Raw genomic sequence first — 56,585 nt, forward strand, 5'->3', positions numbered from 1 at the left:
TGGTGCGACCCTTCTTGCCCTTGGTCATGGACTGGGCGAGGTAGATTTCAGATTTGGGCTTGCCGGTGGAATCCATCACATCACCGATGGTGAGGCTGGCAATTTCGCAAGCCCGCAATCCAGCAAGCAGGCTGAACTGGAATGCCATGCGATTCCTGTCTGCATGACGATCTTGGGCGATGATGGACAGAACCCGCTTGGTCTCGTCTTGGGATAGAACCTTCGCCTGTTTCATAACCGAAAACCTCACATAATCTCGTTATGCGAGTATTTTAACTCATTATGGAAAGCAGTCCAGTCGAACCCGACCAAGAAACCCAGCATTTCTGCGGGTTACGGGGATAATCTCATAGAATGTGCATTCTGTGAGGTTATGGTAATTGGTGGTTGATGCCATGCCCATCTGGCAATTATTCCAGGGTTGGGTACTGCCAGTAAAATTAGTGGCATACTATTTTCGCCATGCCTGACCACATCGCTCCACCATCGACCACCACGGTCCAGATCACCGTCCTGAACCTTGCCCCGATGCTTGGAAGGGGAAACCTTCTGGCATTGGCTGACGTCGAGGTGCTGCTCGATGGCGTCTCCATCATCCTTCATGGTGTCCAGGTGTGTGCCACGGCGGAACGCACCGAGGTCCGATTGCCGAAGTATCGGGGGATCTGATGGGAATTGGGTGGCGGCGATAACCTTGCCGGACGAGGTGAAGGGTCCAATGGGTGATGCCGTCATAGCCGCTGGCATTGAAGCTGGGGTGTTGCGGGAGAAGGTGGCTGGGTCTGTTCTTGGTTCGGAAACTTCCAGAGAAACTTGCTGATTCATGCCATTTGGGGTCACTGGTCATGTGATTTCTGGGCGATCGAAATCCCTAACGAAACTCCTCTAGGTAGTAGTTTCGTCAGGGATTTCCGCGATCAATATCGTCATGGATGACTGGGCAGTTTCGTTCAGATCATGAAGATTCCCGGAATCTTGCCGATGTCGCCAGCCACTGGGTGATCTGGGATTTCCCCAAATTTTTGGGTGTGACCAGGGGCAGACGAAACTCCTCTAGATAGCAGTTTCGTCTACCCTAATGATTCCGCCGAACTGACAAGGATGACATGGTCTCCTTGCATATTTCATGACATCGGCTTAGATTATGCGCATTAGATATAGCAGGACATAATCCGATGGCTAACGCAGTAGATGACTTCTTCAAGGAGTTTGGGATTGCCCAACCCAAAGCCCGGAAGACCGCTGGCGAAACGCCGCTTCAAAAGTTCTTCAAGAAAATGGATGAGGAATGCCGCTTCGCCATGCGCTTGAGGAATCAGGAAGATGAGGCATGGGAGGACTTCAAAAGCCGGAAGACCCGCCGGTGGTTCAAATTTTATGGGGATGAACTGTGGTCTAAGCTGGGACATTACCCGCTGGATATCAGGGGAAAGAAGGAATTCGGACCAATTACGAAGCGCCAGAGCGAACGAGAGGTCGACTGGGATGCCCTGTTCAATTTCTACGAAAAAGCCAAGGCGATGATCGAGCAGGACAAAGGCTTGCAGGCGCAGATTGCGGATCTGGACTCAGCAGCTTCAGAACGCACCTCCAAACCCAGGAAGCGTGGTGGCAAGCCAATTGCCCTTGGCTACGATGGTGGTTCGGAGGATGAACCGGAAATGGCACCCGAACTTCCCGAAGAGGATTAGTCGCAGGACATAAAATAGGACATCAGCAAAAATAATTTTGCATCAGCCGCCGTTTTGGCGGCTTTTTGCTGGAATATCAGCATGATATCGCGTTATGACATACGATAAGACATAACTTGACATTAAGACACGATGCCGTCATTATGCATGACATGAGGCAAGCAATCTCGCTTAGACATAACGTGTCGTCAGCCTCAAGGTAGGGACCCAGATCAGACCTTCGACGCTACCCAGTTCTGCTGAACATCACCGAAGTGATTCATTCAGGTGATTTCGTGCGGCTGGTCACCAACAAATTTTTGATCCCGATTCCTACCGCCAATACCCGCTGAAAGAAATTCAACCCACACAGGGCATCTCCCCGTGAACGGAGAGACTTGTCCGCAATCTGGAGAATAACCATGGAGAACGCCAACGCTAATATCGTTAACACCGCCAACATCATCGCCGCCCGCATGACTGAAGGTGCCACTTTGCTGGGCGAGTATTTTACCGAAATTGACAATGCCATTGCCTCTACGGAGGGCAAGGGTCTCGAATGCACCAAGTATACCTACACCGTCGGCTTCGACATGCTGAAAGACGTCGAAGCCTTCAAGACCCATCTCGATAAGGTCCGAGTCAAGCTGCGCGACGGCTACTCCATCGACAATCACTTCTACGCAGTCATCAAGGGTTTCGTCGCCTCCTGCCAGATGCCCACTAACGGCGGGGCAATCTCCCGTATCGCCTCGATCTGCCAGGACGCCTACGCCAATAACATCGAGGTGGGCGACATCGAAGCCTATATCGAGCAGTTGGGAGGCATGCGTGCCGCCTACAACTTCGGCGCGGCGAAACGTAAAAACGGTCTGCCCGCCAACGACAATGGTGCCGTGGATTATTCCCTGCATCTCCAGGTTCATGGCGGCTCGGGCTTCATGGGCATCCTGAACCTGACCGCCAAGGACATCGCCAAGCTGATCATCACCAAGGGTTACAAGACCACCGATGGTGATGACGACCCCACCAGCGGCGGTGGTGGCGGTGGACTCAAGACCGAAATCATCGTGGGTGGTGGGGCGACCACCTTCACCGAGGCAGTGTCCATTGCAGGCAATGATAATGGGCTCGAAAAGGACGGCGAATTCACCTTCGCCTCGTTCTTCGCCTGCGCCGGTGGTGCCGACTACGGGATGGTCGCCGCCGGTGGCAAGCTGGTCTATGCCAACGAATTCTGTGCCCGTGTTGCCCGCCTTCATGAGCTGAACCATGGCTCCACCGTTGATACCCGTTCGATCAGCGACACCGAACCCACCGACTACCACAGCCCCACCGTGATGGTTGGTGGCTTCCCTTGCCAGCCTTTCAGCACGGCGGGCAACCAGATGGGGCAATTTGATCCCCGTGGTGAATTTGGTCCGGTGTTCGCACGAAAGATCATGGCTGCGGAGCCTGCCGCCTTCATCTGCGAAAATGTGCCGCCCTTTCTGAGCGACGAAAAGTTTTCATCGGTTTTCAACGAAATGATGCGCACTTGGGGCAACCGCTACAAGATCGGAGCCTTCATCTTCAACGCCGCCGATTATGGCGTTCCTCAGACCCGCAAGCGTTCCTTCATCATCGGCTATCACTCGGATTTGGGCATCGCCTTCAACCCTGCCGATATGACCAAGGTTGAAAAGCGTTCCACCCTTCTCGACGCCATTGGTGATCTGACCCAGGATGCCGTTCTCTATGATGGCAGCAACCGCGCTCGCCTTACCGGGAACGAATATTCCGGCAGCGGCTATGGAAAATTCATCGCTGACCGTTCGAACAATGTGCGGTCTTGGGATCAGCCCTCCTTCACCATCGTCTCTCATATCGGTGGCATCCCGCTGCACCCCGAGCCCGTCGATGAATCGATGAAGACTTCTCCCGGCGTCATCCTCAACGCCTCGGCAGGAACCTATCATCGTCGCCTCACCATCCGTGAGTGCGCCCGAATCCAGACCTTCCCCGACACCTTCAACTTTGGCGCAGGTCTGGTCCTTGCCCATGACGTGATCGGCAACGCCATCCCGCCCGTGATGATGGAAACCATTGCCAAGGTCGTGGCGAAGGATTTGACCAAGGTCGGGGTGATCAGCCCCACCAACGACAACAGCAATTTCATCAGCCAGGAGGTGGTCAATGGTTAATCAATCTCTGCGTCACGCACGCATCCTCGCCGGGGCAACCGCTCCTCTCCCCATCACCAATCATAGCCCCCTCAACTATCTTGGGGGGAAGTGCAAGGTCGCCGATCAACTCTGGCTCCTCCGCCCCAACCCAAAGTCGTTTGGCACCATCATCGATCCCTTTGGCGGTGGGGCTGCAACCCCCCTGGCATTCGCTCGTTTTGGTGTGGGCACCAACAAGCGGTTCCTGATCCGTGACGCCTTCCAGCCGACCATCAATTTCTGGCAGGTGCTCCAGTCCGCCCCGACGGAATTGACCCATGCAGTCGACGATCTCTTCACCAACTACCCTGACGGTCATGCCCTCGAAACGGCTTGCCTTGATGCCATCAACCTCGGGCAAGATTCCGGGAATCTTCAGGTGAAGTCGGCGGCGGGCTACTACATCCATACCCATGTTTGCGTTCCTCCCCGGCAATTCGACCTTGCCACTGTTAACTACTCCCAGATGCGCGGTGGGAACTGGCTCCCGACCGGGGAATTGACCATCGGTCGGCTGCACACTTGGTCCGAGATGATCGCCGGTTGGGACTTCAAGCAGCAGGATTTCCGGAAGACCATGGAGGAAGCCATTTCCCTTGGTGACGGTGGATTTGCCTTCATCGATCCGCCCTACGAGGGCGGTGGCGCTGGTGACACGCCGGACGTCCTCTATTCCAGCGTCTTCGGCAAGGCGGCACATGACTTGCTGGCGAACAAGGTGACCGAGGCGACCAACGCCGGGGTCAAGACCCTGATCACCATCAACTACTCCACCGCCAACCTGGACCGCTACGCCGCCTTCAAGCGGATCACCCGGACGCAGACCTATGCCAGCGGGAACTTGGGCACCGAACTTGTCATCCAGACCTACGAATCGCCGTTCTTCGACGTCATGATCAAGAATACCGGCTGGGAGGTGTTCGAAGACAAAATCGCCGCCTAGTACAAATATCCACCCAGCGATTGGAATGGTCAATTGGACCATTCCAACGTCTGGCGGAGATAATAAATAAACCAATGATTGTTTGTTTAATTTGACTTAATGCCACTACCTACGGTATTGTTAATATATTAAATAGGTTATTGCCGAATTTGATAAATAAATATGTGACCAAGGCTTGCTGCTTGATGGTCTTGGATAGAGCGAAACGTTACAGAATCATACCGACTTTCCTGTTCCGCTCAATCCACAGGAAACCCAGCCCCAGAAGGTTCCAGCAAGCCCCTTCTGGGGCTATTTTTATGAGGAGTGTATTATGAGCGGAAATACAATTAATTATGTTGATGCCATCTGTGGGGCAGGCAAGACCCATGGGGCAATTTTATATGCCATCGATCAGGCAGCGAACCACGATGCCAAGATCGCCATCATCCAACCTTCCAGGGAATTGATCCTGCAGACCGAGGCGGCGATGACCAAGCAGATCAGGTCAATGGGGCTGGAAGTGCCCCTCACCACCATCTACTCAGACGACGATATTCCCCATGGCGATTACGTCTCGGTCAGCACACGGATTCAGGACCACCTCAAGAAGGCGGCAGAAATCCCAACGGGGCAGATCCTCATCATCACCCACGCTGCCTTTCTGTCCCTGCCCCATTGGCATCGCAAAGATTCTTGGGAAATTATCATCGACGAGGTGCCCAACATCGCCCCCTTCCATCGCTACGAACTGGAAGAGAACAGCGATCTCTTGAAGAATCTGGCACGGATTGAGCCGGACCGCGGCAGCCCCGCCTACAATAAGGTGGTCGTTAATGACAGGGAGTTCGTCGAGAAGGCAATTCTGCTCAACAACGATGTGTTTGGCGTGTTTCGTGACCTCGCCAAGAACCTGATCAACCCCCATGCCGACATCTACTGCCTCAAGGGTCAATGGGACAGACTGTCAAGCAAGGGCAATGATTCCATCGACTTCTTCGGCGTGGTCGGTTCCTCGCTGGTCAAGGGATACAAGAAGGTCACCATCATGGGTGCCCACTTCCCCGATAGCCTGTTGGCGATGATCTGGAACAAGGAGGGCGTCAGGTTCGTCGAGAACAAGGGGATCCAGCTCCGCCACACCGACCATGACATTGGAGCCAGACAACTCACCGTCAATTACCTCTCGGAACGTAGCTGGTCGAAGGCGTTGAAGAGGAAGGTCGGTATCAGCCATTCCAGCATCAGCCCCATCCTGCCATCGATCCAGTCGATCTTGGGAACCTGCCCATTCATCTGGTGCGCCAACAATGACCTGCTCAACCAGGCGGTCGAACCCCACTTCCGAGGAGCAGCCACTCGCATCTCCAATGTGTCCCATGGCATCAATCAGCACCAAGGCGTCCATCAGGTGCTGGTATTGAGCGCATTGAACCTGACCACCGACCATTTCAAATTCCTCGAGCAGCGGTTCAGGATCGATCCCACCGAGGTCCAGAAAGCCATCAGCCATGAGACCATTTACCAAGCCCTCATGAGATGCAGCCTGCGAGATCCAGCGGCGACCGACCCCGTGACCATCATCGTTCCCGACAGGTCATTGGGCGAATGGCTGGTTCGCCAGTTCAAGGACAACGGCAGGATCAAATTGAACCGTGTTCAAACCGACATTCCTCTTCTGGAAACCAAGTCGGGAAGCACCAGCCGCATGGGTGGTCGCCCGCCCGTGAACGTGGTCGCAATGACCAATGCCGAACGGGAACGTGCCCACCAGCAGAAGAAACGGAGAATCTACGATGGGGTGATCTCACTCTGCATGGGTCTAAAAATCCCTGACGAAACTCCTCTAGGTAGTAGTTTCGTCAGGGAAAATTTGGAGATCTCCCTGATTGGCAACCTTCATTCGTCGCCCATCGAATTCGAGGTAGCAAGCAACGACAATCTGATCGCCCAGCTCAAGGCTTGCTGGTCCTACAGAGCCAACAACAAGAACGACAACATCCTGATTTCCCCAGCTAAATTCGCCAAAAAGAAGGGTGTTGATACCGAACGGGGTCTAGAGAATGTGATTTCCGTCCATGGCATCTGGCTCGACCAAGACGACGGCACCCTGACGCCGGACGAGATGAACCGCATCTTCCCCGATATCAGGTTCGTCGCCATGAACAGCTTCTCGGGCAACAAGCGATACTTCTTCCCCACCACCAGCCCCATGACCCTCGACGCCTACCATGCCATCTGGGACATCATGGTCGGAGCCATCGAGATGTATGGCTACTCGAGGGACAAGGTTGCGCCAAATTTCCATGGAATCGACAGGTCCAAGCGACCCGCCTGCTCCATGTTCTATGTGCCCTGCCAAGCCAAGGACCCAGCGAAATCATTCTGGATGGAATTCCCTGGGGTGGAAATCGATCCATTGATCTTCATCGATAACTACCTGCTTCCAGACCCAACGGAATATGTCGCCGCCCCAGCCTTCGCCAATCCAGTATCGGATGGATTGAAGAGGTTGCGAGAGGCAATTGCCAGAACCAGCAACGACAACGAGGTAGCCAAAGCCAATCAGGTCAGCTTGGTGATCAGCCAATGGCGCAATGCCCCCAAGGGCGAGGGATCGAGGGAATTCTTCAACCTCGGTCGCCGCCTCCGTGACCTTGGACTCGATGAATTCTCGATTCGCCAGAAGCTCATCGATGAAGCTGCGTATGCCCGCCACCCAGACGAACGGCGCAGGGAAATCTCTGGGGTCGTTGCCAAGGTTACCAAGGGTGGTCATCACCCAGCAGCGTCCAACGACGATGGGGCTGAGGGGCTACGGCGGAAGGGATGACCACTACCGGCTACCGCTTGGACAGCCTCGTCAGCATTCCGGCAATTGCAATCGTACAATAGCTGGAGTCATGACATGACCTACTCGCCGGACAAGACCCTGCTGCAGCAATGAGATCGACGAGTGCTTGGTACTGAGCCAGTTCGGCACCACCACCAGACCGTTCCAGTTCCTGGGCGCATCGAAGTGCGCATTGCGTCGGTGATGAATCATGGCTCATTCCGACATGGTATAGCATCCGAGTCAGCACTCAATGATGGAGATTTTATGATTTGTTGCGAACCATGACGTCCATGATAACGAAATATATCGAGACGGGGATTGGTTAGGTGACCGGCAGAGTTGAGAGTCTCAACTTTTGTCGGGACGTCGATTGATAAACATGAACCCGAATTATCACCTCCTTGATAAATAGATCATAAACCTATTTGAGAAGGAGGAGTGCTATGGCGAATATTAATTTTAACAACGTTACGAACAGATTGAAGGCTGCTGGCAAAATTAAATCTGAAGCCGATATGGGGAACCTATTTGGGAAAGGTCAGTCCTATGTTTCATCCAGAAAATCCAAAAATCGACCACCGTCACTTGATGCGCTGACCCATTTGGCTTTCAATCTGGAGCAGGACATCCAAGAATTTCAGGATGAAGCACGTGAGGGATTGGCATCGGTGGAGGAATGGGAATCCGCCAGCATCTTGTGGGAACTCCAGAACGAGGTGTTCGCCGTCATCAGGGAAACGGTGCAACGGGACCGTCCCGAGGTATTCGACCGCCATCCCGAATTGAAGCGGTTCATCTCTTGGATCAAGGACTGATCAGATTCCAGCAAGATTCCCGGGAATCTTCCCATCCGTTTTCGACGACCAAAATCCCTAACGAAACTCCTCTAGATAGTAGTTTCGTCTGGGATTTTTTCGGAGCACCGAGGGCAATCACCTGCGGAAACTCCTGCAACACCAGATGGTTAGCTTGGTCATGGGGCAGAAACCCACCAGGGAAGCCCACCAATGGCTCGTTTGATCTGGCTGGTGGGATTGGGCATTCCTACCAGAGAAGCCCCGTATGGGCTTCTAAATGGCGTTCCTCGCCATCGAGGAGAAATTCATCCCTTGTCCGATTGGGACATGAGGGCGGCAAGATCACTCTGGGTTTTGATCATCTTGGTCCGTTGCCCATTGATCTGTTCCCGCTTCTTCGCCAATGCAGCCTGCTGTTTCAAACGTTTGGCTTGATCTGCTTTCGCATCTGCCTGTTTTGACAAATTACCAGATAGGGTGTTAGCTGGTTGATCTTCTGTAATCGACATAAATTCGTGGTATCTCATCTGATTGCCTCCATAATTGTGCTCAGCAGTATTTATATTTTATCAGGTAAATAGAGCTGGACTGATATTTATGATCGCGTTACTGGTCGCTTCAGGACAACATTACTGGAGATTACCATGAACCTTTCTGAATTGAAGTTCAGCACCGATAAGCGTCCCACTCCTGCCTTTCGTGCCAATCCCACCGAGAAGGCTCGGAGTGCCGTTCTTGCCAGCATTGCCGTTCAACGCACCCTGCTGAATTCGGAACGCACTGGCACTGCCCACAACATCACCAAGACCATCAAAACCCTCGATGAACAGGGCAATGTCATCACCAACACGGTGCAGCGGAAGCCCCGCAAATGGTGGTTCACGAATCCGCAGGGCGTGTTCCTGATCGAGGTTCTGTTTGGTGGTCAGCCCATCGCCATCAACGGCAAGCAGACTGCCATTGAAGCCGGAGACCTTGATGGGGTGGAGAAGGTGCTGACCATCATTGCCACCGCCGTTGGTGCTGGCGAGTTGGACAAGGTTCTGGCTGATGCCAAATCCAAGCGGAAGGCTGGTCGCCCCAAGAAGGCGTCCTGATGCTTCCCCACGATTCCCACCTTCCCCTTTTGAATAATTGGGTGAAGGTGGGAGGAGGAATTCCAATGAGCCGCCAAATTTCAATCCATACCGCATACGAAGGGACCATCACCTTCAAGGATGCCATCAATGGCAAGGCGATTGGCTATGCTGGCTGGGCGGGCTTCATTGCCAGCATCATCCATACGCAGGGTTGGCGGGCATATGGTTCGCCATCCCAAGAAGGGGGCTACTTCATTGCCCTTCAGCATCCCCATATTCCCGAAGAACTTCCCATCGACCCAGGCTTTCATGGATGGCATAGACTTCAACTGGACGACCTGCTGGATTTTGCAGGTGATGATGGGCTGGTGATGTAGGCGGGTTCAGCGACCCAACGGGACTGCCGCCAATTCTACCCTTGCTTTGATTTTGACGTGTTTTTGACCGCCTTGTGATTTAGCGAATCGCTTATCACCTGACGCATTGTTGCCAACTCTGCCTCCGAAGGTTCTAAGTCCTTCATCGTAAAGGGACGATTATTTTTCAGGGCATCCCTAATCATTTTTTTGGATTCGTCAGGATGAAGGAATGCGACAAAGGGAACTTCTCCGAATTGTTCCTCATACTTGTCGATTAACTCCGCCTCTTCGCCATCCATCGTCATAAATTCATCATCGATCTGCATTTCGCCACCCATCTATGAGCGATTGCCACCGCCCCACCTGTTGGACAGAAGCAGGATAGATCCAAGCCGAGATGATGTCAGCAGGGTTCAGCGACCCAACGGGACTGCCGCCAGTTCAACTTCTCCACCAGCACCAAATTGGGTCTGCATCACGGCGAAGGCGTATCGTTCCCCATCGGTGGGACGCCTCGCAGTCAATTTGGCAACTTCATCGGGAGTCGGGTCACGATAGCCAGCCTGCCCATTCAGCGGCATCGCCAGAAAGCCAGAAGCGTTTTTGACCGCTGAACGGAAGTCACCCGCCCGAACCATACAGAAGGGCTTATGGTTATAATCCACAGCAAACAGCACACGAACAGCCATCGGTTCCTCCTCTCAAATTCAATGGGCTTATGTTCACTATTTGTTCCATTGTGGTCAAGTAGAAAGAATCTTTAGGTGTCGCTGTCCAATGGTCGGATTGTTCGCTGGAAGTGCGTCTAAAACAGGGGTAGAATTTGGCATTAAACGCGTATCAATACACAAGCGATACACACGAACAACCGACAATGAAATTAATCAACAAATACAATGACATAGCAGACAATACAACCCCTCCGAAGGCAGAGGTCGTAGGTTCGAATCCTACCGGTTGCGCCAATTTATCTATATTTTTCAGTATGCTATGTCGCGCCCCCAGGGGGCGGGGCCAACCATATTGTCTTGCGTCCCCAATGCGCCCCCAAAGTCTGCATCCATGGTCACTTTGGTCGCCCGACGTGACAGCTAAACTCTATCGCCTTGACCCAAGGGCAATCTCGTTCAACGGATCAACGCTGATCACTCGCAGTCCTGGTCATGCTGATCCAGCCAACAACGAATCTCATCCGGCGCTTGGCGCGGACCCACTTGGCACAGCATGACTGGAACTTCGCCCCACTCGTCGGCGACATCAAGCAAATGATCGCCGTCTTGGATTTGGACACCACCGACCATCACCGCATAAGTCGCGTTGTCAGTCATCTCAAAGCGGCACGCAAAATCCTCTATGTCGCCAGAGTCTATGTAGAACGTAACCTTGGCTGGAAATCGGTCTTCCAGTGCTCGTGGAGTGCTATCAGATGGATGCAGAGTTGCTCTAATTATCGAAATATCATCTTGCTCGGTTGTCCAGACCGTGAAAGCCCCATATCCAAGACTGCTATGAAACACCGCCTCCAAATGTTTGGAGGTAACCTCCCCCCCGCCATTGTCGGTCACCTCGAGTTGGCCACGACACCCTGCCAAAACGCTTTGTAGGAACTGGTAGCCCTCTGCATCTGCGGCTATGGTGATGTGCCAAGGGTATCGTTCCCGCAGCATTTTCAATCTTCTCTCAATGGCGGCTCCGGGGCTATTGCGCCAATGCCTAACGGATAATCTTCTGCTCATCATAAACCTCCTATTATATTCATACTTTGCTATGTTACGGAGCCACGTCTTCTTGAAAAGTGATGCACTTTCTATCGCCACACCACATCAATGGTTATTTATGCAGTCGCGCAATTCCATTGTCCGCAGCGTAAGCTTTTGACTCTTTATAGAGTTTGAGAGGAAGGCAGGATGTGGGGAGGCACATCCAGGTAGCCGACAAAGGCGGGGCTCAAAAATTGTTTCGGAAAAAATCTGATTGCCTCCGTCTTATGGATTAACGAATCACCCATGCTATCGTTTCGTGCGGTGGATCGATCCAGACGGGGGTATGGGTATGTTCTTCACACGGAAGACGGTTGGGCTGGCGGTTGGCATTCTTGCCCTGAGTGGAATTGCCCTTGCTGCTCCCGAGTCCAACCCCATCCCCTCCATGGAACTGGCTCGGAGCCTGATCGACGCAGAACAGTTCGAGCAGGCTGTCGCCATCCTCAAGCAACTCGATGCCGGTGAGGCCAGCACTTCCGCCCAGATCGACCTTCTGTTCGGACGCATCTACCTCTCCATCGGCAAACCGGCCAAGGCTCTGGGGTTCTTTGAGGAGGCGTCTTTCGCGTCCCTGGACGGGGAAGCCGAAGCCTATCTGGGATTGGCCGAAGCCGATCTCGCCCTTGGTGATCTTGCCAAGGCCCGGCGCAATGCGACCCTGGCGTTAAAAAGCGATCCCGATCTGATCGCTGCCCATCTGGTGCTGGCCCGCGCCGATCAACGCATTGGCAAAGCTGCCGAAGCTGCCACCCGATTGCGCCAACTCCAACGGGACCGCGAGAACTCCGAGGATGTCGCCATCACCCTCGCCCGTTTCCTGGCCCAACAGGACGGTCCCACCGCCGGTATCGCGGAACTGGAGCGGTTCGCCCGCCAAGTCCCAACTTCCGCCGGGGCTTACGATGTACTCGGGCAGATGATTTGGGCAACCGGACGCAAGGCCGAAGCAGTTCAAGCACGAGACACTGCCCGTCAACTCTATCTGGATCGCGGTCAGATCGGTCGTTCCGAAGCCATGGCGGCATGGATCAAGGTGGTCGATCCCCAGGGCAAATGGAAAGCCCAAGAGGCGACGGTCGAGGAGCCGAGCAAGCCGATTCCACCAGAGCCTCAAAAGACAATTCCGCCCAAAGAACCCCCGCCCCCCAAGGCTCAACCTCGGCCACCGGTCGAAGCCGCCCCGGCACCACCACCACCGCCCCGTAAGGTCACCCAGGCGGTGGCCCTGGCCCAACCCGAGCCGTTCCCCTTCGCCCCCGGCAGCCCGATCCTGACCGGCAGCGGCGTGGTGCTGGAAGGTGGCCGCCAGATCATCACCAATCGGCATGTGGTCGAGGGCATCACCACCCTCTATGTGCGCAACGGCACCGGCCATGTCCGCAAGGCCCGCATCGCCAAGGTCTCAAATGAGGATGATCTGGCCCTGCTGGAAATCGACAAAGCGTTCCCAGAAGGGGCGGTCACCCCGATTGCCGATATCGTCCAACCCACCGCTGGCCGCGCCGCCATCGTCATGGGCTATCCCCTGATCAGCCTGCTGGGAGACGAGCAACCGGCCCTGACCGAAGGTATCGTCGCCAAGGCCGCCGGGTTGGGCAATGACCCCAACACATTCCAGATGACCACCAAGATCAACAAGGGCAATTCCGGCGGCCCGGTATTCGACAAGCGCGGCCATCTGCTGGGCGTGGCGGTCGGCAAGACCGACAGTGCCGCCGTCTATCAGAAGACCGGCACCCAGATGGAAGACATGAATATCGGCATCAAGGGTGGACGCATCCTGGCCTTCCTGGGCAAGACCGCCGCCGCCGTATCCACCCCGCCCGAAATGAGTCTGGAAGACCTGTATCAGCAGATGCTTCCCCGCGCCGTTCTGATCGTCGGGCAGAAGTGAGATGAAGAAGAGCGTCCTCATCATCGGCCTGATCGCCCTTCCGCCTCAGTCGGCCTCCGCCGAATGGGTGCGGGCCTCCGGCAGCTACATCTTCCCGCCGGTGATGACCGAGGCCGAAGCCTGCCAGCAGGCGGAAACCCGCGCCCGCGCCGATGCCGTGCGTCAGGTGACCGGGGAAACCCTGTCGTCGGAAGAGGCCATGCGCTGCACCGAGCAGGGCGACGAAGCCGAATGCGCCCGCAATTCGACGGTCTGGACCATGGTGGGTGGCGACATCCGCTCCATCCGCGACCGCAAGGTCGAAACCATGGTCGAGGTTGAAACCTTCCGCAAATGCGTGGTGTCGTTTGAGGCCGATGTTCATGTGGCCGAGGGTAGGCCCGACCCCAATTTCGATGTCGGCGTGGCACTCAACAACACGGTCTATCGCGACGGCGAGAATCTGAACGTCACCCTGAAGCCGTCCCAGCCCATGGCGGTGCAAATTTTCCAGTGGCTGCCCTATGAAAAGGGCGACACCCAGGTAGGGCGCATCTTCCCGAACCAATTCGACGCAGCCGACCGCATCGCCAAATCGGTCACCATTCCCACCGAGGCCGGTGCCAAACGCTACGATCTGAAGGTGAGCTTCCCCTCCGGTCAGCCATCGAGCCGCAAGATGGTGGACGAATACCTGATGGTGGTCGCCACCAAGAAGCCCATGGCGCTGCGCGACAGCTATTCCTTGGACGACTTCAACCGGGTGGTGGCCGAGATTCCCCAGGGGGATCGCCGCATCGTGCGTCGGCTCTACAATATCGTGCGGGGGACCGAATGAGCGCCGCCCGCACCCTGCCGGTCGTTCTCGCCCTGGCCGCCGCCACCGGCTGCGCCAGTCCCACCTACGTCAACAAAGGTGCTGACGAAATTGGCTGGCTGGGCATGAACGAGGTCACCTTCCAGGTCCACGATTCTTACAAGGCCAATCCGCCCGATTGCGTCGCCATCCTGCCGCTGACCATCAAAACGCCGTCCCAGCCCATGGCAACCCCCGAGGATGCCGCTAAGGTTCGGCTATCGCTCTATGCCCACCTCTCCATCCAATCCAAGCGCGGGGTTCGGTTGAAACGGATCGACCATGTGCTGGATCAGGTCAAGGGCAACCGCAAGGCGCTGGCCGAGCAGATCAAGTGCGGCACCATCCTGGAAGGCGAGATCACCGAATATGGCACCACCTTCCTCGCCCTGTATTCCCGCGTTGCTGTTGGGGTCGATCTGAAGATGGTTCGCGCCGCCGATGGCATGGTGTTGTGGGAAGGCCATCACACTGCCGCCAGCCATGGCGGCTCCATCCCCCTCGATCCGGTCGGTGTCGCCATGGGGGTGCTTGATGCCGCCAGCAACATCCGTGACGAACAGATTTTGCGGGTGACCGATGATCTTGCCCGCCGTCTGGTCTCTACCATTCCCGACAACGCTGTGGTGGCGCTGGATGACCCGGTGAACGAGCCGCCGAAGCCGATCCAGCAAGCTGCCCTGGTCGATGATCTGGCAATGGCGGAACGGCTGCTGGCCGAAGGCGATCATGCCGGTGCCTTGGCCGCTGCTGATCATGTCCTGGCCGCCGATCCCAACCGGTCGGGGGCTTGGTTCCTCAAGGGCCGGGTGCTGATGCTGGATCAGGATTACACCCAGGCAGAACCCGCCATCCTGAAGGCGGTGGCGTTGGATCGTGGCAATACCCGATACCTGAACGCCCTGGGGGCGGTGAATGCCGCCAAAGGGGCGAATGACCGGGCGCTGGCCGCCTATGGCATGGCGATCTCCGCCGATTCGGCCAACGGCTTCGCTTGGTACAACAGCGCCGTCATCCATTTCAACGCGGGCCATCCGACCGAGGCGGCGGATGCCTTCTATGGCGCGGGATTGGCCTATCTCAAGACCGGCGACTACGCCAAGGCCGAACGCGCCCTCACCGATCTCAAGGACATCGCCCAATCCGGCGTCCCGGTGCAGTCCAAGATCAGGACCATCGAGGGTGCCCTTACCGATCTGACCAGGAGGAAGACATGAACCGTTCCGCCCTCTGCGCCATCCTGGGCGCATTGACCCTCGCCGCTTGCGCCGGTCCCCAGCCCGGATCACCGGCCTGGACCGCGAGCCAAGAACAGAAGAAGCAGGAAGTCCGCGCCGAGACGGTCAAGGCGTCGGTCGATGACCTGCCGTCCTGGTATGCCAGCCCGCCGAATGACGAGTTCTCCATCTATGCACCCGGCACCGCCACCTCCACCGACCTCCAGTTCGCCGAGGACAAGGCTGTTCTGGGGGCCAAGCGGTCCCTGGCCGACCGCATCAACAGCAAGCTGTCGTCCAAGATGAAGGAGTTCCTGTCGGAGTCCGGCGCGGGTGAGAACACCCAGGTCATGGCGGAAAGCGAGCGGGTGACCAGCAACCTGATCACCGAGGTTAACCTGTCCGGCTACGCCATCACCGAAAAGAAGTTCGTCCCCGCCGGGCAGCAATATCGCGCCTATGTCCTGCTGCAATATCCGCTGGGCAGCGCCAACCGCATCCTGGTCGATCAGGTCAACAAGAACAGCCTGCTGCAAGGCAAGGTCCGGGCGTCAAAGGCGTTTCAGGACTTGGAGAGGGACATCCAGGATGCCCGGAAAGGGGCCGGTGTGGACTCCGCCAGGAAGGAATAGTTCCTATGCCGTCGCCATCACTCCATCGGCCAATCGCGGATTTCCACCGATCCGTCCGAAAAGACCTCGACGATCCGGTTGACCAGATCGGCCATGGCCTCGACCTCATCCAGCACGGCGGCGAACAGCCGGACCTGGACCTCGGCCGGAATTCCGCCGGGAACAATGATTACCAGCCCGGCATGGATGTTCTCCCTGGCGTAAAGCTTCAGGAAATCCTTGGCGTTGTTGGTGACGAAGACAAAACCCTCGTGGCGGATGATGGGCAGCAGGTCACGGTCGGCGGTCCCCGTCAGTCCCCGGAACACCACATGGCTGGCGTCATACCCCCTGGCATGGGCCAAGGCCACCAGATCGGGCGACAGGCATTCGTCGATCAGGAATGGATCGCGCATGGCGGACGCCCCGCCTTTTCCCAGGCGAGGCAGGCGTCGATGCCATCGGCGGGCAATGACGGGTACGACCGGAAAATATCGAAGCGGCTTTTGCCCGTCCGCACTTCCGCCAGGACAGTATCGGCGGGAATGCGCGTCCCCGCCACCACCGGCACCCCGCCCAGAATGCCGTCGTCGCTGACCACCATGGCCGCTACCTGTTTACCGGTCGCCATGACCATCCTCCTGAAACTTCCTGGAAATATGGTCCCGGTCATTTCGGTTCGCAACGGAAATTGGTGCAGGGGTTCGAGTCGGCATTCCCGCATCGTGCATTGGGACGCCGAGGCGGGCGAACATGGCGTGGAGATCGAGGGCGAGATCGTGGCGCTGCTTCAGGCCGGGACAAACAAAAACGCCGCAGCTTTTGAGGCTGCGGCGAATTCGTTCAAGTTGGTTGCGGGGGCACGCCACCATTTGCCGCGAACATCGCTCAGGAAGCCTAAGTTGATTGCGGGGACTTCATGCAGCTTTGGATATAGAAATCAACGTCAGTTACGTCCCACTTGCCCGCATCGCTAGATCGGGCAATCAGCCCCGACCTGTTGCCGCTTGTCCGCGAGGTATATGTACGGTGTAAGCGACCAGCACATAGCCTCTCACACTCGGGCATTCAAGCCATCCAATGCTGATCTGCGTCGCCTCGAATTTCGTAGATGCGTCGGCGGATTGCCCCTGCGGCCTTATCGGCTTCCTGGAATTCGGGCGAGTCCATGCCCTTGGCGATGCAAACGGCGCCAGCTTGGCTTACGGCGGCAACATACTCCGCATAGAGTTGCCGCAACACTTCCCCTTCCTCGGGGCTGATAACGGTTCTGGTCACGCCTTTCCTCCGTCCGATGCATTCCGCTAAGCATAAAGGAGGCGAGGCAGATTTCCGATCCAAATCCGACGGGGAATGGCAGAAAAATTCTTGGCAAAAATCCTTCCCACGTCCGTCTTATGGCCTAACAGGTGGCCATGCTATCGTTTCGGGCAGGAGGCTATCCAGAGGGGAATGGAAATGTTCAATATACGCAAGGCTGGCCGTATTGTCAGGGTAAATACCGACCTCAAAGAGAGACTTATGTTCAATGCTTGGGCGGAAAGGGGATAGCGCAATGGGACCGGTGACGAAGTTGTCGGCGATGGCTGCCGCCGTGCTCCTATGCCTGACCGCGATGGCATCGGCCCAGTCAGTTGAGGATGCAGTGGCCGCCTCTTCGCGCGGTGATTATACGACGGCTCTCAGTGTTCTACGGTCACTGGCTGAGCAGGGAAATACCGAGGCGCAGAGTATCCTTGGAGCCTACTACGCTAACGGTCTGGGAGTTTCCCAGGATTACGCCGAGGCTATGCGCTGGTATCGCAAGGCAGCTGAGCAGGGAAATACCATGGCGCAGGTCGACCTTGGAAACGGGTACGCTAGCGGCTCAGGAGTCCCCAAAAATTTTACCGAGGCTTATAAGTGGTATCGGAGAGCAGCAGAACAAGGAATTGCGGCAGCCCAATTCAATCTCGGAATTTTGCTCGCTTGGGACCAAGGAACACCTCAGGAACACATTGAAGCAGTCAGTTGGTTCCGCAAAGCAGCCAGCCAGGGGCTTGCTCATGCTCAATACAGCCTAGGTCAAATGTACGCCATTGGCCGAGGCGTTCCCCAGGACTTTGCCGAAACTGTTAAATGGTATCGCAAAGCCGCTGAACAGGGGCTTGTCGAGGCGCAAGGTAGCCTTGGAGCCATGTACGCCCTGGGTAAAGGAACAACCCAGGATTACGCCGAAAGTGTTAAATGGTACCGCAAAGCCGCTGAACAGGGGTTCGTGGACGCCCAACTCAGCCTCGGTCAAATGTACGCCTTTGGCGGAGCCATTCCCCAAGATTTTGTGCTGGCTCATATGTGGTTCAACCTTGCCGCAGCTAATGGCAATCAAGAAGCGGTAAAGAATAGGGATCATACAGCCAAATTCATGAACCCAGCCCAGTTGACCGAGGCCCAGAAGCTTGCCCGGGAGTGGAAGCCAAAAACCCTATCTGGCCCTTGGGAAAAATTCGCCCAAGCTGGAGCCGCCAATCCTTTCGATCAGTTCGACCCTCCGAAAGTTGCTGCCCCTCCCAAAGCCCACGCTGGAGCAGCCCCAACTCTATCGGTCAAGCCTGTTGCCACAACCCCATCCTCCACCATCGATGTGGCCGGGAACGTTTCCAGCAAGGGGCGGATCACCTCCCTCCAGATCGATGGCACGGATGTGCCTCTTCAGTCCGGTGGCGGGTTCTCCGTGCGCCGGGGCATTCCTTTGGGGGAGAGCGTAATCCGACTGGTTGCGACTGACGAGTGGGGGCAGTCAGCCGAAGCCACAGTGAAGGTGACGCGTATCACCGCGTCCACTGAAACGACGCTGGCAAGATTGTCTCCAGGTCACCTCAACGGCAAGTCTCGCCCCAACGCCATCGCCCTAATTATCGGCATCGAGCATTACAAGAGCGCCCCGCCCGCCGAATTCGCCGAAAACGACGCCCGCCGGTTCTACGACTACGCCACCAGTGCCCTGGGGGTTCCGGCGTCGCGGGTCAAGCTGCTGACTGGAGCCGATGCTCAGCGGGTGGATGTGGAGGCCGCCATTCTGACATGGCTGAAGCCGCAGGTGGTCAGGGGCCAGACCGAGGTGTTCCTCTTCTTCTCCGGCCATGGCCTCGCTTCCGACGACGGCAAGGATTTGTACCTGCTGCCCCAGGACGGCAATCGCGCGCTGCTGGATCGCTCTGCCCTGCGCCGCAAGGAACTGATCGACATGATCGTGGACAGTGGGGCTAAATCGGCCACCTTGTTCCTCGACACCTGCTATTCCGGCGGAACGCGGGGCAAGGAGACTCTGGTTTCCTCCGCTCGTCCGATCCTGGTGGCGGCCAAGGAGCAGACGGTGCCTGCCAATGTCACGATCCTGGCCGCAGCCGGGAACGACCAGTTGTCCAGTTCGCTGACCCAGGCCAAGCATGGGCTGTTCAGCTACTTCCTGATGAAGGGCCTGGAGGGCGACGCCGCCGGTCCCGACCGAACCATCACCGCCGCCAAGCTGGAAGCCTATCTTGCCGAGAAGATTCCCGCCGAGGCCGCCAAGCTGGGCCGCACCCAGACGCCTCAGTTGATCGGCGACGGTAATCGGGTGGTCTCATCATGGTGAGGACGAGACGACGCACACATCAAGAGAGGGCGCGCCGTCGCCCCTGCATTTAGAGGCGGATGGAAATGGTATATCTGATCGGACTCATCGTAATTTCTCCGCTCTGGGGAATGCTCTCAACTCAGCTGTTCCTCCAGTCCTGGCTGTCTTTCATCAATCTCGGCATATGCCTCATCGGCTTCATCCGAGGCAAGACCGCCCGTCGCGACAACCTGATCGGAATCGGAGTTTGCTTGTTGTCCGTGGCGCTGTTCTCGGCGGGCCTCTGGCTCGGGCAGTGGATTCTTGCCGAGCACTCCCCCTTTGGACAAACTCAGTCTGAAAATGTCGTGTATTGGGTATTCTGCGCCATCTCGGCGCTTTTCATGGTTCCCCAGATGCTGAAGCGGATCGGAAAGTCATGGAAGCAAGCCACCGTCCCCGGCGAGCGCGAAAGTGATTACTTCAAGAATCGCGCCAAGATGGCTCAGAATGACGCAGGACGATGAAAGCCTATTGGCCCGGCCTGTTCACCAGTATGCCTTGATTGTTCGCAAGATTCTGCTGTGGGGATAGCGCCGTTGAATGCGCTCCGTGCTCTCGCCAATTCGCTCTGTACCGATGGGCTAACGCATTGTCGCTGATTACCAACACATTCTCCGCATTCCGGTCCTGGGCAGCTTGGCTGAAGTTAAATGACCCGGTAATAACTCGGCTCTGGTCGATGACCATGATCTTGTTGTGGGCGATGGCATGGGCGCGGTCGATGAAGACGGGGACCCCAGCCTCTTTCAGGGCTTTGGCCGCCAAAGCCCCTTTCTTCTCGCATTCACCCCGGTCCTTGCAGACGTTGCTCTTGTCCAGAATCACCTGGACATCGACGCCGCGGCGCTTGGCATCGGCCAATGCCGTCACGATATCGGGGCTGGTGAACGAATATGCCTGGACCAGCACTTGACGCCGGGCACTGGCGATCTGATCCACGATCAGGTCAGTGCAGGCCTCGCCGGGGGTGAAGCAGACGCCAATGATCTCGGTCGCTGCGGCAGGAGATGCCGACAAGCTCAGGATCATTGCGAAAAGGACGCTATGCTTCACCGGGTGGCCTCAACGGCTGAGATGACCTCATAAGCCGTTAGACGAGCACTCCACCGGTTTTCCTGGAAAATTTCTTAGCGGACAGAAGGCTTCGGCCCAGGCATGACGTCACCCCCTTCGGGGGCGACCTGCGGCATGCTCCTCGTGGCTGACGGCGGAGGCATGGTTTCCTGGGATGCTGCCGGAGCCAGATAGGTCGGAGCCGTCTTCTCTCCGGCCACCACCGGGGGAGGCATGCTTTCCCCTTGGCGGGGTTGAGGCTGGGCAAGCCTGGGGCCATCAGCGGGCGCAACAGGTGTTGGAGCAGACTTGGCGGTAACCGGCTGGGTGGTGTCGGTCGGAGGGGCGGTGCGGCTGACGATAACCAACACGGCCAAGGCGGCAACCGTCACAGCCAGCGCGACTCCCGACCATTTCCAGATTGGGAATGACCGACGTGGTGACGACGGCAATATCGCCGCCGGTCGGCTCATGGCGATGGTGGATGCCACCAAGTCAGCAGGGGCAGCGTCCCGTGATGTCGCCACGTTTTCCAGGAACGCATCGGCGCTGGCAAGGTCGTGCAAGGCAGCAGCCGATTGCGACAGGCGAGCATGAAGGTCGTTCTGCTTGGCTTCGTCCAAGCCACCATCCATATAGGCGACCAGTTGGACAACATCCAGCGTGTCCGATTCGCCGTGATCCAGATCGGCGGCAAGGTGGGCGACTTGGCGTGGATGGGCAGCATTGTCCGCCACATTGTCGGCATCGCCGAAAAGCCGCTCGAACAGCGCATGAAGGGTGCCGGGGGTCACGGTCTGATGTCTCCTCGCTGAACCATTAGACGGACGCCTTCCACATTTTGACCGCTGGATGTTTGTCCAGGGTTTCCCGCAGCCGGGCCATGACCCGCTGCTTCAACTTGTAGACCTCCTCCACCGGGCGACGCATCTGACGCGCCACCTCCCGCGCCGGGATAGGTTCGCCGCTGCCCAATGCGATGTGCAGGTATAGGCGCTCCGTCTCGGAAAGGGCGGCGGCGGCCTCCCGCAGAACCTCGGATGCCAACGACAACAGGCGGTCCCCTTCCTGCTCCAACAGGGCATCTTCCGGCGATGGCTGGTCCGAGGGGATGTCCTCCCATTCCGTTGTCTGGGCCTCGGTTCTTTGCCGCCCCAGCGGCATGGTGCTGCGGATGAAGTCGATCAACAGCCGATCAACCATCTGCAACACGAAGCCGGTGAAGCTGCCAATGCCGCGATACGCCTTCAGCCGCCGGTAATCATCGGCAATCAAGGCCACGCAGATGTCCTGGTAGGCATCCTGGCGTAAATCCGCACGATCTGCTCCGGGAAGGCGGCGGTTGATGATGCGGTTGATGTCGGCGGCGAAGAACCGCTCGAACGCGGCCCAGCCATCGGACGCAGAATGGACATTGAACAGGCGCAACAGCCGCTCGGCCAGCACATCCCTGGTCACCAGGGCGACGAAGGTCTCGATCCTGCTGGACCCGTTATAGGCTCGCAGCCGCCGAAATCCATCGGCGCGAAGGCCGTCCATGACATCCGAAAAGGCGGCGCGGGAATCGGCGTCGTCACCACAGAGCAATCGGCAGGCTGTCCAGACCGTATCGGCAATGCGGCGCACAAGCCTGTCCCAAGCCAGCGGCTTGGCATCCAGGACATCACGGACAAGGGCGCGATTTTCGACGGTGTGAATGGTCATCAGGGATCGAAAAGTATCAAGACGTGCAGAAGGTTAGCCTGATCCGAACCATCCGTCTCGATCCTTGAGTATCTACGGACCTGAATGGCATCGCAGCCATGGACACTTCCATCGGGGAGATGTCGGACATTTCCCTCGCTGCCATCCCCAGGCTGCTTCCTCCGGCGCGGCAAACACGAACTGCCGAGCCGTTGGCTTGCGGGGGACAAGCCACCTCTCCACAGGTTTTTCTTTGCAAAAAGTCCCCGCGACAAGGGGCAAACATGAAGGTGACAAAATGGAAAAATTCAAAATGACCGTTCGGGCCGAGATAAGCGAAAAAGCCAGTCAATGGCTTTTCGATAACCTCGGCCAGAAAGGCCATGATTCATGGCTTGAGACCAAAGGTAGACGGGTATACGACAGAAATGATCCGCATATAGCTGTCGATTACTTTCTTCCGATGGATAAGAAGCGTTATCTGACGATGTTCAGGATCAAGTTCGTCGAGGAAACGCCGCAACTTGTAACTATGACGAAGGCAGATATAAGGCGGTGCAATGTTGCCTTCATTGAAGACTTAGAAAACGAAATTGGAAGGAAAATGCCAAAAAATGGCACCACAAAATACTTCTTTGACACAATGCCGATATGCAATGCTGATTTCAGCGATCCTGGGCAATACATAAAGGCTACAGGCGCATTGTGGAATGCGTTCCCGCAAAGCCTTGGAGTTGTTAAGGAAGTATCTGGGTATTTTGACCTTATAATCAGACCAAATCTTCTGACCGATAAGGTTGCGTCATCAATAATTTTTGATCTTGAAAAGGCATTATTTCGGTTCCTTCACGACGGCCAACCACTCCCCCTAATCTACAAGGTCGGGCGTATCCTGACAGATTACTATGTCTTCGACTGGATCAACGCTATGTCAACGATGCTGCATGTGGTGCAAATGGTCCATCCATTCGAGATTGGAGGGGGCATTGATCATTATGTCGCGGAATTTCAAAATCAGACCAAGATACCGCCAAGAAACAGGGCACTTCAAGTCACAAACGCTGCCGAGTAACTACGCATAAATACTTCTATGGAAACATGAAATGGAGGAAAAATATGCGACTAAATGAGCTAACAGTTTCGGCGACTGACGCCGTATCCGTCACTCCATCCAATAATGATGATATTTACTTTGCGGAAGACGGGACATTAGGTGCCGGTCTGATTGGTATTCTTGATGCACTCAAATCGGCAACGCACCGAGCAGAGCGCCTGATCGATATCATCATCATGCGAGCAGATAGGCGGGCAATAGACAGCAGAAAGGTCAAAGTGAAATGCGTATGATTATAAATAAAGTTAGCGTTGTTCCAGCTATTTACGCAAAAGGTGGCAAAATTAGATTTTAATGAACTATTAGCGGCATGTGCTGAGCCACCTCCCTGCACATGTCTGCCCCCGGTGCGCTGGAACGCACCGGGGGCGTTTCTTGTAGAGGTGGGAAATTGTCGAAAGGTGAACCAAGGGAATATATAACCAAAAGCAAATCAATACCAAGGAGTTGGGGGTTTTTTAATCGGACAGATCGTTCAAAAATTGCTTTTGTTACTATAATCATATCGGGAATTAAGGTCGGACCAGACACGCCAGCCGAGTCAATTCGGAGCGATATATTGAACGAAATGGCGGCTTTCAAGAAAAAGTGGATCGGCCTAACTCGCGCTCGCCGCCTTCCTGGTCTTCGGATTCGCGGATTTTTTGAAATCGATCTGTGCCGATCATCGGATATCCATGGCCATAGACAATCATTGTTTGAAGACATGCTGGTTCCCCCGATTTCGGATCACGAGCGGATCATAAACCTGCACATCCATTTTTTGGTGGCCTGCACCTGCTGTGCCGTGGAGAAGCTTGCCGAGGAATTAAAGCGAACATGGCTGGGCCGATGGAGGGTTGTTGTGAAGCCTGTATACGAAAATCAAGCAACCGAGGTGGCTGTCTCCAACCTGTATGGCTACATGACAAAGCAGATATTCAGGTATTCATGCGGCGGCATCGGCAATGAAGCTGTTGCTTTCAACAGAGAGTGGGAGGCGTTATGGGTGAGTAAGCTAAAAAGAATTGCGATAGAAACAAATGTTGAGTTTAGATCATCTGATAGATGGATATATACACATTAACTACATAAACATTAGTGCAGCACAAATGCACGCAATTGCACGCTAACATGTCGCATATTTTATATGCATAATATACATCCATATGGCACTTCAATCTTATATAAATATGCCTGCAACATCATGCAGGAGATAGGGCTAATGCTTGAAATTGATGAAATATATAGGGAGTTAAGTAGCCTTGGGGCTGTTCAATCTGGCAGACGGTTCGGGGAGATCATGAACCGAAGCGAGAGCTATCTTAGTTCGTCGAAGTCACGGGGACGACGACCATCTGTCGAAGCCCTATTGGCGCTGATTTTGAACATTGACGGCATCGTCGAAGCGACCATCGATGAGATCAAGAACTGTAACGAAAAAGGCCTGTTGTCTGAATACGAGCAGGGCATAAAGGGGTTGCGGGCTCTGGAGATCAAGGCATGGGCAGATGTCTGGGCGCGTGTTGAGGCAGGCCGGAATAGTTAACCGGCGGCGAGTAGCCGATAAACCGATGCCCGTCCGATCCCCAGACGCTTTGCGATCTCCGTGGCACCGATCCCGTCCGACTTAAGGCGCAGGACATCTTCTTCCTTGGCCCTCGCAGTCGGTTTCCGGCCTTTGTATTTGCCCTGGGACTTTGCCCTGGCGATGCCCTCTCTCTGGCGCTCCAGCATGATCTCCCTTTCAAACTCGGCGACCCCGCCCAGCACGGTCAGCATCAATTTGCCGGTGGGGGTGGCGGTGTCGATGCCCATGTTGAGGATGCGGAGGTCCGCGCCCTTGGTCTTGATGGTGTCCATGATCGTCAGCAGGTGACCGACCGAACGGGCCAGCCGGTCCAGCTTGGTGACCACCAAGACATCGCCCTCGCGGATGAAGTCCAGCGCCAGGGCAAGCTGTTCCCGGTTCCCGACATCCACCGAGGAGACCTGTTCGCTGAACAACTTGTCGCACCCGGCAGCGGTCAGGTCACGGGCCTGGGCTTCGATGCTGGCCTTCTGGTCCATGGTGGAGGTGCGGGCATAGCCGATGAGCATAGGTATCTCCAGGCAAAGTGTCTCAATGAGATCTTAGGCATTGTATCCAATGCGTCCCAAAAGTCAAATGCGACGCTAGTGAGACAGATTCCGATGTCAACGGGAGGTGACCGAGACATCTCGCTGAACCTTGGTCAAGCGAGACAGCGGGCGGAGTTGCTGCCATGCGCCGTATGGCGGCATCGCTAATGATATGACGTATCTTTCAATACACAAACAAAACAGCAGAAGGAGGCGAGATGAGATACAAGGTTGTTACAAGACGATGGTATTTATACCATGAGGAATACGTGGAGATTATTTCGGCAAGCTCGGAGGAAGAGGCGGAAAGTCTATCAAATCCGGTATTTTATTCTGATCATGATGATGATGATGATGGAGATGACGTCGAGGTGCTCCCTCTGAGGTTTGACCTGCCAGAAGACCTTTTTCACTAAGATATTGCGGCAGCGGATGCGCCGCCGCGTTTCTGACAGCGGCGACCCTCGTTCCGCTATTCGTCCCTGGGGGATTCGTAATGAACACCTTAAGCGGCGTGCCGTAGGCCTTGCCATCAATGATGCATCCGGTTTCCTGGTTCTATTTGCGCCGGATTAGATGGGCCGATAGGCCGGGGGCGGCCTTCTGGGCGTATCCAATATATACACGTTAAAGTGTTATCGACAACGAGGTGACGGTATGGCATGTTTGTCCTGGTTATCGCTCCTTGACATCGTAAATAGCTAGGAATTGGGCCGCAGAGTGGCTGCGGCCCAATTCAAGCCACCCCACCATATGATTGGAGTTCGAAAGGAAGGGGGCTGGCGCGGTATACTCGGCAGGGTTGTTTATATGCAGCTATTCCTGCGGGCTGTAAATGCCGTCTCCGCATGGTGTCCGGTCCTTGACCCAGCTTCTTGTCAGTCAGCAAAAGCCGATCTGGTTCCTACAGAACGATGCCGGTCTCGACATCAAGAGCTTCGTTCACCAGGGTCAAAAATTGGTGTGCTTCTGCCGAATTAAAGCAGCGCTCCCCCACAAAGTCGTGGATTTCTCCCAGCTTTTGATCGATTGGGAGCGTGACGAACTCATCGCCATAGACATCTCGCATGATCCGTAAAAACTCCGACACGTCGCCGCCCCATTCTTTTCTGCGTCGATCTAAGTCCGAGGCAGGTTCAATCGCCTTCGCTGTACTGAAAACGGTTGGCCCATCCTCGGTGGGATCGATATCAACCTTTCCCAACAGGTAATCCAGTGAATGGGGCAGCACCACCACGGTGTTGGGTGGACGGGGCTCTTGGTGCTCCATCTCCGACAGGACGTGAGAATAGTGCCGATCAATCATTTCTATCGATGTCCCGGTCCACCGCGATACAAAGCCAAGGTCTTGGCGTTCGTACAACCTGTCAGTGATGAATGTGTGCCGGAACGATCCCAATGCATAATGGCTTTTGTAACGCGCCCCCCTGGCAAACTTCGCGGCATCCAGCAGTTCAACAAATGGCTTTGCGGTGTTGCGATTGGGTGTGCGGTCTTTGTCGTGGAACACGAAATCGTCCTCGGTCACCTCATGTTCGTCAAAGTGGTGGTAGGCTTTTTTCAGGTTGTCGATGACTGACCGAAATCCAGACTGCGGCGTCACCGTGCGGATGTGTTTGCGAACATCAGCCCTCTTAAGGTGCTCGGGCCGCAAGCGGACGAGGTAGGAAATTTCGCCTGCCTTATCTGCGCCAGAAATAAGATCGCGAAATCGAAGGCGCGACGCTTCAACAGGGCGCAAGCCTGTTAGGTATAGGGCCAGCATGCGGTAGTGGTTGATCACCATGGCGCGGCGTTGAATGGCGTGAAGGTGTTTGCGACATCGGGCCGCCGATACCTTTTGAAGGCGCTCGATTTCGTCCGGGGTAAATGCCAACCGGACACTGCCGCTCCCCGACAACCGCTTGAATCGTGGAATCCCCTCTGCCCGGATGTAGCCTCGGCTCGCTGCGAATTCCATGAAGTGATAGAATTGCTGACGTTCCTTCCGAAGCGTCGCTGGTCCGGGAACTACGGGCGTGAATGGACGGATCAGTTCCTTGCCTTGGCGTTCGTACTTGATAAACGCTTTGCCCTGGTAGTCAGAAGCATAGGATTCGCGCCATTCGTGGTAGCGGACCAAATCGGCGCTGGTAATCGTGTCGATGAGTCTGTCACCGAAATATGGAGCAAAATAGCGCTCCAAGGTGGTGCTGACGCGGGAACGGAAATAGGTCTTGACCAGACCCAGCCGAACACGCTCATCCAACCAGCGAAGGTATTCGGTCACCAACCCGCTGAACGCCTTTGGGTGCAGGCTTTCGCCCCGTTCAACACGGTAGTTCAGCGCGGCGTATAGCTGGCGGGCCTTATCTTTCGCTCTGTCTAGGTCACTTTCCCCGGTGCTCCGTTCAAGTCGGTTGCCGTCGTTGTTGATGCTGAATGCCCCAGGGGCCGGAGCGATGGTGATGCGGGCCGTCCAAATGGCCCTGCCTTGCTTTTTTCGCAGTATTACTGGGATGTCTTCGAATCGAAACTCGTTGGCTGATTCCTCGGCCGAAGCTGGAATCACTGCTGCATTAGCCCTGGCCCGAGAACCTTGCTCGGTCAGTAACTTACCATTTGCCATCAGCGTCCCCGGATCGTCCCCAAAACTTACCGCCAAACGATGGTAGAAAGTATGGCATAGGTCTGTCAATTCAACGAACGATGAACACCCGAGTTTTCCTCAACTTTTGTCGCCAAAGACATCGTTTTAAAGTTGAGACTTGACAAAGAAATTATGATGGTCAGAAACTCTCCGAAGGCAGAGGTCGTAGGTTCGAATCCTACCGGTTGCGCCAATTTCCCATGAAGAAGCGTGCCCGGCGATCGGGGGGCGGGGTTTCCGTTCATTCCTCGGGGAACACCGCCCATTTGGGCTTGGCGGCGACCAGGGTGGCGCCGCCGGCGGCGAGGCCCGCTCCGCCGTTGGCGCGGAACTGTTCCAACCGCACCAGGGCGAGGCCCACGTTTCCGCAATGGGAGCGCATCTCGCCGGCTTCCGCCTCGGCCAGGAGGAGCGGGGCGCCCGCTTCGGGGGCCGGGCCGGAGATTTCCACCGGCATCAGGCGCTTCCGGACCAGGCCGCGGTATTTGGTCCGCGCCGTCAGTTCCTGGCCCATGTAGCAGCCCTTGTTGAAATCGACGCCGTTCAGTTCCTCGAAGCCGTTTTCCAGCAGCAGGGCCTTGTCCACCTCGAGATCGCGCGAGCCGTCGGGCAGGCCCAGACGGATGCGGGCCTCGTCCCACGCCTCGAACGGCGCCGGCGTGAACCCGTTGGCCTCCAGCACGCGGGGGCCGCCGTCGGCGGGCAGCAGGGCGCGCAGGCCGGCCCCGGCCAGGCGGGGATCGACGAAGACCGTGCCGCCGGCGAATTCGGTGGCGGCGCCCGCCTCGGCGGGCAGGTCGAAGACGGCGGCGGCGCCGTCGCCCATCAGGCCGAACACCGCCGTATGGGCGGAAACGGCCAGGGTCACCTGCGAGCGCAGCTTGTACATGGACAGCTTCTTGCGCAGCTCCTCGATGCGCGCCGCCTCGGCCTCGACCAGGAAGAGGTCGCCCAGTTCCACCACGAACAGGTCGAAGAGGAACTTGCCCTGGGGGGTCAGCAGGGCGGTGAACACGGCGCGGTCGCCGGCCACCTTGTTCATGTCGTTGGAGACCAGCCCCTGCAGGAAGGCGCGGCGGTCCTCGCCCCCCACTTCCAACACGGCGCGCTGTTCCAGACGCACAAAGACCTTGTCGCTCATCAGCCAAATCCTCTCAGGCAACCCGTCCACGGCAAGGGTGGGTCAAACCAGCCGGGATGACAAGGCTTCGATGGCGTCCTATAAGACTCGGGCCATGCATATCACCCTTGTGGACGATTCCATTCCCTTCGACGGCTATTCCGCCGCCTCGCGCCCGCTGGGCGGGGCGGAGAAGGCCTTCGCCTCGCTGCCCGGCGCCCTGGCGCGGCTGGGCCATACGGTGCAGGTGTTCAACCGCTGCCGCTGGGGCATGCATATCGAGAGCGCCCAGTGGGAGACCTTCGACGGCCGGAAGCCGCTGCGGACCGACGTCCTGATCGCCTATCGCAAGCCGCTGCTGCTGGAATTCGTCCGCCATGCCGGCCGGCGGGCGCTCTGGCACACCGGGCCGGGCCGCCTGCTGGAGCGTCCGGCGGCGCGGGCCATGCTCGACACCCACAAGCCGCTGCTGCTGCTGGTCGCCGAGGCCCAGGCCAGGGACTTCAAGGCCAAGGGGCTGGCCGCCGGCCTGCTGCCCATGGCGGTGCGCCCCGATTACCTGAGCGGCGAGCCGCGCCCCCAGGAGCCGCCGCGCGCCATCGTCACCACTCATCCCGCCCACGGCCTGGACTGGCTGCTGGACCTGTGGGTGGCCAAGATCCGGCCCAGGGCGCCCGATTCCGAACTGCACATCCATTCCATGACCCTGGCCGCCGCCGCCGAAGGGGCCGAGACCGACGCGGCGCTGCGCCCCCTGGCCGCCAAGGTCGCGGCCGCCGCCGCCCACGGCGTCAGCGTCCACCGCCCCCAGGGCGACCATCTGATGGCCGAGGCGCTGCGCGAGGCCCGCGTCCACCTGTTTCCCGGCCATGCCGACGACATGGGCTGCTTCACCCTGATGGAAAGCCAGGCGGCCGGCTGCCCGGCGGTGATCCGCCCGCTGGGCGCCGCAAGCGAGCGCATCGCCGACGGGGTGACGGGCTACTCGGCCCCCGACGACGACGCCTTCGCCAATCTGGCCGTCCTGCTGCTGACCGACCGGTCGGTCCAACGGCAGATGGGCGCCGAGGCCCGCGCCCTGTGGAAGACCCGCACCTGGGACACGGCGGCGGCCACCCTGGAAGGCTGGCTGAAATGACCCGGCTGCTGCAGGCCATGGCCGGCGCGCCCCATGGCGGCGCGGAAGCCTTCTTCGAGCGTCTGGCCCCCGCCTTGGCCCGCGCCGGGGTGACCCAGCGCCTGCTGATCCGCGACAACCCAAACCGCGCCGCCCGGCTGCGCGGCCAGGGCCTCGAGGTGGTGGAGGCGCCGTTCGGCGGGGCGCTCGACCTCGCCACCCACTGGCGTTTCCGCCGCGAGGTCGGGAGGTTCAGGCCGGACATCGTGCTGACCTGGATGAATCGGGCCAGCCGCTTCGTGCCCGGGGGGCCCCATGTGACGGTGGGCCGGCTGGGCGGCTATTACGACCTTAAATACTACCGCCAGTGCGACCACCTGATCGGCAACACCCCGGACATCCGCGACTGGATCATCGCCCAGGGCAGACCGGCCGGGCAGGTCCATTACGTCCCCAACTTCGTCGCCGATTCCAAAGGTGCCGCGCCGCTGCCGCGCGCCTCGTTCGACACCCCGCCCGGCGCCCCGCTGATCGTCGCCATGGGCCGGCTGCATGCCAACAAGGCCTTCGACGTGCTGCTGAAGGCGGTGGAGCAGGTGCACGACTGCTATCTGTGGATCGCCGGCGAAGGGCCGGAGCGCGGCGAGCTAGAATCCCTGGCCGCCCACCTGTCGGTCAAGCCCCGGGTGCGCTTCCTCGGCTGGCGCGACGACGTGGCGGCGCTGTACGCCACCGGCGATTTGTTCGTCTGCCCGTCGCGCCACGAGCCGCTGGGCAACGTGGTGATCGAGGCCTGGGCCGCCGCCCGGCCCGTCGTGGCCTGCGCCTCCCAGGGGCCCAGGCAACTGATCTCCGACGGGGTGGACGGGCTGCTGACGCCGGTGGACGACGAGCAGGCGCTGGCCGGGGCCATCCGCCGCCTGCTGGCCGAGCCCGACACCGCCCGCGCCCTGGCCGCGGCGGGCCGCACCGCCTATGAGCGCCGGTTCACGGAAGACGCCGTGGTGGCGCGCTACCTGGAATTCTTCGACACGGTGAAACGCTGATGTGCGGCATCGCCGGCGTGATGACCGCCAACGGCCCGCCCGACGAATCGGTGCTGGACCGTCTGGCCGAGGCACTGGCCCATCGCGGCCCCGACGGGCGCGGACGCCATGTGGCGGGCAATGTGGGGCTGGTGCAGAACCGGCTGTCCATCATCGACCTGGAGGGCGGCAAGCAGCCCATCCTGGACGGCCAGGGCAACGCCATCGTGGCCAACGGCGAGGTCTACAACTACCTGGAGCTCAAGTCGGACATGGCGGGGCAGGCCTTCGCCACCGGCTCCGATTGCGAGCCGCCGCTCCACCTCTACCGCCACCAGGGCCCGGCCTTCGCCCGGTCCCTGCGCGGCATGTACGCCATCGCCATCCACGATGCCGGGGCGGAACGGCTGGTCCTGGCCCGCGACCCGTTCGGCATCAAGCCGCTCTATCTGGTGGAGCAGGCCCCCGGCCTGGCCTTCGCCTCCGAGCCCCAGGCGCTGATCGCCGCCGGGCTGGCCCGGCCCCAGTTGGACCCGGTCGCCCTGGCCGAGCTGCTGCAATTGCAGTTCACCACCGGGACAAAGACCATCTTCAAGGGCATCCGCCGCCTGGGCCCCGGCGAGACGGTGGTGGCGGAGGCCGGCTGCGTCCAGGAAAGCCGCCGCCTGCCCGCGCTTCCGGCCGGCGGCCCGCTGGAGGGCAGCCCCGACCGCCTGCTGGATGAACTGGACGACGTGCTGACCGAATCGGTGGAACTGCACCAGCGCTCGGACGTGCCCTACGGCATGTTCCTGTCGGGCGGCATCGATTCCTCGGTGGTGCTGGCCCTGATGGCCCGGCTCAACCCCAGGGGCGTGCTGGCCTTCACCGCCGGCTTCCCCGGCACCCGGGTCCACGACGAGCGCGCCCACGCCCGCGATCTGGCTCGCGCCACCGGCGCGCGGCATGTGGAGGTGGAGTTCGGGGAGACGGATTTCTGGACCCTGCTGCCCCTTGTCGCCGCCGCCATGGATGATCCGGCGGCCGATTACGCCTGCCTGCCCACCTTCAAGCTGGCCATGGAGGCCAGGAAGGAGGTCAAGGTCATCCTGTCGGGCGAGGGCGGCGACGAGCTGTTCGGCGGCTATGGCCGCTACCGCCACGCCATGCGCCCCTGGCCGCTGACCAAGCCCATGCGGCGGAGCGGCACCTTCGACGGGCTGGGTGTTCTGCGGGACGGCGTCACCAATCACTGGCGCCACGGCATCAAGCTGGCCGAGCGGGCCGAGGCCCTGCCCGGCCGCACCCGCCTGCAGGCGGCCCAGGCGGTGGATTGCGCCGACTGGCTGCCCAACGACCTGCTGGCCAAGGCCGACCGCTGCCTGATGGCCAACGGCATCGAGGGCCGCGTGCCCTTCCTCGACCCGGTGGTGGCGGCCTTCGCCTTCCGCCTGCCCGACCACATGAAGGTCCGCAAGGGGTTGGGCAAGTGGCTGCTGCGCCGCTGGCTGGAAACGGCGCTGCCCGCCGCCCGGCCCTTCGAGAAGAAGCGCGGCTTCACCGTGCCGGTGGGCGAGTGGATCGCGGCCCGGCCCGAGATCGGCCAACTGGTGGCCCGCCAGCCCGGCATCGAGGAAATCTGCCATCCCGGCAAGGTCAGGCGCCTGTTCAAGGAGTGCTCGAAGGACACCGCCTTCGCCTGCTGGACCCTGCTGTTCTATGCCTTGTGGCACCGGCGGCACGTTCTCGGGCGGATTCCGAGTGGTGATACCTTTTCCGAGTTGGCGGATACGGTATAATCATCCGAATTTCCAGTTGGAGAGTGCCATGGCCCAGACCTTCGACCTGATCCTGCGCAATGGCATCGCCGTGACGCCCAACGGACCCCAGCGCACCGACATCGCGGTGTCCGACGGCCGCATCCGGGCCATCGGCGACCTGCTGGGCGCCTCGGCCGCCGACGAAATCGACCTGCGCGGCCTGACCGTGTTGCCCGGCGTGATCGACACCCAGGTGCATTTCCGCGAACCGGGCCTCGAGCACAAGGAGGATCTGGAGAGCGGCACGCGGGCCGCCGCCCAGGGCGGCGTGGTGGCCATCTTCGAGATGCCCAACACCAAGCCGTCCACCACCACCGCCGACGCCATCCGCGACAAGCTGGCCCGCGCCCGGGGCCGCGCCTGGGTGGACCATGCCTTCTTCATCGGCGCCGCCTCGGACAATGTCGGCCATCTGGCCGAGTGGGAGCGCATCCCCGGCTGCGCCGGCGTCAAGGTGTTCATGGGATCAAGTACCGGCAGCCTGCTGGTGGACGACGATTCCACCCTGGCCGCCGTTCTGGCCCAGGGCTTCCGCCGCATCGCCGTCCATTGCGAGGACGAGGGCCGCCTGATCGAGCGCAAGCATCTGGCCGAGGAAGGGGCGCATCCCCGCGTCCATCACCAGTGGCGCGACGAGGAAACCGCCCTGAAGGCCACCACCCGGCTGATCAGTCTGGCGGAAAAGGCCGGGCGGCGCGTCCACGTGCTGCACGTCACCACCGCCGAGGAAATGGCCTTCCTGGGCGGGCACAAGGATCTCGCCACGGTGGAGACCACGCCCCAGCACCTGACCCTGGCGGCCCCCGAATGCTACGAGCGGCTGGGCACCTACGCCCAGATGAACCCGCCCATCCGCGAGGCCCGCCACCGCGACGCCCTGTGGAAGGCCATCACCGACGGCACGGTGGACGTGCTGGGCTCGGACCACGCGCCCCACACCCGCGAGGAAAAGGACAAGCCCTACCCCGCCAGCCCGTCAGGCATGACCGGGGTGCAGACCCTGGTGCCCATCATGCTCGACCATGTCAACCAGGGCCGCCTCAGCCTGGAACGCCTGGTGGACCTGACCAGCGCCGGGCCGGCCCGCATCTACAACATCACCGGCAAGGGCCGCATCGCGGTGGGCTACGACGCCGACTTCACCATCGTGGACATGCGGGCCGAGCGCACCATCACCAACGGCTGGATCGAAAGCCGCTGCGGCTGGACACCCTTCGACGGGCGCAAGGTCACCGGCTGGCCCATCGCCACCATCGTGCGCGGCCTGACGGTGATGCGCGACGGGCAATTGCTGGGCTCGGCGGCGGGCGAGCCAGTCCGCTTCCAGGAAAGCCGCTAGGCGCCGCCCCGGTGGATCTTCGCCCCTCCAATCGCCGGATCGTGGTGGGATTGCTGGGAGTGATGCTCCTGGTGCTGTGGGGCTTCGTCGCCTACTGGTCGTGGTCGCAGCGCAAGAAGATCCTCGTCTCCAACACCGTGATCCTCGAACAGCTGACCACGGCGGCCGAGGAACAGACGCTGCGCCTGTTCCGCCACGCCGAGACCTCGTTGACGGTCAGCAATCACTGGCTGGCCGAACATCCCCATCTCGACCCCGGCGACACGCCCTCGTTCATCGCCCTGGTGGACCGCCTGCGCCACATGTCGGACGGTATGCTGGAAATCCGCATGGTGACCCGGTCGGGCGGGCTGCACTACATCCCCCGGCGCGGCCCCCGGCCCCTGGCCGACGTCTCGGACCGCGACTACGTCAAGGCCCAGACCCGCATGGAGACCCGCGGCTTCTTCATCGGCAACCCGGTGATCAGCCGGGTGAGCGGCAAGTGGGGCATTCCCGTCTCCATCCCGGTGGACAAGGGCGGCGGCGACGTGGGCGTGCTGTTCGCCGCCATCGAACTGGACCGCATCACCAAGACCTTCGAGGCCGAGCGCATCAAGCCGTCCGGTTCGGTGGCCATCCTCAGGGCCGACGGCACCTTCCTGTTCCGGGTGCCGCAGGAGGACCACGTGATCGGCCTCAACATCGCCGATACGCCGTCCTTCAAGGAGAACTACGCCCTGTCGCTCCGGGGGATCTTCCGCTCGTCCAGCCAGTTCGTCGACGGCAAGGAGCGCATGGTGTCGTTCCAGCGACTGCGCGACTATCCGCTGATCGTCATCGTCACCGCCGGCATCGACGACCTGCTGGCCCCCTGGCGCCGCGAGACGGCCACCCTGGTGGCCATCGCCGGGCTGGTCAGCGTGGCCATCGGCCTGCTGGCCCTGATCCTGCTGCGCGCCATGAAGGCCGAGGAGAAGGCCCAGAAGGCCACCGAACGGGCCCGGCGCGAGGCCGAACTGATCCTGACCACGGCGGGCGAGGGCATCTGCGGCATCGATACCGCCGGAAACGTCACCTTCATGAACCCCGCCGCCCGGGCCATGCTGGGCTGGGAGCACGACAATCCCATCGGCCTCAACCTGCACGCCGCCAACCACCACAGCCGCCCCGACGGCTCGACCTATCCCGGCGAGGACTGCCCGGTCAGCCGCACCCTGGGCGACGGCGAAACCCGCGAGGTGCTGGGCGAGACCTTCTGGCGGACCAATGGAGCCGGCTTTCCGGTGGAATTCATCGTCACCGGCATCCTGGACGAAGGCACCGTCAAGGGTGCCGTGCTGGTGTTCCGCGACATCAGCGACCGGCTGGCGTCGGAACAGGCGCTGACCCTCCAGGCCACCGAACTGTCGCGTTCCAACGCCGATCTCGAACAGTTCGCCTACGTGGCCAGCCACGACCTGCGCGAGCCGCTGCGCCAGGTGGCCAGTTTCGTATCGCTGCTGGAGCGCCGCTACGGCCCGACCCTGGACGGCGATGCGCGGGACTACATCACCTATGCCCGCGACGGCGCCAAGCGCATGGACCGGTTGATCATCGACCTGCTGGAATTCTCGCGCATCGGCCACCGCTCCCTGCCGGTGGAGGCGGTCAACATGGGCGACGTCATCGACGAGGCCATCGCCAACCTGCGCACCGCCATTGTCGAATCCGGCGCCCAGGTGGAACGGTCCTCCGGCATGCCGGTGCTGCGCCTGGTCCGCGACGACATGGTGCGCCTGTTCCAGAACCTGATCGGCAACGCCCTGAAATACAGCCACCCGGAACGCACCCCCATCGTCCGCGTCGCCGCCCGCAAGGATGCCGACGGCTGGGTGGTGTCGGTGGCCGACAACGGCCTGGGCATCGACCCGCAATTTTCCGAGCGCATCTTCGGCATCTTCCAGCGCCTGCACACCCGCGACAAGTTCGAGGGCACCGGCATCGGGCTGGCCATCGTCAAGAAGATCGTCGAGCGGGCCGACGGCCGGGTCTGGGTGGATTCCGTCCCCGGCGAGGGCAGCACCTTCCACGTCTTCCTGCCGGCTTGACCGCCATCATGCCGCCGGGACGCGGCGGCCGCTAATCTTCCCCTCGCCATCCCGGCTCCAGACCGGGACGGCGACAAGAGAAAGGCCACCCTTCCATGATCACCGAAGACGAAATCCGCGAAGCGCTCTGCCAGGTCATCGATCCCGACGTGGGCGTCAACATCGTCGACCTGGGGCTGGTGGAAAATATCCGCATCGCGCCGGAAGGCATCTATGTGGACCTGATCATGACCACGCCGGCCTGCCCGCAAAGCGCCTATCTCAGCGACGAATCCGAACGGGTGGTGCGCGCCGCCGCCAAGGACGAGGTGCCGGTGAGCGTCGAGGTGCTGGACTCCCCCTTCTGGGAACCCGGCCGCATGTCGGCCTCGGCCAAGTCCATCATGGGCTGGCCCGGCTGATGAGCGTCACGCTCCGCCGCCTGCCGCTGCTGATCGCCGGAGCCGTCTCCCTGGTGGCCGGCATCATCGCCGGCGAGGGCCGCCTGGGCTGGCCGGTGGGCGGCGCCGGTCTGGCGCTGGCGCACGGGCCGCTGATGATCTGCGGCTTCTTCGGCACGGTGATCGGGCTGGAGCGCGCCGTCGCCCTGGGCAAGCCCTGGGGTTACGGCTCGCCGCTGTTCACCGCGCTGGGCGGCATTCTGCTGATCGCCGGATCGCCGCAGGCCGGAGCCGCCCTGTTGCTGGCGGGCAGCCTGACCTTCGTCGCCATGAGCCTGAACGTCATCGGCCGTCAGCGCGAGGTGTTCACCGTGGTGCTCGGCCTGGGTGGCCTGGCCTGGGCGGCGGGCAATCTGGCCTGGCTGTGGAGCGGCGACGCCGCCGCCGCAGTCCCCCCGTGGGCCGCCTTCCTGGTGCTGACCATCGCCGGCGAGCGCTTGGAACTGTCCCGTTTCCTGCCGCCATGGCGCTGGCGCACCCCCACCCTGATTCCGCCGCTGCTCCTGCTGCTGGCCGGTGCCGTGCCGTCGTCCTGGTCGTGGCAGCTGTTCGGCGGCGGCCTTGCCCTGCTGACCCTGTGGTCGCTGGTGAACGACGTGGTGCGACGCACCATCCGCCAGCCCGGCCTGACCCGCTATGTGGCGGTCTGCCTGCTGTCCGGCTATTTCTGGTCGCTGGCCGCCGGCCTGCTGATGACCGGCCTGGCGCCGGGCGAGACCGGGGTGCGCTACGACGCCGCCCTGCATTGCCTGTTCGTCGGCTTCGTCTTCGCCATGGTCTACGGCCATGCTCCCGTCATCCTGCCCGCCGTGCTGCGGGTGGCGGTGCCCTACAAGCCGGTGTTCTACCTGCCGCTGTTCCTTCTGCACGCCTCGCTGCTGCTGCGGGTGGCGGGCGACCTGCTGGACATCCACGCGGTGCGCCAGTGGGGCGGAATGGGCAATGCGGCGGCCATCGCCCTGTTCATCGTCACCATGCTGGCGACGGTGCTGGGGGCGCGGAAGCGGTAGTTATTTGCGCGGCTTGATCCGCGCCGTGGGTTCAGCCTGCATGGGGTCGTCGGGCCACCAGTGCTTGGGGTACTGGCCCTTGAGGTCGGCCTTCACCTGCTTGTAGGCGTTGGCCCAGAAGCTGGCGAGGTCGCGGGTCACCTGCACCGGGCGCCGCGCCGGCGACAGCAGGTGGAGCAGGAGCGCGACCTTGCCCCCGCCGATCCTGGGCGTCTCGGCGCAGGCGAACATCTCCTGCAGCCGCACCGCCAGCACCGGCACCTCGCCGGAATAGTCGATGGGAACGCGCGAGCCGGACGGCACCTCCATATGGGTGGGAGCAAGCTCGTCCAGGCGCTTCCTTTGTTCCCACGACAGCAGGCCGGCAAGCGCCGTCCCCAGGTCGAGCCGCGCCAGATGGGCGCGCCGCGTGATGCCCGCCAGATAGGGCGCCAGCCATTCCTCCAACCCGGCCAGCAGCGCCGCCCCGGACAGATCGGGCCAGCCGTGATCGGGTTCCAGCCCGCGCGCGAAGGCGACGCGGCGGCACAGGCGCTCCAGTTCCGGCGTCCAGGGCAGGCAGGCCAGCCCCATCTGCCGCACGCCCTCGGCCATGGCGGCGGCCAGCGCCTCCGGATCGGCGGATTTCAGCGGCATGTCCTCGAGAACCAACGACCACAGCAGACGCCGGGCGCGGGCCTGCACCACCTCGTCGCGCCCGTCCCAGCGACACACCGTCTCGGCGCGGATGTCGCCCTCGAACCGCGCCTCGATCCCGGCCAGGGTCAGGGGGGCGGCCAGGAAGATGCGCGCCTCGCGGCGGTCGCCGTCGGTCTCGGCCAGAGCCAGCCATTCCTCGGCGGCCAGCGGCTCGTGGGAGGCGAACACCGCCCCGCCGCCGCCGGTCGTGGCGTAGCGCGGTTCACCCCCCGGCCGGCGGCGGGCGATGCGGTCGGGATAGGCGAAGGCCAGCAGCAACCCGGCATCGCGGCCGTCGCCCGCCTGTTCGCCGCCCTTGAGCCCCAGGCGGCGGCGCAGGTCGCGGGCCGACTGGCGGGCGCGGGCCAGGGCGCCCCGGTCCACCGGCAGCCCCCGCTCCTCGCCGCGCAGGGCATCGAGGCGCAGACGGATGTCGCCGTCGCGGGCATCGCGGCCGGGACGCAGCACGTCGCGCTCCTCCAGCAGGGCGGCAAGATCGCACGCCAGCCCGCCCAGCCCCGCCTCGCGCCCCCGCAGCACCATGTGGGCGAGGCGGGGATGCAGGCCGAGGCGGGCCATGGCCTTGCCATGGGCGGTGATGCGCAGGGTGCCGTCCAGCGCCCCCAGTTCGCCCAGCAATGCGCGGGCCTGGGCCAGATGGGCGGCGGGCGGCGGATCGAGCCAGGACAGGGTCTCCGCCTCGCCCACTCCCCATTGGGCGAGGTCGAGGGCCAGCGGCGCCAGGTCGGCCTCGGTCATCTCGGGCGCGGTGAAGGGCAACAGGGCGCGGTCGTCGGCCTCGGACCACAGGCGATAACACACCCCCGGCCCCAGACGCCCGGCGCGGCCGCGGCGCTGGTCGGCCCCGGCGCGGGACACCGGCAACGTCACCAGCCGGGTCATACCCGAACCGGGGTCGAAGCGCGCCGCCCGCATGCGCCCGCAATCCACCACCACCCTCACCCCCTCGATGGTCAGCGAGGTCTCGGCGATGCTGGTGGCCAGCACCACCTTGCGTCCGCCGTCGCGGCGCGGACGGATGGCGGCGTCCTGGGCCTCCTGCGACAGGTCGCCGTAGAGGGGGGCGAGCAGGACGCCCCTGGCCGCCGGATGCCCGGCCAGCAGGGATTCGACCCGGCGGATTTCCCCCGCCCCGGGCAGGAAGACCAGCACGTCCCCCTCTTCCTCGTCCAAGGCGCGGGCCACGGCGGCGGCCACCGCGTCCAGGAAGGCGCGGGGCTCTGGCCGGGCCAGGAAGCGGGTCTGGACGTCGAAGGCGCGGCCCCGGCTGGTCACCACCGGGACGCCGCCCATCAGGCGGGCCACCGGCTCGCCGTCCAGGGTCGCCGACATCACCACCAGCTTCAGGTCGTCGCGGATGGCCTGGCGGCTCTCCAAGGCCAGGGCGAGGCCGAGATCGGCGAACAGCGAGCGTTCGTGGAACTCGTCGAAGATCACCAGCCCGACGCCGTCCAGGGACGGATCGTCCTGGATCATGCGGTTGAGGATGCCCTCGGTCACCACCTCGATGCGGGTTTTGGGTCCGACGCGGGAGTCGAAGCGGATGCGCCAGCCCACCGTTTCCCCCGGCGGCTCGGCCAGGGTGGCGGCCATACGGGTGGCGGCGGCCCGCGCCGCCAGACGCCGGGGCTCCAGCATCAGGATGCGGTTTCCCGCCAGCCAGGGCTCGTCCAGCAGGGCGAGCGGCACGCGGGTGGTCTTGCCCGCCCCCGGCGGGGCCTGCAGCACCAGGCCGTGGGATCGGGCCAGGGCGGCCCGGATTTCGGGGATCACCGCCTCGATGGGTAAATCATGCATTTTTCGTACTTATACGATCGCGCCGCCAAACTTTAGACCAAAGGCAGCCCTGAGCCTCTTGAAATCGACACAATCCTAGGGGATAAGGGACGCATCGCGCCACTCATCCATATCTGCGCAATTGGAGATTCTGATGCTCAACACCAAGAAGCTGGGCCTCGTCCTCGGAGCCGCCCTCCTCGCCGCCCCGTTTGCCGCTTCCGCCCAGGAGGCCCCGGCCGCTTTCAACCAGTGCAAGGCCTGCCACAAGGTCGAAGCCGGCAAGAACGGCGTCGGCCCCAGCCTGTCCGGCGTCTACGGCCGCAAGGCCGGCGGCGAGCCGGCCTTCAAGTATTCCGACGCCATGAAGAACTCGGGCCTGACCTGGGACGACGCCGGTCTGACCAAGTACCTGTCCGACCCCAAGGGCTCGGTCCCCGGCAACAAGATGGCCTTCGCCGGCATCAAGAAGCCCGAAGACCTGGCCGCCGTCATCGCCTATCTGAAGACCGTGAAGTAAGACTTCACGGCTTTCGGGTTCCGGCGCCGCCGCCTTCGCAAGAGGGCGGCGGCGTTGTTTTTAAGAAACCAGCCCCGCCAGATCGGCCGCCGGGTCGATGACCCGCGACGAGGTGATCTCAAGGCGCTCGTCGTTCAACTCGTCGCGGCCGGGATGGGCCTGCCGCCAGGCCTCCACCGCCCGGTCGCGCTCGTCGACCAGCACCTCGATCAACGGGCGGTAGAAGGCGACCAGCGCCGCCAGCCATTCCGCCACCGGCGCCATGGGGCCGGACGGCGCAAGCCGCAGGCCGGCGACCATGGCCTTGACCGCCTCGGCCCGATACCACGCCTCGCCGGTCACCCAGCGGTTGGTGGTGAACAGTTCTACCGCCTCGCCCCGCACTCCGAACCCCACGGCGATCAGATGGCAGGGCGCGTCGGCCTCCCCCGCCGCCACGGCGGGCCGCAATCCGCGCGACATGCCGCGCGGACGCTGGAACAGATGAATGTGGCCGAATTCGCCGTCGCGGTGGCTGTGGTAGTAGAACTGGGCGTGGGACGCCAGATCGTAGGCGTCGCCGGCGGGATAGTGGCGGAACGCCTCGAGGTCCTGGCCCCGGGTCAGCAGCGAGACCGGATCACCGTCCAGCCCGGCGGCCAGGAGGGCCAGACGCTCCCCCGCAGCCCTGGCGCGCAACAGCTCGCCGCGCCCGGAAATGCAGGCCACCAGCCCGGGCGTCCCGGCGACCATGGCTCAGCGCTCCGCCGGAGCCTTTTCGACTCCGTCATGCATGGGGATGGGGATGCCATCGCTTCTGGCTTCCGCCTTGGACAGGCCCTTCAGCGCCGGATGCAGGCGGGTGAAGGCGCCAAAATTGGCCCAAACGGTCTTGGCGACGGCCGCCACCTCGTCGGCGGACAGCTTGCCCGTCACCAGCAGGGTCTTCAGCCCGATGGCCGCCACATCCTCCTTCTGGCCGTCATAGGTGCCGCTCCTGACGGCGAAGCGCGCCGCCCACGGCACCTTCTTGAAGAAGGAATCCATGGATTTGGAGCGGATCTGCACCAGCGAGGCACCGCATTCCTCCACCGCCACCTGGACCTCGGGCATGGGATGGATGCCGGTGAACACCGCCGCGTCGATATTGCCCTGGCACAGTTCGGCAGCCTGCTCGGCCAGGTCCAGTTCGACCAGAACCGACAAATCGCCCTGGGACAGCCCCGAGGCGTCGATCACCATCTCGGCCATGCTGCGCTGGAACGAGCCGGGCCGCCCCAAATTGACCCGCTTGCCCTTGAGGTCGCCCAGATGCTCGATGCCCGATCCCGGCCGCGCCACCACCACCGATACCTCGCCGTGCAGGGCCATGACGGCGCGCAAATCGGCCATGGGGCCGGATTCCTTGAACCCCTCGGCGCCGATCGACGCCATCCTGGCGGCGCGGGACTGGACCAGCGCCAGATCGGCGTCACCGGATTTCAGCGCCGCCAGATTGGCCGCCGAGCCGGAACTGGGCATCACGGCGCAGCCCAGACCCAGGGGATGGTCCTTGTTGATGACCCGGCACAGCGCGCCGGCCACGGGAAAGTAATAGCCGGTGACCTCTCCGCCGGCGATGACCAGAGTCCGGCGTTCCGCCGCCCCGGCCGCCGGGGCCAGGGCCAATCCGGCCGCCAGGGCCGAAATCAGTATCCGCTTCACTCGCTCGTCCTCCAGGTTCCGTCGGGCTCCAGGTTCCGCCGGGATCATAGCCCGAGCGCCGCCCCGACCGGAAGTCCCGCAGGCAACCCTGTATTCCGGATGCATTGTTTCAATTTGTTTCAAAGTTATAGAGATATGACGTCGAATCAGGTTGCCATCGGCTTTTCACATAGACACAATCGACTTCATCAATAACCGGAGGGAGGGAGACCGGTGCGGAAAGTGATCATCCTGCTCGCGGCGGCACTATTCCTGGCCCTGCCGTTCGAAGCGAATGCCACCCTGCAATGCGTGACTTACGCCCGCGAAGTTACCGGCCTCAATCTCAAGGGAGATGCCTGGAAGTGGTGGGAAGCCGCCCAGGGCGTCTATGACCGGGGCAACGCCCCCAAGACCGGCGCCGTCCTGGTGTTCAAGCGCCAGGGTAAGATGTCCCACGGCCATGTGGCGGTGGTGCGCGGCAGCGCCGGCAGCCGGGTTCTGCTGGTGGATCACGCCAACTGGGCGCCATCCCGCACCGCCGGGCGCGGCAAGGTGACCAAGGCGGTCCCGGTGCTGGACGTGTCGCCCAAGAACGATTGGAGCGAAGTCCGCGTCTGGTACCAGCCCTCCCGCGAATACGGCAGCCGCGTCTACAAGACCCAGGGCTTCGTGTACCGTCCCGGCAGCGCCGTGATGCAGGCCTCGCTGCGCGGCGAGGCTCCGGCCAAGGCGAAGGCCGCCGAGCCCGCCGTCGCCGCCCCCGCCCGCAAGGCCGAGCCGGCCGTCCAGACCCCCGCCATGGAAACGCCCGCAATCGTCGCCGCCCCCACAATCGTCGAAGCCAGGGCCGCCGTGCCGGCCGAGATTCCGGCCGCTCCCGCCGTCGATGGCGACCTGGGCAAGTTCGACGCCCGCGCCTGGGCCGAGCAGGCCTAGACCAAAGCTCTATCCAGAAGGCCGGCACCCTCTCGGGCCGCCGGCCTTTTTGTTTGGCGCGGCGGGGCGTGGAATGGGCGGGAAGCGGCAGGATGGTCCCCGCCCCCCGCCGTGGTGTAGGAAAAGTGTGGGTAACCTGCGATCAAGGTTTGCGGTTTTTCCCACAAACGGTAAGATCACGGCCTCAGGAAGGCGGGGTCTGAGGGCTGGATTACGGGCTCGACCGAGGGGCGCCTGGGGGAAGGATCAGGATCAATGGCCGTGCAGCAGAGCCGACCGATCACCATCGTTATCGCGGAAAAGAACCCGCTGCTTCAAAGCAGCCTGATCAAGCTGTTCTCGGGCGACGACCGTTTCGCCGTCGCCGCCGTGACCAGCGACGGCGAACGCTTCATCGAAGTCGTGGACAAAACCCCGTTCGACGTCGGGGTCATCGGGTGGGAGATGCCCTACCTGGACGGGCGCGGCGTGTTGCAGACCCTGCGGGCCCGCGTCGATGCGCCCCGGCTGATCGTCTATACCGGCAGCCCCAATCCCGACGTGCCGCGCCAGGCCATGACGCTGGGCGCCGCCGGATTCTGCTCCAAGCGCGAGCCGCCCGAACAATTGCTGGACACCATCATCGCCGTCGCCGCCGGGCGCATGGTGTTCCCCTTCATCGACGTCTCGTCCCTGGCCAGCGACCCGCTGGCCGGCCTGACGCCGCGCGAGCGCGAGTTGCTGGCCGCCCTGGCCGGCGGGCTGACCAACCAGCAGATGGCCGGCCAATTGGACATCTCGCTCAACACCGTGAAGTTCCACCTGAAGAACCTCTACGACAAGCTGGGCGTCGGCAACCGCGCCCAGGCGGTGGCCTTCTACCTCAAAGGCCGGGAATCCCGCTAACTCAAGGGACGGCAAGCCCAGGAAACAACCTGACCTTTCGGTCATGTCCCCACCTGCGGAAGGGGCATGGCCGAGGGTCCAGTCATGGGGCATACTCCTGGTATCGGAGAGGCGCCGCCGCCACCCGTCGCCTCGGTTGAAGCAGGAGGACACTGCCCATGACCACCAAGGTAGCCCTGTTCCTGGCCCATGCCCTGGCCATGGAGAACGAAGCGGCGGATCGTTACGACGAACTGGCCGACACCATGGAAGTCCACAACAATCAGGAAGTGGCCGAACTGTTCCGCCAGATGGCCAAGTTCTCGCGCCTGCACGGCGCGTCGGTGGCCTCGCGCGCGGCGGGGCATGACCTGCCCAGGCTGAAATCCTGGCAGTACCGCTGGAACACCCCCGAGCCGCCCGAGGTGGGCACCCCCGGCGCCGCCCATTACATGATGACCGCCTGGCACGCCCTGGACTTCGCCCTGGACAACGAGAAGCGGGGCCACCGCTTCTACGCCGACGAAGCGGCCGGCAGCGACGATGCCGAGGTCCGCGCCCTGGCCGCCGAGATGGCCGAGGAAGAAGAAGAACATGTGGCGGAACTGGAAAAATGGATAGCCCGAACCCCCAAGCCGGACAACGACTGGGCCGAGGACCCGGACGAGGCCCTGGTCGCGGATTGACGGGAGTCGTGCGGGCAGGATGCCCGCGCTCCGATGACCGCCCAAGTCCTTGGAGCGCGGCCGTCCCGGCCGCACTCTCGGCCCCCCCGCCATGAGCGCGGAGCATCGCCGGGGCGTTTTCTTCGCCCTGGCCTGTTACGGCACCTGGGGGCTGTTCCCCGCCTTCTGGAAGCTGGTGGCCGCCGTGCCGCCCGCCGACGTCCTGGCCCACCGGGTGATCTGGTCGCTGCTGGCCGTCGCCATCATGCTGAGCTGGACCCGGCGCTGGGGCGAGGTCCTGGTCCTGCTGGCCTCGTGGCGGCGGCTGCTGGTGCTTGCCGCCTCGACGCTATGCATCAGCGTCAACTGGCTGGTGTTCATCCGGGTGGTGGGCGAAGGCAACGTGCTGGAAGCCAGCATGGGCTATTTCCTCAACCCCCTGGTCAACGTGGCGCTGGGGGTCATCGTGCTGAAGGAGCGGCTGCGCCCCCTGCAATGGGTGGCGGTCGCCCTGGCCCTGGCCGGCATCGTCGAACTGGCGGTGGCCACCGGCACGCCGCCCTGGGCGGCCCTGACCCTGGCCGGGACCTTCGGCCTCTACGGCCTGCTGCGCAAGAAGCTGCCGGTATCGCCGCTCACCGGACTGGCGGTGGAGACCGGCCTGATGTTCCCCGTGGCGGTGGCCTACCTGGCCTGGCGGATGGCCGAGGGCGGGCCGTTCCTGGGCGGCACGCCGGAACTGGCCGCCGCCCTGCTGGCCGGCGGGCCGGTCACCGCCCTGCCGCTGCTGTGGTTCGCCGCCGCCGCCGCCCGCCTGCGCTACACCACGCTGGGCTTCTTCCAGTACATGGCCCCCACCGGGCATTTCCTGCTGGCCGTGCTGGTCTATGGCGAAAGCCCCAGCCTGCACCACCTGATCACCTTCGGCTGCATCTGGGCGGCCATCGGCCTCTATCTGGCCGACAGCTGGCGGCAGAGGGCGGGTTAAAGCATGACGCAGAAAATCTGCATCATGCTCTAGCTGCCCAGGAAGGAGTCCTTTTCCGGTCCGGTGTCGGAGCATTCGGCGATGAACTTGACCAGCCGGTAGGTGGCCGGCTCGAACCGCAGGGCGACGAAGCGCTCGTCCTCGCGGACCAGGCAGCAGGCGCCGCCGATGCCGTGGTTGATGTCCAGCTTGCCGTTGTCGCTGGGATAAAGCGTGAAGCGCAAGGTGCTGGCGGTGACCTTGAATCCGGCCTCCAGCGTCATGCCGCCGGCGGAAATCTCGGCCACCCGCACCAGCTTGCCGCCGATATTGGCCATCAGGTGCAATCCATGGAAGCGGGGATAGCGCCGCCGCTCGTGTCCTTGATCATCGGGCATGGCGTGAATCCGGACCTGTTCGAACCTCGTCAGCTTAACATGGAAATCGCCGCCCCGAATATCCAAGGTCATATACCGAAGCATATGGATCCCCTTGCCCCGGCCCCGTCTTTTCCCTCATAGTGCCCCCATGCGCGACGTCCTCTCCCGCCTGCTCAGACTCGGCCTGCCGGCATTGCTGCTGGTGGCGGCGGCTGTGCTGTGGAGCGGCGGCGCCCAGGCCGGCGAGGGGATGCACCACCATGACGGCGCCCATGCCGCCCCCTGCCACGAGCAGGCGGCCGAGCAAAGCCGTCCCGCCGCCGGGCATATTCCCGCCGGGCATGGCTGCCCGGATTGCCTGTGCCTGACCCCGGGCTGCGGCTCGGCATCCGCCGCCCTGCCCCTGATGGCCGAGGCCTCGCCGCTGGCCTTCACCCTGGCCCCGCCCCAGGCCGCCGCGCCGGCCCGTCTGGTGACCCAGGCGCTGACCGGCCCCCCGGCCGAGCCGCCCCGACTCTGAATCCCCTCGCCTGAACTCTGTCCGGATTCACCGTTTCGGGGATGATCTCCCATGCTTGCACGTTTCCTGGCGCTGACCCTGTGGGCCGCGCTGATCCCATCCGTCCTGGCCCAGCCCGTCACTCCCAATATCGGCATCGGCGCCGAAGGCGAGGTCTTCCAGGTGGTTCTGGTGCCCGGCAGCGACGGGCGCACCCTGCTCTACCTCGCCGACCTGGACAGCAACGCCCCGGTGGCCGGCGCCGCCATCGACGCCGAGGCCGGAGGCTGGACCGGCAAGGCGGAACCCGCCGGGGGGCCGGGGGCCTATGTCCTGGCCTGGATTCCGCCCGCCGCCGGGACAGATCTCACCCTGGTGATCGGCGCCGAGGGGCGCGACGACCTGCTGCTGGCCCAGGGCGTCGCGCCCCTGCCGCCGCCCGCCGCCTCGCCGGCCCCGGAGGAGCATTGGCGCCATTGGGCGGGCGGCGCCGCCATCGGCGCCGTCCTGGTGATCGGGGCCTGGTGGCTCGGCCGCCGTCGGGCGGGGGCCGCCATGCTGCTGCTGGTGCTGGCGATTCCCACCGCCCGCGCCCACGAGGGCCACGACCACGCCGCCCCGGCCGAGGCGCCCGCCGCCCAGCCCGGCGCCCGGCTGGTGATGGCCAAGCCCACCCAGTTCCTGCTGGGCATCCGCACCCAGAAGGTGGAATCCGCCGATTCCGCCGAGACCGTCCGGGTGGTGGGCCGGGTGGTCCCCGACCCCGCCGGTTTCGCCAGGGTCCAGCCGTCACAGCCGGCCCGCATCGTCTCCGACCCGGAATTCCCCCTACCCGTCCCCGGCCAGAGCGTCAAGCGCGGCCAGGTGATCGCCGTGCTGGAGCCGACGCTGTCCAGCCTGGAGCGCTCGGACAAGCGCGCCGCCCTCTACCGGGTGGAAAGCGACATCGCCATCACCGAACGCGAAGCGGCCCGGCAGGCGGCGCTGAAGGGTCTGGTGGCGGTCAAGCTGGTGGAGGACACCCGCACCCGCCTGGACCAGTTGCGACGCGAGCGCAGCCAGCTGTTGGGCACCGCCCTGGGCCGCGAGCTGGTGCGCGCTCCCGTCGACGGGGTGGTCACCGACGTGCATGTGGTCCCCGGCGAGGTGGTGACGGTGGACCGGGCGATGATCGAGATCGTCGATCCCGCCCGCGTGCGGGTCGAGGCGGTGGTCCACGATCTGGCGCTGGCGCCGCGCATCGGCGCCGCCACCGCCGCCACCAGGCTGCTGCCCGACCAGGCGGTGCCGCTGACCCTGCTGGGAGTCAGCCCCAGGGTCGACGCCCTGGACCAGGGGGTGCACGCCGTCTTCGCGGTGCCCGAGGCCCAGGGGCCGTCCTTGCGCATCGGCATGCCGGTGGACGTCTTCCTGGCCACCGGCGCCACAAGGCTGCGCATGGCGGTGCCGCGCGCCGCCATCGCCGAATTCGGTGGCCGTCAGGTGGTGTTCGTGCGCACCGCCCCCGAGACCTTCGAGGCCCGCCCGATTCGGGTGGAGCGGGTGGTCGGCCCCCTGGCCGAGATCGAGGGCGTCAGGGCCGGCGAAAAGGTGGTGATCCAGGGCGTCGAGCAACTCAAGGCACTGAGGTAACGGCCATGTTCGATGCCATCATCTCGCTCAGCCTGCGTCACCGGCTGTTCGTCCTGGCCGCCGCCCTGGCGCTGACCGTCTACGGCGCCCTGGTGATCTCGCGCCTGCCCATCGACATCTTTCCCGATCTCAACCGCCCCACCGTCACCATCATGACCGAGGCGGCGGGCCTCGCCCCCGAGGAGACGGAGACCCTGGTCACCCGCCATATCGAGACCGCCATGAACGGCGCTCCCGGCGTGGTGCGGGTGCGCTCCAACTCCGCCGTCGGCCTCGCCATCGTCTTCGTGGAGTTCGACTGGGGCACCGACATCTACCGCAACCGCCAGCTGGTGGCCGAGCGGCTGGCGTCCTCCCGCGATCTGCTGCCCGCCGGCATCAATCCTGTCATGGGGCCGGTCAGTTCGATCATGGGCGAGATCATGCTGGTCGGCGTGCGCTCCAAGGCCGGCGCCACGCCGCCCATGGAACTGCGCTCCCTGGCCGATTGGGTGCTGCGCCCCCGCCTGCTGTCCATTCCCGGTATCGCCCAGGTGATCCCCATGGGCGGCGAGGTGCGGCAGATCCAGGTGCTGGTCTCGCCGTCCCGGATGTCGGCCCTGGGGCTGGGCTATGCCGACGTGGAGAAGGCCCTGGCCGGCTTCGCCCGTAACACCACCGGCGGCTTCCTCGAGCAGCGCTCGGCGGAATTCCTGATCCGCAACATGGGCCAGACCACCGATCTGGACGATTTGCGCAATACCGTGGTGGCGTGGCGCAACAACGCCCCCGTCACCGTCGAGCAGGTGGCCGAGGTACGGATCGGCGCCGGCCCGAAACGCGGCGACGCCGCCATCGACGCCCGGCCGGCGGTGATCCTGGCGGTGCATAAGCAGCCCGGCGCCGACACGGTCCAGCTCACCGAAAAGGTCGAGGCCGCCCTGGCCGAGATCGGCCGCACCCTGCCGCCCGACATCGAGGCTGACCGCGTGCTGTTCCGTCAGGCCGACTTCATCCGTCGGGCGGTGGCCAACGTGGCCGAGGCCCTGCGCGACGGCGCCGTGCTGGTGGCCATCGTGCTGTTCGCCTTCCTGATGAACATGCGCACCACCGTCATCAGCCTGACCGCCATCCCGCTGTCCATGGTGGTGGCCGCCCTGGTGTTCCAGGCGCTGAACCTCTCCATCAACACCATGACCCTGGGCGGCCTGGCGGTGGCCATCGGCGAGCTGGTGGACGACGCCGTGGTGGACGTGGAGAACATCCTGCGGCGCCTGCGCGAGAACGCCGCCCTGGCCGAGCCCCGCCCGGCGCTGGACGTGGTGCGCGACGCATCGAGCGAGGTGCGCAACTCCATCGTCCACGCCACCATGGTGGTGGTGCTGGCCTTCCTGCCGCTGTTCGCCCTGTCGGGGATCGAGGGGCGGCTGTTCGCGCCGCTGGGCATCGCCTACGTGGTGTCGATCCTGGCCTCGCTGGTGGTGTCGCTGACCGTGACGCCGGTGCTGTCGCTGCTGCTGCTGCCCCGGGCCAAGGTCATCGGCCACGGTGATTCCGTCCTGGTCCGCCGCCTCAAGGCCTGGGACCGCCGGCTGCTGGAGTGGTCGTTCGCCAATCCCCGGGCGGTGATCGTCCCGGCGCTGGCCCTGATGATCGCGGCGGCGGCCTCGGTGCCGTTGCTGGGCCGCAGCTTCCTGCCCGCCTTCAACGAGGGCACCGTCATGGTGTCGGTGACGCTGCCTCCCGGCACCTCGCTGTCGGAATCCAACCGCATCGGCACCATCGCCGAGCGGCTGATCGCCCAGGTGCCGGAAACGATCTCCACCGGACGGCGGACCGGGCGGGCCGAACTGGACGAGCACGCCGAGGGCGTCCATACCTCGGAAATCGACGTGGATTTGCACCCGTCGGAGCGGCCGCGCGACGTCATCCTGGGCGATATCAGGGCCCGGCTGGCCCAGATTCCCGGCATCGGCATCAATATCGGCCAGCCCATCTCGCACCGCCTCGACCACCTGCTGTCCGGCGTGCGGGCCGAGATCGCCGTCAAGATCTTCGGCGACGACCTGGATACCCTGCGGAGTCTGGCGGCCGAGGCCAGGGACCGCATGCAGAAGGTCAAGGGCGTCGCCGACCTGCAGGTCGAGAAGCTGGTCCTCATCCCCCAGGTGCAGATCCGCCTGGACCGGGCCGAGGCGCGCAAATACGGCCTGGGCCTCGGCCAGTTGACCGAGACCCTGGAGGCGGCGCTGCAGGGCAAGGTGGTGTCGCAGGTCAGGGACGGCGAACGCAGCACCAACCTGGTGCTGCGCCTGGCCGAGGACTGGCGCAGCCAGACCTCGGACTTCCGCCAGATCCTGGTGGACACTCCGGCGGGCAAGGTGCCGCTCGCCCTGGTGGCCGAGGTGGTGGAGACCCAGGGCCCCAACCTGATCAACCGCGACAACCTGCGCCGCCGGGTGGTGGTGTTCGCCAATTCCCAGGGCCGCGACCTGGGGGCCATCATGGAGGAGATCCAGGCCGGCCTGGACGGCATGACGCTGCCGCCCGGCTATGCCATCGCCTATGAGGGCCAGTTCAAGAGCCGGCAGGAGGCGGCGCGGCTGATCGGCCTTCTGGCCCTGGTGTCGCTGGCCGCCATCTTCGCCCTGCTGCATGCCCATTTCCGCTCGGGCGTGCTGGCCCTGGTGATCATGGCCAACATCCCCATGGCCCTGGTGGGCAGCGTCGGCGCCCTGTGGCTGTCCGGCCTGCCGCTGTCGGTGGCGGGTATGGTGGGCTTCGTCACCCTGGCCGGCATCGCGTCCAGGAATGGCATCATGAAGATCACCCACTACATCCACCTGATGCGCCACGAGGGCGAGGAATTCGGCCCCGCCATGATCATCCGCGGTTCGCTGGAACGCCTGACCCCGGTGCTGATGACCGCCCTGGTGGCCGCCCTGGCGCTGCTGCCCCTGGTGGTGGCCGGGGGCGAGCCGGGCAAGGAGATCCTTCACCCGGTGGCGGTGGTGATCTTCGGCGGCCTGCTGTCGTCGACCCTGCTGGACACCCTGGTCACCCCGGCGGTGGTGCTGCTGCTGGGCCGCAAGGCCCTGACTGGACTCAAGGACAAGGTGCGGACATGATCCGGCCCAAGGAGATTTCGACCATGAAGACATGCCTTCTCACCCTGGCCCTGTTCCTGGCCGTCCCGTCCGCCCTGGCCCACGGCACCCTGGCCGCCTATTTCGGCGGCCAGATCGCCGAAAGCGGCGACTACCACACCGAATTCGCGGTGCGCGACGGCGCCGTCCGCGTCTGGGTGCGCGACCAGGCCAACCAGCCGCTCAAGGCTTCGGGCAAGGTCACCCTGCTGCTGGGCGGGCAGAAGCTGGAAGTGCCGCTGGCCGCCAGGGAAAACGGCCTTGCCGCCGAGGCTCCGGTCAAGGCCGGCGACAAGCTGAGCGCCGTGCTGGGCCTGGTGGTGGACGGCAAGACGCTGTCGCAGCGCTTCGCACAGGCCGGATTGGTGATACCCGCCGCCTTGCCGCCCCGGGCGGAAGCCGGCCGCAAGCTGTTCGAGGCGGTGTGCGCCACCTGCCACGGCACCGCGCTGCGCGGCACGGATTCCGGACCGCCGCTGCTCCACCCCCTCTACGCCCCGGGCTCGGCCCACGGCGACGAGGTCATCCTGGACGCCATCAACAACGGCGCCAAGGCCCATATGTGGAAGCTGGGCGACATGCCCAAGCCCGAAGGAATAAAGCCCGGCCAGGACAAGGAGGTGCTGGCCTATATCCGCGCCATGCAGGCCGCCAACGGCCTGGGAAGCGCTCCCGCCGCCGCCATGGGGACCGATCCCCACGCCGGCCACAAGCACTGAGCGGAGGAACAGCCATGAAGACCGCCGCCACCGCCCTTGCCATCCTGCTCGCCGCCCTGCCGGCCTTCGCCGCCGAGCGCGAGGTCACCATGTGGAAGTCGCCCACCTGCGGCTGCTGCGAGGGCTGGGCCGAGCACATGCGCCACAACGGCTACAAGGTGAAGTCCGTCGACGTGGACGACATCGACCAGATCAAGCGGGCGTACGGCATTCCCGCCCCCCTGCAATCGTGCCACACCGCCCAGGTGGACGGCTATCTGGTGGAAGGCCACGTCCCCGCCGAGGCGGTGGACCGCCTGCTCAAGGAACGGCCGAGGACGCGCGGCATCGCCTCGCCCGGCATGCCCATGGGCTCTCCCGGCATGGGCGGACCCAAGGAGGAGAACGTCATCCGCACCTTCGGTCCCGAAGGCTCGAAGGAATTCGGGCGGTATTGACCTTTTTGCCGTCATCACCGGGCTTGTCCCGGTGATGACGACGCTGAAAGGGCCGAGAGCCTACTCCGTCTCTTTGCGCAGGTCCCGGACCCGCACCGCCTTGCCCTCGGAACGCGGCAACTCGCCGGGCAGGCGGACGATCAGCTCGCAGGTGATGCCCACCAGGGATTTGAGATGGTGGCGGACCTGGCGGGCCAGGTGGGCGCGGTCGTCCTCGTCCCTGCCGTCGGCGGCCTCGACCTCCACCGTCAGGTGGTCGAGCGAGCCCTGGCGGGTGAGCGTCAGCAGGTAATGGGGCGCCACGCCGGGGAAACCGACCAGCGCCGCCTCGATCTGGCTGGGATAGACGTTGACGCCGCGGATGATCATCATGTCGTCGTTGCGGCCCGTCACCCGCATGATCCGCATATGGGTGCGGCCGCAGGCGCAGGGCTCGTCGGTCAGCCGGGTGATGTCGCGGGTGCGGTAGCGCACCATGGGCAGGGCCTGCTTGGTCAGCGTGGTGATCACCAGCTCGCCCGCCGCCCCCATGGGCCGCGGTTCCAGGGTGTCGGGATCGACGATCTCGAACAGGAAATGGTCTTCCCAGCCGTGCAGCCCGACCCGGTGGGTGCACTCGGCGGCGACGCCCGGCCCCATGATCTCCGACAGGCCGTAGGTGTCGCAGGCGCGAATCCCCAGGCGCCGGTCCAGTTCGGCCCGCATGGTCTCGCTCCACGGCTCGGCGCCGAACGCCCCCACCCGCAGGGTGGATTCGGCCAGGTCGACGCCCATACCCTCGGCCACCTCGGCGATGTTCAGGGCGTAGGACGGCGTCGCGGTCAGCACGCGGGCGCCGAAATCCTGGATCAGGGTGATCTGCTTCTCGGTATTGCCGCCCGACATGGGCACCACCGAACATTTGAGGCGCTCCGCCCCGTAATGGAAGCCCAGACCGCCGGTGAACAGGCCGTAGCCATAGGCGTTATGCACCACGTCGCCGGGCCGCACCCCGGTAGAGGCCAGGGTACGGGCCATCAGTTCGGCCCAGGTGTCGAGATCGCCCTGGGTATAGCCCACCACGGTGGGCCGCCCGGTGGTGCCGGAACTGGCGTGGATGCGCAGCACCTGCTCCCTGGGCACCGCGAACAGGCCGAAGGGATAATTGTCGCGCAGATCGGCCTTCACCGTGAAGGGAAAGCGGGCCAGATCCTCCAGGTGCCGGAGATCATCGGGTTTCACCCCGGCGGCGTCGAAGGCGGCGCGGTAATGGGGGACGTTGGCGTAGGCATGGGCCAGCAGGGCCTTGAGGCGCTCCAGCTGCAGACGTTTCAGACCGGCGCGGTCCAGACGCTCCACCTCGGGGGCATACATGAAATCCGCGCTCATGGCCTGTTCTCTCCCGTTCGACCCATACGCCCTATCTATCCCGCCGGTCCGGGAGCGGCAAGCCCCCTCCCGACCTCCCCCCAACTTTGTTGAGGAGAGGAGAGGTCTTGAGCCCTCTCCCCCGGCGTGCCGGGGGAGGGTTGGGAAGGGGCCTTAAGCCTTCAGCGTCGCGGCGTAGAGACGGGCCTCGACGTAGCGGGCGAGCGCCCTGGTACCGCGGAAGCAGTTGCGGAACACGCAGACGCCCTTGTCCATCAGTCCGGCGGCCATGACGTCGTAGAGCGTGCCGCCGTCGACGATGGCGATGATCGGCTTGGCGTTGCGCTCGACGATGGGCGGCATCAGGTACAGGCTGCTCTTGGGGTTGTTGATGTCCCAGCCGGGGCGCAGCTTGCTTTCGGCCAGGCCCATGACCGACGGCGCGGTGGGGTCCATGCCCACCACCACGGCGTCGATGTTGGGGTCCTGGGCGAAGGCCTCGGTGATGGCCAGATGGCACTCGTCGTCGGCGCCGGGATTGATATCGATGGAATTCCGGACGGTGACCAGGGAATCGAGCTTCTTGGCCACCAGGATATCCTGGACCTTGGCCACGGTGGCGGGGGTCAGTTCCCCCATCTCCAGGCGGAAGGTCTCGGTGACGGTGGAATCGGCGATGCCCACCGCCTCGAAGCCGGCCCCCGAGATGCCGCCCACCCGGTTGCCGCTCACATTCTTATGGTGGAAGGCGCCGGCGATGTAGAACAGGTCGTCGAACACGTCCACGTCCTCGGCCACCATGGCGCCGGCCTGGCGCACCACCGATTCGAACAGGGCGGGATCGCCGGCCACCGAGGCGGTGTGGCCCATGACGCCGGCCGCCCCGGCCTCGGTGCGGCCCGACTTGTAGACCACCACCTGCTTGCCCGACGCCACGGCGCGGCGCACGGCGCGCACGAAGTCGAGGCCGTCGCCGTCCTTGAAGCCTTCCACGTAGATGCCGATGGTCTCGATATCGTCGCGGGCCCCGAAATAGGTCAGCATGTCGCCGTGGGTGAGATCGGTCTGGTTGCCCAGCGCCAGCATGTAGGCGGGGTCCAGCCACGGATTGCGGGACAGCCGGGTGATCATGAAGGCGCCGCTCTGGCTCAGCAGGACGGAATTGCGCTTGGCCTTCTTGGCCGGCTTGGGCAGGCGCTCCAGCGGGATGAACCAGGAATCGTAGCCGCCGGGATGGCTGACCACGCCCAGGCAATTGGCCCCCAGGAACACCGGGCCGCCGTCACCCTTGCCATGGGCGGCGTTGATGCGCGCCGCCAGGGCGGCGGCCGGCTCCTTGCTGGCCTCGGTCTCGCCCATGCTGCCGGGAATCAGCATCACGGCGTGGACCTTGTCGGTGGCGATGATCTCGTCCACCAGGGGATAGACCGCCCCCGACGGCACCGCGACGATCAGCAGGTCCAGCTTGGCCGGCAGGTCGGCCAGGCTGGCGACGCACTTGACGCCGTCGATCTCGCTCTCCTCGGGGCGGATGATCACCAGCCGCTCCTTGGGGCAGCCGCTGCCCATCAGGTTCTTGAGGATGATGCGGCCGAAATTCATTCCGCTGGCCGACACGCCGACGATGCCGATCTTTTCCGGGTGGATCAGCTTGTCGATCTTGGCGATGGGCCGGGCCAGACGGGTGGGGGCCGCCTCGCACGCCTTGGAAGCCACCGAGCCGCGCAGGCCCCCCTTGTCGGCGGCGAGATCGAGAACAACTTCACCGGTGGTCCCGGCCGCCTCGGAGCGGCCGAAATCGATCAGGGCGGCGAAGCAGCGCTCCAGCGCCGCATCGGGGGCGTTGCCCCGGGCGGCGAGGCGCTGGTAGGCGAAGGTGCGCTTGAAGCGCGCCAGGAAGCCGGCGCCGTCGGTCAACTCCACCGAGGCGTGGATCGCGGCACGGTCCTTGCGGAAGACGCCCTCGGCCAGGGCCGCGTCGCGGGCGCCCAGCCCGGCCGAGAGAACCATGCCGAACTCGCGGGTGTTG

At 62.7% G+C, this 56,585-nt stretch carries 56 protein-coding genes (2 of these 56 cut by a window edge); 36 read left to right on the forward strand and 20 right to left on the reverse strand.

Features of this window, described 5'->3' with window-relative positions; translation table 11 throughout:
• Positions 1–235, reverse strand: partial view of a tyrosine-type recombinase/integrase gene (locus H261_RS00500; RefSeq protein WP_008613112.1) — the start only. Its footprint begins 338 nt before the window's first position; only the first 235 of its 573 coding nucleotides appear in the window; the start codon lies at positions 233–235; its stop codon lies off the left edge, out of view.
• Positions 236–462: 227 nt separating this feature from the next.
• Between H261_RS00500 and H261_RS25900 the strand changes: the two genes are divergently transcribed.
• The 6 genes from H261_RS25900 to H261_RS24665 all read left to right on the forward strand — a co-directional run bounded on the left by H261_RS25900 (position 463) and on the right by H261_RS24665 (position 8,447).
• The gene (locus tag H261_RS25900) at positions 463–669 is read left to right on the forward strand and encodes a hypothetical protein (RefSeq protein WP_008613114.1); all 207 of its coding nucleotides are present in this window, start codon (positions 463–465) and stop codon (positions 667–669) included.
• A gap of 506 nt (positions 670–1,175) precedes the next feature.
• Positions 1,176–1,691 (forward strand): hypothetical protein, encoded by a 516-nt coding sequence (locus H261_RS00510; RefSeq protein WP_008613116.1) that lies wholly within the window; start codon positions 1,176–1,178, stop codon positions 1,689–1,691.
• A 401-nt stretch (positions 1,692–2,092) separates the two neighbouring features.
• Positions 2,093–3,853 carry a DNA cytosine methyltransferase gene (locus H261_RS00515; protein ID WP_008613118.1) on the forward strand — a complete coding sequence of 587 codons (1,761 nt, stop codon included), beginning with the start codon at positions 2,093–2,095 and terminating at the stop codon, positions 3,851–3,853.
• A complete protein-coding gene (locus H261_RS24660; RefSeq protein WP_152426614.1) occupies positions 3,846–4,817 on the forward strand; it encodes a DNA adenine methylase in 972 nt (323 codons plus the stop codon). Before H261_RS00515 ends, H261_RS24660 begins: the two co-directional genes overlap by 8 nt.
• Positions 4,818–5,130: 313 nt before the next feature.
• Positions 5,131–7,629 carry a DEAD/DEAH box helicase gene (locus tag H261_RS00530; protein WP_008613125.1) on the forward strand — a complete coding sequence of 833 codons (2,499 nt, stop codon included), beginning with the start codon at positions 5,131–5,133 and terminating at the stop codon, positions 7,627–7,629.
• A gap of 446 nt (positions 7,630–8,075) precedes the next feature.
• Complete coding sequence (locus H261_RS24665; protein WP_152426615.1) at positions 8,076–8,447, forward strand: DUF6626 family protein; 372 nt, start codon at positions 8,076–8,078, stop codon at positions 8,445–8,447.
• A 287-nt stretch (positions 8,448–8,734) separates the two neighbouring features.
• Here the strand turns inward: H261_RS24665 and H261_RS23720 are convergent, their stop codons facing one another.
• Positions 8,735–8,956 (reverse strand): hypothetical protein, encoded by a 222-nt coding sequence (locus tag H261_RS23720; protein ID WP_081608826.1) that lies wholly within the window; start codon positions 8,954–8,956, stop codon positions 8,735–8,737.
• A 117-nt stretch (positions 8,957–9,073) separates the two neighbouring features.
• Between H261_RS23720 and H261_RS23140 the strand changes: the two genes are divergently transcribed.
• Both H261_RS23140 and H261_RS24670 read left to right on the forward strand, forming a co-directional pair.
• Positions 9,074–9,526, forward strand: a complete 453-nt coding sequence (locus H261_RS23140; protein ID WP_152426616.1) for a hypothetical protein — start codon at positions 9,074–9,076, stop codon at positions 9,524–9,526.
• A 65-nt stretch (positions 9,527–9,591) separates the two neighbouring features.
• Positions 9,592–9,885, forward strand: a complete 294-nt coding sequence (locus tag H261_RS24670; RefSeq protein WP_008613129.1) for a hypothetical protein — start codon at positions 9,592–9,594, stop codon at positions 9,883–9,885.
• A 35-nt stretch (positions 9,886–9,920) separates the two neighbouring features.
• Here H261_RS24670 and H261_RS00540 read toward each other — a convergent pair whose 3' ends face one another.
• The 3 genes from H261_RS00540 to H261_RS00545 form a co-directional block, all read right to left on the reverse strand.
• A complete protein-coding gene (locus H261_RS00540; RefSeq protein WP_008613131.1) occupies positions 9,921–10,193 on the reverse strand; it encodes a hypothetical protein in 273 nt (90 codons plus the stop codon).
• Between the two features lie 87 nt (positions 10,194–10,280).
• The gene (locus tag H261_RS24675; RefSeq protein ID WP_041039077.1) at positions 10,281–10,556 is read right to left on the reverse strand and encodes a hypothetical protein; all 276 of its coding nucleotides are present in this window, start codon (positions 10,554–10,556) and stop codon (positions 10,281–10,283) included.
• Positions 10,557–11,012: 456 nt separating this feature from the next.
• Complete coding sequence (locus H261_RS00545; protein WP_008613132.1) at positions 11,013–11,534, reverse strand: hypothetical protein; 522 nt, start codon at positions 11,532–11,534, stop codon at positions 11,013–11,015.
• A gap of 385 nt (positions 11,535–11,919) precedes the next feature.
• Between H261_RS00545 and H261_RS26460 the strand changes: the two genes are divergently transcribed.
• The 4 genes from H261_RS26460 to H261_RS00565 are packed head-to-tail and all read left to right on the forward strand — an operon-like array spanning position 11,920 to position 16,208.
• Positions 11,920–13,524 carry a serine protease gene (locus tag H261_RS26460; RefSeq protein ID WP_040475530.1) on the forward strand — a complete coding sequence of 535 codons (1,605 nt, stop codon included), beginning with the start codon at positions 11,920–11,922 and terminating at the stop codon, positions 13,522–13,524.
• Position 13,525: 1 nt separating this feature from the next.
• Positions 13,526–14,341 carry a DUF4384 domain-containing protein gene (locus H261_RS00555; RefSeq protein WP_008613138.1) on the forward strand — a complete coding sequence of 272 codons (816 nt, stop codon included), beginning with the start codon at positions 13,526–13,528 and terminating at the stop codon, positions 14,339–14,341.
• On the forward strand, positions 14,338–15,576 hold the full coding sequence (locus tag H261_RS00560) for a tetratricopeptide repeat protein (RefSeq protein ID WP_008613140.1): 1,239 nt from the start codon (positions 14,338–14,340) through the stop codon (positions 15,574–15,576). The genes H261_RS00555 and H261_RS00560 overlap by 4 nt, the downstream gene beginning before the upstream one ends.
• Positions 15,573–16,208, forward strand: coding sequence for a hypothetical protein (locus H261_RS00565; protein ID WP_008613141.1), 636 nt, complete (start codon positions 15,573–15,575; stop codon positions 16,206–16,208). The genes H261_RS00560 and H261_RS00565 overlap by 4 nt, the downstream gene beginning before the upstream one ends.
• Positions 16,209–16,225: 17 nt before the next feature.
• Here the strand turns inward: H261_RS00565 and H261_RS00570 are convergent, their stop codons facing one another.
• From H261_RS00570 to H261_RS00580, 3 genes are all read right to left on the reverse strand, one after another.
• A complete protein-coding gene (locus H261_RS00570) occupies positions 16,226–16,603 on the reverse strand; it encodes a DUF5615 family PIN-like protein (RefSeq protein ID WP_008613142.1) in 378 nt (125 codons plus the stop codon).
• Positions 16,585–16,818 (reverse strand): DUF433 domain-containing protein, encoded by a 234-nt coding sequence (locus H261_RS00575; protein ID WP_161624992.1) that lies wholly within the window; start codon positions 16,816–16,818, stop codon positions 16,585–16,587. Before H261_RS00575 ends, H261_RS00570 begins: the two co-directional genes overlap by 19 nt.
• A 437-nt stretch (positions 16,819–17,255) precedes the next feature.
• Entirely contained in the window at positions 17,256–17,465 is a 210-nt protein-coding gene (locus H261_RS00580; protein WP_008613144.1) for a hypothetical protein, read from the reverse strand.
• Positions 17,466–17,742: 277 nt separating this feature from the next.
• Here H261_RS00580 and H261_RS25295 point away from each other — a divergent pair, with 277 nt between their 5' ends.
• Positions 17,743–19,803 (forward strand): caspase family protein, encoded by a 2,061-nt coding sequence (locus H261_RS25295; RefSeq protein ID WP_161624993.1) that lies wholly within the window; start codon positions 17,743–17,745, stop codon positions 19,801–19,803.
• A gap of 65 nt (positions 19,804–19,868) precedes the next feature.
• Positions 19,869–20,291, forward strand: a complete 423-nt coding sequence (locus H261_RS00590; protein WP_152426617.1) for a hypothetical protein — start codon at positions 19,869–19,871, stop codon at positions 20,289–20,291.
• A gap of 4 nt (positions 20,292–20,295) precedes the next feature.
• On the opposite strand, the gene H261_RS00595 is transcribed toward H261_RS00590, so the two are convergent.
• From H261_RS00595 to H261_RS00605, 3 genes are all read right to left on the reverse strand, one after another.
• Positions 20,296–20,880, reverse strand: coding sequence for a phospholipase D family nuclease (locus H261_RS00595; RefSeq protein WP_235062831.1), 585 nt, complete (start codon positions 20,878–20,880; stop codon positions 20,296–20,298).
• A gap of 74 nt (positions 20,881–20,954) precedes the next feature.
• Positions 20,955–21,674, reverse strand: coding sequence for a hypothetical protein (locus H261_RS24680; RefSeq protein ID WP_152426618.1), 720 nt, complete (start codon positions 21,672–21,674; stop codon positions 20,955–20,957).
• 25 nt (positions 21,675–21,699) lie between these two features.
• A complete protein-coding gene (locus tag H261_RS00605) occupies positions 21,700–22,584 on the reverse strand; it encodes an RNA polymerase sigma factor (protein ID WP_008613163.1) in 885 nt (294 codons plus the stop codon).
• 292 nt (positions 22,585–22,876) lie between these two features.
• Between H261_RS00605 and H261_RS00610 the strand changes: the two genes are divergently transcribed.
• The 4 genes from H261_RS00610 to H261_RS24695 all read left to right on the forward strand — a co-directional run bounded on the left by H261_RS00610 (position 22,877) and on the right by H261_RS24695 (position 25,205).
• A complete protein-coding gene (locus tag H261_RS00610) occupies positions 22,877–23,635 on the forward strand; it encodes a hypothetical protein (protein ID WP_152426619.1) in 759 nt (252 codons plus the stop codon).
• A 44-nt stretch (positions 23,636–23,679) separates the two neighbouring features.
• Positions 23,680–23,910: a hypothetical protein gene (locus H261_RS24685; protein ID WP_152426620.1), complete on the forward strand. Its 231-nt coding sequence runs from the start codon at positions 23,680–23,682 to the stop codon at positions 23,908–23,910.
• Positions 23,911–24,236: 326 nt separating this feature from the next.
• Positions 24,237–24,743 carry a hypothetical protein gene (locus H261_RS24690; protein ID WP_152426621.1) on the forward strand — a complete coding sequence of 169 codons (507 nt, stop codon included), beginning with the start codon at positions 24,237–24,239 and terminating at the stop codon, positions 24,741–24,743.
• A gap of 138 nt (positions 24,744–24,881) precedes the next feature.
• On the forward strand, positions 24,882–25,205 hold the full coding sequence (locus tag H261_RS24695; RefSeq protein ID WP_152426622.1) for a DUF6626 family protein: 324 nt from the start codon (positions 24,882–24,884) through the stop codon (positions 25,203–25,205).
• Here the strand turns inward: H261_RS24695 and H261_RS00615 are convergent.
• Complete coding sequence (locus H261_RS00615) at positions 25,202–25,756, reverse strand: recombinase family protein (protein WP_008613165.1); 555 nt, start codon at positions 25,754–25,756, stop codon at positions 25,202–25,204. The two genes, H261_RS24695 and H261_RS00615, sit on opposite strands and share 4 nt — an antisense overlap.
• A gap of 239 nt (positions 25,757–25,995) precedes the next feature.
• Between H261_RS00615 and H261_RS24700 the strand changes: the two genes are divergently transcribed.
• Positions 25,996–26,193, forward strand: a complete 198-nt coding sequence (locus H261_RS24700; RefSeq protein WP_152426623.1) for a hypothetical protein — start codon at positions 25,996–25,998, stop codon at positions 26,191–26,193.
• Positions 26,194–26,681: 488 nt separating this feature from the next.
• Here H261_RS24700 and H261_RS00620 read toward each other — a convergent pair whose 3' ends face one another.
• Both H261_RS00620 and ygfZ read right to left on the reverse strand, forming a co-directional pair.
• Positions 26,682–28,385 carry a site-specific integrase gene (locus tag H261_RS00620; protein WP_052004121.1) on the reverse strand — a complete coding sequence of 568 codons (1,704 nt, stop codon included), beginning with the start codon at positions 28,383–28,385 and terminating at the stop codon, positions 26,682–26,684.
• 262 nt (positions 28,386–28,647) lie between these two features.
• Complete coding sequence (gene ygfZ, locus H261_RS00625; protein WP_008613168.1) at positions 28,648–29,547, reverse strand: CAF17-like 4Fe-4S cluster assembly/insertion protein YgfZ; 900 nt, start codon at positions 29,545–29,547, stop codon at positions 28,648–28,650.
• Between the two features lie 94 nt (positions 29,548–29,641).
• On the opposite strand from ygfZ, the gene H261_RS00630 reads away from it, so the two are divergent.
• The 7 genes from H261_RS00630 to H261_RS00660 all read left to right on the forward strand — a co-directional run bounded on the left by H261_RS00630 (position 29,642) and on the right by H261_RS00660 (position 38,325).
• Entirely contained in the window at positions 29,642–30,664 is a 1,023-nt protein-coding gene (locus tag H261_RS00630) for a glycosyltransferase (protein WP_008613169.1), read from the forward strand.
• Positions 30,661–31,689 (forward strand): glycosyltransferase, encoded by a 1,029-nt coding sequence (locus H261_RS00635; RefSeq protein WP_008613170.1) that lies wholly within the window; start codon positions 30,661–30,663, stop codon positions 31,687–31,689. The genes H261_RS00630 and H261_RS00635 overlap by 4 nt, the downstream gene beginning before the upstream one ends.
• Positions 31,689–33,446 (forward strand): asparagine synthase (glutamine-hydrolyzing), encoded by a 1,758-nt coding sequence (gene asnB, locus H261_RS00640; protein ID WP_008613171.1) that lies wholly within the window; start codon positions 31,689–31,691, stop codon positions 33,444–33,446. Before H261_RS00635 ends, asnB begins: the two co-directional genes overlap by 1 nt.
• A gap of 28 nt (positions 33,447–33,474) precedes the next feature.
• Positions 33,475–34,806 (forward strand): dihydroorotase, encoded by a 1,332-nt coding sequence (locus H261_RS00645; RefSeq protein ID WP_008613172.1) that lies wholly within the window; start codon positions 33,475–33,477, stop codon positions 34,804–34,806.
• 11 nt (positions 34,807–34,817) lie between these two features.
• Complete coding sequence (locus H261_RS00650; protein WP_040475534.1) at positions 34,818–36,875, forward strand: ATP-binding protein; 2,058 nt, start codon at positions 34,818–34,820, stop codon at positions 36,873–36,875.
• Between the two features lie 95 nt (positions 36,876–36,970).
• Entirely contained in the window at positions 36,971–37,276 is a 306-nt protein-coding gene (locus tag H261_RS00655; protein WP_008613174.1) for a metal-sulfur cluster assembly factor, read from the forward strand.
• On the forward strand, positions 37,276–38,325 hold the full coding sequence (locus H261_RS00660; RefSeq protein WP_008613175.1) for a hypothetical protein: 1,050 nt from the start codon (positions 37,276–37,278) through the stop codon (positions 38,323–38,325). The genes H261_RS00655 and H261_RS00660 overlap by 1 nt, the downstream gene beginning before the upstream one ends.
• Here H261_RS00660 and hrpB read toward each other — a convergent pair whose 3' ends face one another.
• Entirely contained in the window at positions 38,326–40,821 is a 2,496-nt protein-coding gene (gene hrpB / locus H261_RS00665) for an ATP-dependent helicase HrpB (RefSeq protein ID WP_008613176.1), read from the reverse strand. It lies immediately after the preceding gene.
• Between the two features lie 133 nt (positions 40,822–40,954).
• Here hrpB and H261_RS00670 point away from each other — a divergent pair, with 133 nt between their 5' ends.
• Positions 40,955–41,320, forward strand: coding sequence for a c-type cytochrome (locus H261_RS00670; protein ID WP_008613177.1), 366 nt, complete (start codon positions 40,955–40,957; stop codon positions 41,318–41,320).
• A gap of 60 nt (positions 41,321–41,380) precedes the next feature.
• Here H261_RS00670 and H261_RS00675 read toward each other — a convergent pair whose 3' ends face one another.
• Both H261_RS00675 and H261_RS00680 read right to left on the reverse strand, forming a co-directional pair.
• On the reverse strand, positions 41,381–42,052 hold the full coding sequence (locus tag H261_RS00675) for a DUF6969 family protein (protein ID WP_008613178.1): 672 nt from the start codon (positions 42,050–42,052) through the stop codon (positions 41,381–41,383).
• A 3-nt stretch (positions 42,053–42,055) separates the two neighbouring features.
• On the reverse strand, positions 42,056–43,003 hold the full coding sequence (locus H261_RS00680) for a TAXI family TRAP transporter solute-binding subunit (RefSeq protein WP_008613179.1): 948 nt from the start codon (positions 43,001–43,003) through the stop codon (positions 42,056–42,058).
• Between the two features lie 213 nt (positions 43,004–43,216).
• Here H261_RS00680 and H261_RS00685 point away from each other — a divergent pair, with 213 nt between their 5' ends.
• The 4 genes from H261_RS00685 (at position 43,217) to rarD (ending at position 46,438) form a co-directional block, all read left to right on the forward strand.
• Positions 43,217–43,921, forward strand: a complete 705-nt coding sequence (locus tag H261_RS00685) for a CHAP domain-containing protein (protein ID WP_040475535.1) — start codon at positions 43,217–43,219, stop codon at positions 43,919–43,921.
• A 255-nt stretch (positions 43,922–44,176) separates the two neighbouring features.
• Entirely contained in the window at positions 44,177–44,806 is a 630-nt protein-coding gene (locus H261_RS00690) for a LuxR C-terminal-related transcriptional regulator (RefSeq protein WP_008613181.1), read from the forward strand.
• Between the two features lie 158 nt (positions 44,807–44,964).
• Positions 44,965–45,471, forward strand: a complete 507-nt coding sequence (locus tag H261_RS00695; RefSeq protein WP_008613182.1) for a ferritin-like domain-containing protein — start codon at positions 44,965–44,967, stop codon at positions 45,469–45,471.
• Between the two features lie 91 nt (positions 45,472–45,562).
• The gene (gene rarD / locus H261_RS00700) at positions 45,563–46,438 is read left to right on the forward strand and encodes an EamA family transporter RarD (protein ID WP_040475555.1); all 876 of its coding nucleotides are present in this window, start codon (positions 45,563–45,565) and stop codon (positions 46,436–46,438) included.
• Positions 46,439–46,467: 29 nt separating this feature from the next.
• On the opposite strand, the gene H261_RS00705 is transcribed toward rarD, so the two are convergent.
• Complete coding sequence (locus H261_RS00705) at positions 46,468–46,815, reverse strand: PilZ domain-containing protein (RefSeq protein ID WP_152426624.1); 348 nt, start codon at positions 46,813–46,815, stop codon at positions 46,468–46,470.
• 130 nt (positions 46,816–46,945) lie between these two features.
• On the opposite strand from H261_RS00705, the gene H261_RS00710 reads away from it, so the two are divergent.
• The 5 genes from H261_RS00710 to H261_RS00730 are packed head-to-tail and all read left to right on the forward strand — an operon-like array spanning position 46,946 to position 53,209.
• Positions 46,946–47,317, forward strand: a complete 372-nt coding sequence (locus H261_RS00710) for a hypothetical protein (RefSeq protein WP_008613185.1) — start codon at positions 46,946–46,948, stop codon at positions 47,315–47,317.
• Between the two features lie 51 nt (positions 47,318–47,368).
• Positions 47,369–48,928 carry an efflux RND transporter periplasmic adaptor subunit gene (locus H261_RS00715; RefSeq protein WP_008613186.1) on the forward strand — a complete coding sequence of 520 codons (1,560 nt, stop codon included), beginning with the start codon at positions 47,369–47,371 and terminating at the stop codon, positions 48,926–48,928.
• A 5-nt stretch (positions 48,929–48,933) separates the two neighbouring features.
• Entirely contained in the window at positions 48,934–52,035 is a 3,102-nt protein-coding gene (locus tag H261_RS00720; RefSeq protein ID WP_008613188.1) for an efflux RND transporter permease subunit, read from the forward strand.
• 23 nt (positions 52,036–52,058) lie between these two features.
• Positions 52,059–52,772, forward strand: coding sequence for a c-type cytochrome (locus tag H261_RS00725; protein ID WP_235062832.1), 714 nt, complete (start codon positions 52,059–52,061; stop codon positions 52,770–52,772).
• Positions 52,773–52,786: 14 nt separating this feature from the next.
• Complete coding sequence (locus tag H261_RS00730) at positions 52,787–53,209, forward strand: DUF411 domain-containing protein (protein ID WP_008613192.1); 423 nt, start codon at positions 52,787–52,789, stop codon at positions 53,207–53,209.
• Positions 53,210–53,269: 60 nt separating this feature from the next.
• Here the strand turns inward: H261_RS00730 and H261_RS00735 are convergent, their stop codons facing one another.
• Positions 53,270–54,577, reverse strand: a complete 1,308-nt coding sequence (locus tag H261_RS00735) for a phenylacetate--CoA ligase (protein WP_008613193.1) — start codon at positions 54,575–54,577, stop codon at positions 53,270–53,272.
• A gap of 153 nt (positions 54,578–54,730) precedes the next feature.
• Positions 54,731–56,585 carry the 3' portion of a CoA-binding protein gene (locus H261_RS00740; RefSeq protein ID WP_008613194.1) on the reverse strand. The gene runs 77 nt beyond the window's last position, so 1,855 of the gene's 1,932 nt are visible here — the last part of the coding sequence; its start codon lies beyond the right edge, outside the window; its stop codon occupies positions 54,731–54,733.

The sequence above is a fragment of the Paramagnetospirillum caucaseum genome (genome assembly GCF_000342045.1).
GTDB classification, from domain to species: domain Bacteria; phylum Pseudomonadota; class Alphaproteobacteria; order Rhodospirillales; family Magnetospirillaceae; genus Phaeospirillum; species Phaeospirillum caucaseum.

Excerpts from the sequence above, each read along its gene's own strand:
- H261_RS00545 (WP_008613132.1), bottom strand. The coding sequence starts at position 11,534 with ATGCTGCGGGAACGATACCCTTGGCACATCACCATAGCCGCAGATGCA.
- H261_RS00620 (WP_052004121.1), bottom strand. The coding sequence starts at position 28,385 with ATGGCAAATGGTAAGTTACTGACCGAGCAAGGTTCTCGGGCCAGGGCT.
- H261_RS00660 (WP_008613175.1), top strand. The coding sequence starts at position 37,276 with ATGAGCGTCACGCTCCGCCGCCTGCCGCTGCTGATCGCCGGAGCCGTC.
- rarD (WP_040475555.1), top strand. The coding sequence starts at position 45,563 with ATGAGCGCGGAGCATCGCCGGGGCGTTTTCTTCGCCCTGGCCTGTTAC.
- H261_RS26460 (WP_040475530.1), top strand. The coding sequence starts at position 11,920 with ATGTTCTTCACACGGAAGACGGTTGGGCTGGCGGTTGGCATTCTTGCC.
- hrpB (WP_008613176.1), bottom strand. The coding sequence starts at position 40,821 with ATGCATGATTTACCCATCGAGGCGGTGATCCCCGAAATCCGGGCCGCC.
- H261_RS24670 (WP_008613129.1), top strand. The coding sequence starts at position 9,592 with ATGAGCCGCCAAATTTCAATCCATACCGCATACGAAGGGACCATCACC.
- H261_RS00590 (WP_152426617.1), top strand. The coding sequence starts at position 19,869 with ATGGTATATCTGATCGGACTCATCGTAATTTCTCCGCTCTGGGGAATG.
- H261_RS00635 (WP_008613170.1), top strand. The coding sequence starts at position 30,661 with ATGACCCGGCTGCTGCAGGCCATGGCCGGCGCGCCCCATGGCGGCGCG.
- H261_RS00555 (WP_008613138.1), top strand. The coding sequence starts at position 13,526 with ATGAAGAAGAGCGTCCTCATCATCGGCCTGATCGCCCTTCCGCCTCAG.
- H261_RS00730 (WP_008613192.1), top strand. The coding sequence starts at position 52,787 with ATGAAGACCGCCGCCACCGCCCTTGCCATCCTGCTCGCCGCCCTGCCG.
- H261_RS00715 (WP_008613186.1), top strand. The coding sequence starts at position 47,369 with ATGCTTGCACGTTTCCTGGCGCTGACCCTGTGGGCCGCGCTGATCCCA.
- H261_RS23140 (WP_152426616.1), top strand. The coding sequence starts at position 9,074 with ATGAACCTTTCTGAATTGAAGTTCAGCACCGATAAGCGTCCCACTCCT.
- asnB (WP_008613171.1), top strand. The coding sequence starts at position 31,689 with ATGTGCGGCATCGCCGGCGTGATGACCGCCAACGGCCCGCCCGACGAA.
- H261_RS25900 (WP_008613114.1), top strand. The coding sequence starts at position 463 with ATGCCTGACCACATCGCTCCACCATCGACCACCACGGTCCAGATCACC.
- H261_RS00630 (WP_008613169.1), top strand. The coding sequence starts at position 29,642 with ATGCATATCACCCTTGTGGACGATTCCATTCCCTTCGACGGCTATTCC.
- H261_RS00655 (WP_008613174.1), top strand. The coding sequence starts at position 36,971 with ATGATCACCGAAGACGAAATCCGCGAAGCGCTCTGCCAGGTCATCGAT.
- H261_RS25295 (WP_161624993.1), top strand. The coding sequence starts at position 17,743 with ATGGGACCGGTGACGAAGTTGTCGGCGATGGCTGCCGCCGTGCTCCTA.
- H261_RS00675 (WP_008613178.1), bottom strand. The coding sequence starts at position 42,052 with ATGGTCGCCGGGACGCCCGGGCTGGTGGCCTGCATTTCCGGGCGCGGC.
- H261_RS00510 (WP_008613116.1), top strand. The coding sequence starts at position 1,176 with ATGGCTAACGCAGTAGATGACTTCTTCAAGGAGTTTGGGATTGCCCAA.
- ygfZ (WP_008613168.1), bottom strand. The coding sequence starts at position 29,547 with ATGAGCGACAAGGTCTTTGTGCGTCTGGAACAGCGCGCCGTGTTGGAA.
- H261_RS00540 (WP_008613131.1), bottom strand. The coding sequence starts at position 10,193 with ATGCAGATCGATGATGAATTTATGACGATGGATGGCGAAGAGGCGGAG.
- H261_RS00735 (WP_008613193.1), bottom strand. The coding sequence starts at position 54,577 with ATGAGCGCGGATTTCATGTATGCCCCCGAGGTGGAGCGTCTGGACCGC.
- H261_RS24665 (WP_152426615.1), top strand. The coding sequence starts at position 8,076 with ATGGCGAATATTAATTTTAACAACGTTACGAACAGATTGAAGGCTGCT.
- H261_RS00615 (WP_008613165.1), bottom strand. The coding sequence starts at position 25,756 with ATGCTCATCGGCTATGCCCGCACCTCCACCATGGACCAGAAGGCCAGC.
- H261_RS00530 (WP_008613125.1), top strand. The coding sequence starts at position 5,131 with ATGAGCGGAAATACAATTAATTATGTTGATGCCATCTGTGGGGCAGGC.
- H261_RS24685 (WP_152426620.1), top strand. The coding sequence starts at position 23,680 with ATGCGACTAAATGAGCTAACAGTTTCGGCGACTGACGCCGTATCCGTC.
- H261_RS00575 (WP_161624992.1), bottom strand. The coding sequence starts at position 16,818 with ATGGCGACCGGTAAACAGGTAGCGGCCATGGTGGTCAGCGACGACGGC.
- H261_RS00705 (WP_152426624.1), bottom strand. The coding sequence starts at position 46,815 with ATGCCCGATGATCAAGGACACGAGCGGCGGCGCTATCCCCGCTTCCAT.
- H261_RS24700 (WP_152426623.1), top strand. The coding sequence starts at position 25,996 with ATGAGATACAAGGTTGTTACAAGACGATGGTATTTATACCATGAGGAA.
- H261_RS00605 (WP_008613163.1), bottom strand. The coding sequence starts at position 22,584 with ATGACCATTCACACCGTCGAAAATCGCGCCCTTGTCCGTGATGTCCTG.
- H261_RS00560 (WP_008613140.1), top strand. The coding sequence starts at position 14,338 with ATGAGCGCCGCCCGCACCCTGCCGGTCGTTCTCGCCCTGGCCGCCGCC.
- H261_RS00570 (WP_008613142.1), bottom strand. The coding sequence starts at position 16,603 with ATGCGCGATCCATTCCTGATCGACGAATGCCTGTCGCCCGATCTGGTG.
- H261_RS00515 (WP_008613118.1), top strand. The coding sequence starts at position 2,093 with ATGGAGAACGCCAACGCTAATATCGTTAACACCGCCAACATCATCGCC.
- H261_RS24695 (WP_152426622.1), top strand. The coding sequence starts at position 24,882 with ATGCTTGAAATTGATGAAATATATAGGGAGTTAAGTAGCCTTGGGGCT.
- H261_RS24675 (WP_041039077.1), bottom strand. The coding sequence starts at position 10,556 with ATGGCTGTTCGTGTGCTGTTTGCTGTGGATTATAACCATAAGCCCTTC.
- H261_RS00610 (WP_152426619.1), top strand. The coding sequence starts at position 22,877 with ATGACCGTTCGGGCCGAGATAAGCGAAAAAGCCAGTCAATGGCTTTTC.
- H261_RS00710 (WP_008613185.1), top strand. The coding sequence starts at position 46,946 with ATGCGCGACGTCCTCTCCCGCCTGCTCAGACTCGGCCTGCCGGCATTG.
- H261_RS00690 (WP_008613181.1), top strand. The coding sequence starts at position 44,177 with ATGGCCGTGCAGCAGAGCCGACCGATCACCATCGTTATCGCGGAAAAG.
- H261_RS00695 (WP_008613182.1), top strand. The coding sequence starts at position 44,965 with ATGACCACCAAGGTAGCCCTGTTCCTGGCCCATGCCCTGGCCATGGAG.
- H261_RS00645 (WP_008613172.1), top strand. The coding sequence starts at position 33,475 with ATGGCCCAGACCTTCGACCTGATCCTGCGCAATGGCATCGCCGTGACG.
- H261_RS24660 (WP_152426614.1), top strand. The coding sequence starts at position 3,846 with ATGGTTAATCAATCTCTGCGTCACGCACGCATCCTCGCCGGGGCAACC.
- H261_RS00565 (WP_008613141.1), top strand. The coding sequence starts at position 15,573 with ATGAACCGTTCCGCCCTCTGCGCCATCCTGGGCGCATTGACCCTCGCC.
- H261_RS00725 (WP_235062832.1), top strand. The coding sequence starts at position 52,059 with ATGAAGACATGCCTTCTCACCCTGGCCCTGTTCCTGGCCGTCCCGTCC.
- H261_RS23720 (WP_081608826.1), bottom strand. The coding sequence starts at position 8,956 with ATGAGATACCACGAATTTATGTCGATTACAGAAGATCAACCAGCTAAC.
- H261_RS00720 (WP_008613188.1), top strand. The coding sequence starts at position 48,934 with ATGTTCGATGCCATCATCTCGCTCAGCCTGCGTCACCGGCTGTTCGTC.
- H261_RS00670 (WP_008613177.1), top strand. The coding sequence starts at position 40,955 with ATGCTCAACACCAAGAAGCTGGGCCTCGTCCTCGGAGCCGCCCTCCTC.